The sequence below is a fragment of the Flavobacterium gossypii genome (genome assembly GCF_014138495.1).
GTDB classification, from domain to species: Bacteria; Bacteroidota; Bacteroidia; order Flavobacteriales; family Flavobacteriaceae; genus Flavobacterium; species Flavobacterium endophyticum.
In genome coordinates this window covers 519,044-573,636 of record NZ_JACJIS010000001.1, presented here as the reverse complement: position 1 = coordinate 573,636, position 54,593 = coordinate 519,044, and the positions used below count along the sequence as shown (strand labels likewise).

67 protein-coding genes and 2 tRNA genes (2 of these 69 running past the window's edge) are annotated in these 54,593 nt (G+C 38.2%); 31 read left to right on the top strand and 38 right to left on the bottom strand.

All coding sequences use genetic code 11. From position 1 onward, the window contains the following. The 5 genes from GGR22_RS02860 to GGR22_RS02840 all read right to left on the bottom strand — a co-directional run. Position 1, bottom strand: partial view of a hypothetical protein gene (locus GGR22_RS02860; RefSeq protein ID WP_182492484.1) — a 1-nt sliver only. Its footprint begins 272 nt before the window's first position; a 1-nt sliver of its 273-nt coding sequence is all that appears in the window; the start codon is cut by the window's left edge — 1 of its three bases falls inside, at position 1; the stop codon falls past the left edge of the window. Between the two features lie 121 nt (positions 2 to 122). Next, on the bottom strand, positions 123 to 608 hold the full coding sequence (locus GGR22_RS02855) for a DUF3592 domain-containing protein (protein WP_182492483.1): 486 nt from the start codon (positions 606 to 608) through the stop codon (positions 123 to 125). 22 nt (positions 609 to 630) lie between these two features. Beyond that, positions 631 to 1,164 (bottom strand): hypothetical protein, encoded by a 534-nt coding sequence (locus GGR22_RS02850; protein ID WP_182492482.1) that lies wholly within the window; start codon positions 1,162 to 1,164, stop codon positions 631 to 633. A gap of 10 nt (positions 1,165 to 1,174) precedes the next feature. Beyond that, positions 1,175 to 1,681: a hypothetical protein gene (locus GGR22_RS02845; protein ID WP_182492481.1), complete on the bottom strand. Its 507-nt coding sequence runs from the start codon at positions 1,679 to 1,681 to the stop codon at positions 1,175 to 1,177. 83 nt (positions 1,682 to 1,764) lie between these two features. Beyond that, positions 1,765 to 2,616 carry a tetratricopeptide repeat protein gene (locus GGR22_RS02840; RefSeq protein ID WP_182492480.1) on the bottom strand — a complete coding sequence of 284 codons (852 nt, stop codon included), beginning with the start codon at positions 2,614 to 2,616 and terminating at the stop codon, positions 1,765 to 1,767. Positions 2,617 to 2,808: 192 nt separating this feature from the next. On the opposite strand from GGR22_RS02840, the gene GGR22_RS02835 reads away from it, so the two are divergent. Next, positions 2,809 to 3,741 (top strand): fibronectin type III domain-containing protein, encoded by a 933-nt coding sequence (locus tag GGR22_RS02835; RefSeq protein WP_182492479.1) that lies wholly within the window; start codon positions 2,809 to 2,811, stop codon positions 3,739 to 3,741. A gap of 99 nt (positions 3,742 to 3,840) precedes the next feature. Here the strand turns inward: GGR22_RS02835 and GGR22_RS02830 are convergent, their stop codons facing one another. The 20 genes from GGR22_RS02830 to GGR22_RS02740 form a co-directional block, all read right to left on the bottom strand. Beyond that, entirely contained in the window at positions 3,841 to 4,635 is a 795-nt protein-coding gene (locus GGR22_RS02830) for a DUF3667 domain-containing protein (RefSeq protein WP_182492478.1), read from the bottom strand. A 25-nt stretch (positions 4,636 to 4,660) separates the two neighbouring features. Further along, complete coding sequence (locus GGR22_RS02825) at positions 4,661 to 4,909, bottom strand: hypothetical protein (protein WP_182492477.1); 249 nt, start codon at positions 4,907 to 4,909, stop codon at positions 4,661 to 4,663. A gap of 60 nt (positions 4,910 to 4,969) precedes the next feature. Continuing rightward, complete coding sequence (locus tag GGR22_RS02820; protein ID WP_182492476.1) at positions 4,970 to 5,719, bottom strand: hypothetical protein; 750 nt, start codon at positions 5,717 to 5,719, stop codon at positions 4,970 to 4,972. Positions 5,720 to 5,840: 121 nt separating this feature from the next. Further along, on the bottom strand, positions 5,841 to 6,914 hold the full coding sequence (locus GGR22_RS02815) for an NAD(P)H-dependent flavin oxidoreductase (RefSeq protein WP_182492475.1): 1,074 nt from the start codon (positions 6,912 to 6,914) through the stop codon (positions 5,841 to 5,843). Between the two features lie 3 nt (positions 6,915 to 6,917). Next, positions 6,918 to 7,295 carry a nuclear transport factor 2 family protein gene (locus GGR22_RS02810; protein ID WP_182492474.1) on the bottom strand — a complete coding sequence of 126 codons (378 nt, stop codon included), beginning with the start codon at positions 7,293 to 7,295 and terminating at the stop codon, positions 6,918 to 6,920. A gap of 27 nt (positions 7,296 to 7,322) precedes the next feature. Further along, entirely contained in the window at positions 7,323 to 8,063 is a 741-nt protein-coding gene (locus GGR22_RS02805; RefSeq protein WP_182492473.1) for an SDR family NAD(P)-dependent oxidoreductase, read from the bottom strand. 18 nt (positions 8,064 to 8,081) lie between these two features. Further along, complete coding sequence (locus tag GGR22_RS02800) at positions 8,082 to 8,300, bottom strand: tautomerase family protein (protein WP_182492472.1); 219 nt, start codon at positions 8,298 to 8,300, stop codon at positions 8,082 to 8,084. 24 nt (positions 8,301 to 8,324) lie between these two features. Next, a complete protein-coding gene (locus GGR22_RS02795; protein WP_182492471.1) occupies positions 8,325 to 8,858 on the bottom strand; it encodes a YceI family protein in 534 nt (177 codons plus the stop codon). A gap of 93 nt (positions 8,859 to 8,951) precedes the next feature. Further along, entirely contained in the window at positions 8,952 to 9,530 is a 579-nt protein-coding gene (locus GGR22_RS02790) for a Crp/Fnr family transcriptional regulator (protein WP_182492470.1), read from the bottom strand. Between the two features lie 181 nt (positions 9,531 to 9,711). Continuing rightward, complete coding sequence (locus GGR22_RS02785; protein WP_182492469.1) at positions 9,712 to 10,323, bottom strand: YdeI/OmpD-associated family protein; 612 nt, start codon at positions 10,321 to 10,323, stop codon at positions 9,712 to 9,714. Between the two features lie 6 nt (positions 10,324 to 10,329). Continuing rightward, positions 10,330 to 10,833 carry an SRPBCC family protein gene (locus tag GGR22_RS02780; protein ID WP_182492468.1) on the bottom strand — a complete coding sequence of 168 codons (504 nt, stop codon included), beginning with the start codon at positions 10,831 to 10,833 and terminating at the stop codon, positions 10,330 to 10,332. After that, positions 10,830 to 11,150: an ArsR/SmtB family transcription factor gene (locus tag GGR22_RS02775; RefSeq protein WP_121374866.1), complete on the bottom strand. Its 321-nt coding sequence runs from the start codon at positions 11,148 to 11,150 to the stop codon at positions 10,830 to 10,832. Before GGR22_RS02775 ends, GGR22_RS02780 begins: the two co-directional genes overlap by 4 nt. 132 nt (positions 11,151 to 11,282) lie before the next feature. Beyond that, positions 11,283 to 11,654, bottom strand: a complete 372-nt coding sequence (locus tag GGR22_RS02770; RefSeq protein ID WP_182492467.1) for a VOC family protein — start codon at positions 11,652 to 11,654, stop codon at positions 11,283 to 11,285. A gap of 120 nt (positions 11,655 to 11,774) precedes the next feature. After that, a complete protein-coding gene (locus GGR22_RS17210) occupies positions 11,775 to 11,981 on the bottom strand; it encodes a DUF4180 domain-containing protein (protein WP_317169783.1) in 207 nt (68 codons plus the stop codon). Further along, a complete protein-coding gene (locus GGR22_RS17205; RefSeq protein WP_317169770.1) occupies positions 11,957 to 12,130 on the bottom strand; it encodes a hypothetical protein in 174 nt (57 codons plus the stop codon). Before GGR22_RS17205 ends, GGR22_RS17210 begins: the two co-directional genes overlap by 25 nt. A gap of 9 nt (positions 12,131 to 12,139) precedes the next feature. Continuing rightward, complete coding sequence (locus GGR22_RS02760) at positions 12,140 to 12,553, bottom strand: nuclear transport factor 2 family protein (RefSeq protein WP_182492466.1); 414 nt, start codon at positions 12,551 to 12,553, stop codon at positions 12,140 to 12,142. Between the two features lie 112 nt (positions 12,554 to 12,665). After that, a complete protein-coding gene (gene secA, locus GGR22_RS02755) occupies positions 12,666 to 16,022 on the bottom strand; it encodes a preprotein translocase subunit SecA (RefSeq protein WP_182492465.1) in 3,357 nt (1,118 codons plus the stop codon). Between the two features lie 88 nt (positions 16,023 to 16,110). Beyond that, positions 16,111 to 16,332: a DUF2795 domain-containing protein gene (locus GGR22_RS02750; RefSeq protein WP_022828503.1), complete on the bottom strand. Its 222-nt coding sequence runs from the start codon at positions 16,330 to 16,332 to the stop codon at positions 16,111 to 16,113. A 184-nt stretch (positions 16,333 to 16,516) separates the two neighbouring features. After that, positions 16,517 to 17,089, bottom strand: a complete 573-nt coding sequence (locus GGR22_RS02745) for a cob(I)yrinic acid a,c-diamide adenosyltransferase (RefSeq protein WP_182492464.1) — start codon at positions 17,087 to 17,089, stop codon at positions 16,517 to 16,519. A gap of 87 nt (positions 17,090 to 17,176) precedes the next feature. Further along, positions 17,177 to 17,860 carry an ABC transporter ATP-binding protein gene (locus GGR22_RS02740; protein WP_121374860.1) on the bottom strand — a complete coding sequence of 228 codons (684 nt, stop codon included), beginning with the start codon at positions 17,858 to 17,860 and terminating at the stop codon, positions 17,177 to 17,179. A 184-nt stretch (positions 17,861 to 18,044) separates the two neighbouring features. On the opposite strand from GGR22_RS02740, the gene GGR22_RS02735 reads away from it, so the two are divergent. Beyond that, on the top strand, positions 18,045 to 18,734 hold the full coding sequence (locus tag GGR22_RS02735; protein ID WP_182492463.1) for a hypothetical protein: 690 nt from the start codon (positions 18,045 to 18,047) through the stop codon (positions 18,732 to 18,734). A gap of 119 nt (positions 18,735 to 18,853) precedes the next feature. On the opposite strand, the gene GGR22_RS02730 is transcribed toward GGR22_RS02735, so the two are convergent. Together GGR22_RS02730 and GGR22_RS02725 are read right to left on the bottom strand one after the other, a co-directional pair. Beyond that, positions 18,854 to 19,687, bottom strand: coding sequence for an O-methyltransferase (locus tag GGR22_RS02730; RefSeq protein WP_182492462.1), 834 nt, complete (start codon positions 19,685 to 19,687; stop codon positions 18,854 to 18,856). Positions 19,688 to 19,694: 7 nt separating this feature from the next. Next, positions 19,695 to 21,557, bottom strand: a complete 1,863-nt coding sequence (locus GGR22_RS02725) for an ABC-F family ATP-binding cassette domain-containing protein (protein WP_182492461.1) — start codon at positions 21,555 to 21,557, stop codon at positions 19,695 to 19,697. A 144-nt stretch (positions 21,558 to 21,701) separates the two neighbouring features. Between GGR22_RS02725 and GGR22_RS02720 the strand changes: the two genes are divergently transcribed. The 4 genes from GGR22_RS02720 (at position 21,702) to GGR22_RS02705 (ending at position 25,373) form a co-directional block, all read left to right on the top strand. Beyond that, a complete protein-coding gene (locus tag GGR22_RS02720) occupies positions 21,702 to 22,076 on the top strand; it encodes a DUF1801 domain-containing protein (protein WP_220477623.1) in 375 nt (124 codons plus the stop codon). A gap of 99 nt (positions 22,077 to 22,175) precedes the next feature. Continuing rightward, complete coding sequence (locus GGR22_RS02715) at positions 22,176 to 22,691, top strand: DUF4833 domain-containing protein (protein ID WP_182492460.1); 516 nt, start codon at positions 22,176 to 22,178, stop codon at positions 22,689 to 22,691. A gap of 54 nt (positions 22,692 to 22,745) precedes the next feature. Continuing rightward, entirely contained in the window at positions 22,746 to 23,906 is a 1,161-nt protein-coding gene (locus tag GGR22_RS02710; RefSeq protein ID WP_182492459.1) for a glycosyltransferase family 2 protein, read from the top strand. 159 nt (positions 23,907 to 24,065) lie between these two features. After that, on the top strand, positions 24,066 to 25,373 hold the full coding sequence (locus GGR22_RS02705; protein WP_182492458.1) for a dihydrolipoamide acetyltransferase family protein: 1,308 nt from the start codon (positions 24,066 to 24,068) through the stop codon (positions 25,371 to 25,373). A gap of 62 nt (positions 25,374 to 25,435) precedes the next feature. On the opposite strand, the gene GGR22_RS02700 is transcribed toward GGR22_RS02705, so the two are convergent. Further along, the gene (locus GGR22_RS02700; protein ID WP_182492457.1) at positions 25,436 to 26,386 is read right to left on the bottom strand and encodes an erythromycin esterase family protein; all 951 of its coding nucleotides are present in this window, start codon (positions 26,384 to 26,386) and stop codon (positions 25,436 to 25,438) included. Positions 26,387 to 26,595: 209 nt separating this feature from the next. On the opposite strand from GGR22_RS02700, the gene GGR22_RS02695 reads away from it, so the two are divergent. The 9 genes from GGR22_RS02695 to GGR22_RS02655 all read left to right on the top strand — a co-directional run bounded on the left by GGR22_RS02695 (position 26,596) and on the right by GGR22_RS02655 (position 31,706). Beyond that, positions 26,596 to 27,372 (top strand): 3'-5' exonuclease, encoded by a 777-nt coding sequence (locus GGR22_RS02695; protein ID WP_121374853.1) that lies wholly within the window; start codon positions 26,596 to 26,598, stop codon positions 27,370 to 27,372. Between the two features lie 52 nt (positions 27,373 to 27,424). After that, positions 27,425 to 28,036 (top strand): fumarylacetoacetate hydrolase family protein, encoded by a 612-nt coding sequence (locus tag GGR22_RS02690; protein ID WP_121374852.1) that lies wholly within the window; start codon positions 27,425 to 27,427, stop codon positions 28,034 to 28,036. Continuing rightward, positions 28,036 to 28,380: an Hpt domain-containing protein gene (locus GGR22_RS02685; RefSeq protein ID WP_182492456.1), complete on the top strand. Its 345-nt coding sequence runs from the start codon at positions 28,036 to 28,038 to the stop codon at positions 28,378 to 28,380. The genes GGR22_RS02690 and GGR22_RS02685 overlap by 1 nt, the downstream gene beginning before the upstream one ends. A 45-nt stretch (positions 28,381 to 28,425) precedes the next feature. Then, on the top strand, positions 28,426 to 29,691 hold the full coding sequence (locus tag GGR22_RS02680; protein WP_182492455.1) for a competence/damage-inducible protein A: 1,266 nt from the start codon (positions 28,426 to 28,428) through the stop codon (positions 29,689 to 29,691). 71 nt (positions 29,692 to 29,762) lie between these two features. Further along, on the top strand, positions 29,763 to 29,999 hold the full coding sequence (gene rpmB / locus GGR22_RS02675; RefSeq protein WP_056069897.1) for a 50S ribosomal protein L28: 237 nt from the start codon (positions 29,763 to 29,765) through the stop codon (positions 29,997 to 29,999). Positions 30,000 to 30,024: 25 nt separating this feature from the next. After that, positions 30,025 to 30,207: a 50S ribosomal protein L33 gene (gene rpmG / locus GGR22_RS02670; protein WP_056069900.1), complete on the top strand. Its 183-nt coding sequence runs from the start codon at positions 30,025 to 30,027 to the stop codon at positions 30,205 to 30,207. Between the two features lie 9 nt (positions 30,208 to 30,216). Continuing rightward, positions 30,217 to 30,369, top strand: a complete 153-nt coding sequence (locus tag GGR22_RS02665; protein WP_113988621.1) for a DUF4295 domain-containing protein — start codon at positions 30,217 to 30,219, stop codon at positions 30,367 to 30,369. A 165-nt stretch (positions 30,370 to 30,534) separates the two neighbouring features. Next, complete coding sequence (gene ftsY, locus GGR22_RS02660) at positions 30,535 to 31,488, top strand: signal recognition particle-docking protein FtsY (protein ID WP_182492454.1); 954 nt, start codon at positions 30,535 to 30,537, stop codon at positions 31,486 to 31,488. 8 nt (positions 31,489 to 31,496) lie between these two features. Then, positions 31,497 to 31,706 carry a hypothetical protein gene (locus GGR22_RS02655; RefSeq protein ID WP_182492453.1) on the top strand — a complete coding sequence of 70 codons (210 nt, stop codon included), beginning with the start codon at positions 31,497 to 31,499 and terminating at the stop codon, positions 31,704 to 31,706. A gap of 10 nt (positions 31,707 to 31,716) precedes the next feature. On the opposite strand, the gene GGR22_RS02650 is transcribed toward GGR22_RS02655, so the two are convergent. Beyond that, entirely contained in the window at positions 31,717 to 32,784 is a 1,068-nt protein-coding gene (locus GGR22_RS02650; RefSeq protein WP_182492452.1) for a serine hydrolase domain-containing protein, read from the bottom strand. A gap of 103 nt (positions 32,785 to 32,887) precedes the next feature. On the opposite strand from GGR22_RS02650, the gene GGR22_RS02645 reads away from it, so the two are divergent. Beyond that, positions 32,888 to 33,328, top strand: a complete 441-nt coding sequence (locus tag GGR22_RS02645) for a hypothetical protein (protein WP_182492451.1) — start codon at positions 32,888 to 32,890, stop codon at positions 33,326 to 33,328. Further along, complete coding sequence (locus GGR22_RS02640; RefSeq protein ID WP_182492450.1) at positions 33,309 to 33,605, top strand: DUF721 domain-containing protein; 297 nt, start codon at positions 33,309 to 33,311, stop codon at positions 33,603 to 33,605. Before GGR22_RS02645 ends, GGR22_RS02640 begins: the two co-directional genes overlap by 20 nt. A 77-nt stretch (positions 33,606 to 33,682) precedes the next feature. Here the strand turns inward: GGR22_RS02640 and GGR22_RS02635 are convergent, their stop codons facing one another. Both GGR22_RS02635 and bshC read right to left on the bottom strand, forming a co-directional pair. Further along, positions 33,683 to 34,102 carry a nucleoside-diphosphate kinase gene (locus tag GGR22_RS02635; RefSeq protein WP_121374845.1) on the bottom strand — a complete coding sequence of 140 codons (420 nt, stop codon included), beginning with the start codon at positions 34,100 to 34,102 and terminating at the stop codon, positions 33,683 to 33,685. A gap of 107 nt (positions 34,103 to 34,209) precedes the next feature. After that, positions 34,210 to 35,808, bottom strand: a complete 1,599-nt coding sequence (gene bshC / locus GGR22_RS02630) for a bacillithiol biosynthesis cysteine-adding enzyme BshC (protein WP_182492449.1) — start codon at positions 35,806 to 35,808, stop codon at positions 34,210 to 34,212. Between the two features lie 534 nt (positions 35,809 to 36,342). Between bshC and GGR22_RS02625 the strand changes: the two genes are divergently transcribed. The 5 genes from GGR22_RS02625 (at position 36,343) to GGR22_RS02605 (ending at position 41,999) form a co-directional block, all read left to right on the top strand. After that, the gene (locus GGR22_RS02625) at positions 36,343 to 37,734 is read left to right on the top strand and encodes an RtcB family protein (protein WP_182492448.1); all 1,392 of its coding nucleotides are present in this window, start codon (positions 36,343 to 36,345) and stop codon (positions 37,732 to 37,734) included. Positions 37,735 to 37,745: 11 nt separating this feature from the next. Beyond that, complete coding sequence (prfH, locus tag GGR22_RS02620; RefSeq protein ID WP_121374843.1) at positions 37,746 to 38,435, top strand: peptide chain release factor H; 690 nt, start codon at positions 37,746 to 37,748, stop codon at positions 38,433 to 38,435. Beyond that, a complete protein-coding gene (locus GGR22_RS02615; RefSeq protein WP_182492447.1) occupies positions 38,422 to 38,916 on the top strand; it encodes a tetratricopeptide repeat protein in 495 nt (164 codons plus the stop codon). Before prfH ends, GGR22_RS02615 begins: the two co-directional genes overlap by 14 nt. 113 nt (positions 38,917 to 39,029) lie before the next feature. Continuing rightward, complete coding sequence (locus GGR22_RS02610; protein ID WP_182492446.1) at positions 39,030 to 39,713, top strand: hypothetical protein; 684 nt, start codon at positions 39,030 to 39,032, stop codon at positions 39,711 to 39,713. A 93-nt stretch (positions 39,714 to 39,806) separates the two neighbouring features. Next, positions 39,807 to 41,999, top strand: coding sequence for a B12-binding domain-containing radical SAM protein (locus GGR22_RS02605; RefSeq protein WP_182492445.1), 2,193 nt, complete (start codon positions 39,807 to 39,809; stop codon positions 41,997 to 41,999). Positions 42,000 to 42,004: 5 nt separating this feature from the next. Here the strand turns inward: GGR22_RS02605 and GGR22_RS02600 are convergent, their stop codons facing one another. After that, on the bottom strand, positions 42,005 to 42,439 hold the full coding sequence (locus GGR22_RS02600) for a hypothetical protein (protein ID WP_121374840.1): 435 nt from the start codon (positions 42,437 to 42,439) through the stop codon (positions 42,005 to 42,007). A gap of 84 nt (positions 42,440 to 42,523) precedes the next feature. After that, positions 42,524 to 42,691 carry a FeoB-associated Cys-rich membrane protein gene (locus GGR22_RS02595; RefSeq protein WP_182492444.1) on the bottom strand — a complete coding sequence of 56 codons (168 nt, stop codon included), beginning with the start codon at positions 42,689 to 42,691 and terminating at the stop codon, positions 42,524 to 42,526. A gap of 208 nt (positions 42,692 to 42,899) precedes the next feature. Between GGR22_RS02595 and GGR22_RS02590 the strand changes: the two genes are divergently transcribed. From GGR22_RS02590 to GGR22_RS02580, 3 genes are all read left to right on the top strand, one after another. Next, positions 42,900 to 43,451 carry a DUF2975 domain-containing protein gene (locus tag GGR22_RS02590; protein ID WP_182492443.1) on the top strand — a complete coding sequence of 184 codons (552 nt, stop codon included), beginning with the start codon at positions 42,900 to 42,902 and terminating at the stop codon, positions 43,449 to 43,451. Positions 43,452 to 43,454: 3 nt separating this feature from the next. Then, a complete protein-coding gene (locus GGR22_RS02585; RefSeq protein ID WP_182492442.1) occupies positions 43,455 to 43,664 on the top strand; it encodes a helix-turn-helix domain-containing protein in 210 nt (69 codons plus the stop codon). Between the two features lie 112 nt (positions 43,665 to 43,776). Continuing rightward, a complete protein-coding gene (locus GGR22_RS02580; protein WP_182492441.1) occupies positions 43,777 to 44,553 on the top strand; it encodes a tetratricopeptide repeat protein in 777 nt (258 codons plus the stop codon). A 55-nt stretch (positions 44,554 to 44,608) separates the two neighbouring features. Here the strand turns inward: GGR22_RS02580 and rimO are convergent, their stop codons facing one another. Then, positions 44,609 to 45,925, bottom strand: a complete 1,317-nt coding sequence (rimO, locus tag GGR22_RS02575) for a 30S ribosomal protein S12 methylthiotransferase RimO (RefSeq protein WP_182492440.1) — start codon at positions 45,923 to 45,925, stop codon at positions 44,609 to 44,611. A gap of 157 nt (positions 45,926 to 46,082) precedes the next feature. Here rimO and GGR22_RS02570 point away from each other — a divergent pair, with 157 nt between their 5' ends. Beyond that, entirely contained in the window at positions 46,083 to 46,901 is an 819-nt protein-coding gene (locus GGR22_RS02570; protein ID WP_182492439.1) for a M23 family metallopeptidase, read from the top strand. Between the two features lie 50 nt (positions 46,902 to 46,951). Here GGR22_RS02570 and GGR22_RS02565 read toward each other — a convergent pair whose 3' ends face one another. Next, positions 46,952 to 48,451 (bottom strand): OmpP1/FadL family transporter, encoded by a 1,500-nt coding sequence (locus GGR22_RS02565; RefSeq protein ID WP_182492438.1) that lies wholly within the window; start codon positions 48,449 to 48,451, stop codon positions 46,952 to 46,954. A 91-nt stretch (positions 48,452 to 48,542) separates the two neighbouring features. Next, a complete protein-coding gene (locus tag GGR22_RS02560) occupies positions 48,543 to 49,523 on the bottom strand; it encodes a hypothetical protein (RefSeq protein ID WP_182492437.1) in 981 nt (326 codons plus the stop codon). A gap of 100 nt (positions 49,524 to 49,623) precedes the next feature. Between GGR22_RS02560 and proS the strand changes: the two genes are divergently transcribed. From proS to GGR22_RS02535, 5 genes are all read left to right on the top strand, one after another. Continuing rightward, positions 49,624 to 51,102 carry a proline--tRNA ligase gene (gene proS / locus GGR22_RS02555; protein WP_182492436.1) on the top strand — a complete coding sequence of 493 codons (1,479 nt, stop codon included), beginning with the start codon at positions 49,624 to 49,626 and terminating at the stop codon, positions 51,100 to 51,102. A gap of 78 nt (positions 51,103 to 51,180) precedes the next feature. Next, a tRNA-Glu gene (locus GGR22_RS02550) sits at positions 51,181 to 51,252 on the top strand. 44 nt (positions 51,253 to 51,296) lie between these two features. After that, positions 51,297 to 51,368 (top strand) — tRNA-Glu (locus GGR22_RS02545). A gap of 32 nt (positions 51,369 to 51,400) precedes the next feature. After that, positions 51,401 to 51,652, top strand: coding sequence for a 30S ribosomal protein S20 (gene rpsT / locus GGR22_RS02540; RefSeq protein WP_121374831.1), 252 nt, complete (start codon positions 51,401 to 51,403; stop codon positions 51,650 to 51,652). 320 nt (positions 51,653 to 51,972) lie between these two features. Further along, positions 51,973 to 53,997: a zinc metalloprotease gene (locus GGR22_RS02535; RefSeq protein ID WP_220477622.1), complete on the top strand. Its 2,025-nt coding sequence runs from the start codon at positions 51,973 to 51,975 to the stop codon at positions 53,995 to 53,997. Positions 53,998 to 54,044: 47 nt separating this feature from the next. Here GGR22_RS02535 and GGR22_RS02530 read toward each other — a convergent pair whose 3' ends face one another. Both GGR22_RS02530 and GGR22_RS02525 read right to left on the bottom strand, forming a co-directional pair. After that, on the bottom strand, positions 54,045 to 54,443 hold the full coding sequence (locus GGR22_RS02530) for a response regulator (RefSeq protein WP_182492435.1): 399 nt from the start codon (positions 54,441 to 54,443) through the stop codon (positions 54,045 to 54,047). Between the two features lies 1 nt (position 54,444). Then, on the bottom strand, positions 54,445 to 54,593 hold the 3' end of the coding sequence (locus GGR22_RS02525) for a PAS domain S-box protein (RefSeq protein WP_182492434.1). It continues 3,349 nt past the right edge of the window; only the last 149 of its 3,498 coding nucleotides appear in the window; its start codon lies beyond the right edge, outside the window — the gene reads right to left on this strand; it ends in the stop codon at positions 54,445 to 54,447.

Here is a 54,593-nt window from a genome sequence, read left to right as displayed (position 1 = left end):
TGTGTAAATATTTGAAAACAAAGGTGAGAGATTATTTTTGAAATGTTGTCATATAGGAAGTTGACACAGTGGATTTTAAGAAAAAAAAATGATAGGCGTATAGTTACTAAAGGCAAGATTAGTTAAAAATCAATTTTGATATATCCTAAAAGAGAGGAAACACTCACGATTATAAAAATGGTACCCACAAAGACCATCAAAACCAAACTGCCATAATTGGAGTCCTTTTCTTTTGCGAGTATAAAGTTTTCTGGATGGAGAGGGTCATAGAGAACTGCTACCGGCCTGTCTATGTTTTTTTTGAAGGAGGTTATCAGGTCTATATCAGAGGAGGCATAATAGTAGGGTTGCTTTTTGATGTATTGGCCTTCTAGTGTTTCAAACCCTATAACAGGTATTTTGCCTCCTTTATTTCCGGCTTCATAAGACAAGATCTTGCCGACAGATCGGATACCGTTTTTTCCAATGTGTTTTAAAAATAAGAAATAATGGATACCCATAAAAAGCACCAAGGAACCTAATTGTAAAAAAACAAGGGCTGGTTTATAAAATGCGAAAAAGGCAAAGACTATTATAAATACTACCCAATACTTTTCGATAAATTTCATTTTTCTTTTAGTATTACAATCTTTAATTTTCAATAAAAGTCCATTGGTTGTTTTTAAATTCAAAAGTGCTTATAGGCCCGCTCATACAAGAAAATGCCCATTCATAATCTATGACGGCCCTCTTAAACTGGCGGTCAAAAATGGGCTTTTGGAGGGATAGTACACCTTTTGGACAAATCTTAGTAATAGAATCATTATTCTTCCAAAAATAATCTAGGCTAATGATTTTGACGCTGTTTTTCTTGAGTGTTTGCGGATCTAGTTTAAATTCTCGAGACCAATTGGCCAGACTGTCCAATTCTGCATTGTTGCGTAGCTTTAGCTTTTCTATTACAATATTTTCAATTTTTGGAGAAAGGCTTTCGGCATAAGCCATCGCGATTAAAGATCTTTTAGGGATTGGAAACAAGCACGAGCAATTTGAGTCTTCGATAACTTTGGCCATTAATTCATTAGCCTTTTTATTGTAAAATGCTGTTGGGTCTGTAGTGTTGCCAGAACAGCCAGTCAACATGAGACAGACAAGGAGGAAAAATAGGGGAGCTGGTTTAGGCATGGTTTAGTTTTTAATACTTATCTATTATTTTAAAAAGCTTGTCTCTGCCGCTGTACGACAAAAGGCCCCATTTCATAGTTCTGTTCATTGGCGCAGAATAGGTTTGGAGTTTGGCCCAGTCTATTTCTGTAATCCCGATTATTTGGCCGTTGTTGTCATAAAACAGGATGCGCTTGTTAGGCTCAAAGGTGCCAATTTCTCCCCATTCATAAGACGATGAGTCGTTGAGTATTTTTATGACTTTCTTAATGTCTTCGGAATCTAATTCTCTTGAAAGATTTAGGTATCCAGAATACAATTCTGCTCTGGCTGGTTTTGCTTGCGGAAAGGTTATTTTGTTTTGTTGGTCAAATGCTACATCTTTTTTGTAGGTAGTCTTCCAGTCTTCTTTGGTTGCATAGGCATATTCTTTTGAGGTCAATTTGTCTCTGACTTTTTCAAAATCAGGCGGAAAGAGAAGCCTTAAAGCTATAATTGAAAAAAGAATAAGCAGGATGATAAATAGTATTTTTTTCATGGCTAGAGATCTTCTTTAATTATTTTTAGCTTGCCGATGGTTGTTTTATATCAAAACAGAGATAGGAGAGGACTAGCAATATTTTATTGTAGATATTTTGAGAATAGCGGGTGTATGGCAAAAATTCTATCAAATTTTTCATTCCCTTTTAATTCTAGATCGGCTCCTAGCATTGGGTTGCTATGGTCATAAAGCTGTTCTTCATAGACCTTTAATTTTTTTCCGAGAAATGTTATTGTGGCATCGTAATCGTTTTGCATGTTGAGACTTTTTACAGCCTTAGTAATTAACTCTTTAATTTCGGCTTCGCTGTATTTCATCTTCAGGCTTTCTTCAAGAATCTCTAATGCTCCTGAGTTGCTGGCTACGCCATCATAAAAAACGTAAGGAAGCAGTTTGTCTATCGCTTTTTGAGGCTTATTTTGCCCTAAAAAGAGTTTTGCATACGATTCGGCAATATAAATTTTATCAGCTCTTATTTCGTTGCCGCAAAAGTGATGGTATTTGTATTTTTTGTCGAATAAATAGATATAATGCGACACTTTTTTATAATCCTTTTTTTCAAAATAGATTTCGGCCAATTCTTTGGAACTTCTGTTTTTATAGAGGGCATATTGCTCCATAATTCCGCCGTAGGCCTCTTTTTCGTCATAATCAGAATCTAGGATTTCTAAAAAGATAGGTATGGCTTCGTCATTTCGGCCTAATTTTCTCAATAGGACTCCGATATTAAATTTTGCGCGGGGCTTTAGCCTAGAATCAGGGTATTGGGTTAGGAAGGAATTAAAACTGGCTAATGAGGTTTCGTTATCTTCTTTCTCAAAATAGTCCATTGCACTATCAAAACTAATTTCGTCTTGGGTTCTTTCTTTTTCTTGAGATGTGGCAAGAAAGGAAGAAAAAAAGGTGATGACTATGAGTAAGAGTTTTTTCATAGGAGGGCTATTGATAGTGATTATTTCGTTTGTAAACGTTTTAATTATAATCTTATCAAAGATAAAAATTCTTGCTATATAAGCAATGCAGCAGTAGTTTTAATAAAGTTTTATAAAAATTTTTGCCAGAATTAAAATGTTGCTATCTTGCCGCGCCAAATATTTTAGCAAACTAACTCATAAAATTAACGAATGAACACAAAAATCAAGACCCTCGCTTCTCTTTTTATTTTTGTCCTCTTCATGGGATGTTCTGGCGGCGATGACGGCGGATCTAACTGCGGCAAGGTAGAATCGGTTTCTTTTTATACCTCTCCTGTCAGCGCTACCCTCAGCTTTATGCCAGGCAGCAATGCCAACTCTTTTAGGATAGAGTATGGCGCGACCGGTTTTACGCCAGGATCCGGAACAGTTGTTGTGACTTCTAACTCGCAGCAAGAAATTACGGGCCTAACGCCTTCTACAACTTATGATTTTTATATCACGGGCATTTGCAGCGCTACCGAAAACAGCGCTCCTTATAAGCTTTCGAGCGTGACTACCCAAGTGAGCCAGTGCGTGGGCAGTACTACGGTGCAGATAGGACAGTTTTATCCAGATGCAGTCGATCTTCAATTTGCTTTTACGGGCGGGTCTGCAGATCACTTTGAGGTAGAATATGGCCTTGCGGGATTTGTTTTAGGAACCGGAACTCGTGAGACTACTTCTTTTGGAAGTTCTTCAAAAACAGTTTCGGGTATCCAAGCTTCTACGGCTTATGATTTTTATGTGCGTTCGTATTGTTCTTCGGGCGAAACGACTGCTTTTGTCAAATATACGTATACCACGATGGGCTCTTGCCCAAAACCGGTTAACTTAAACAGCTGGAATATTTCTGGAGCTTGCAATGCAGGAATGGGAGAGACAAGGGCTTTTTCATGGAGCTATCTGGGAGGCAACCCTCAGAGCTATACGATTTCTATCGTTCAAGAGGCTACTGATAATCCAGCAAATGGAAATACTTTTGAAACTTCTAATACCTCTATTTCTATTTCGAACATGTACTGCTTATGGAATGCTTTTTATGTAAGAGCCAACTGTACAGGTTCTGACAGAAGCGAATGGGCTGGTCCTTATTACTTTTAAGAAAGTATAGAAAATTATAAATATAGCGCGGGCTTCCATTGGAAGCCCGCGTTTGTTATAAATAGCCGATAGCGATATGGTGTATCTAAAACAATTGTATTACTTAGGCTGCATCTGTTGGAACATTGCAGGATTGGTTATAATCATATAAATAGCTACAGCGAATATAAGCCCTATGTACAATATAATACCTACTGCCATAAGCAGGAGCACCTTTATGATGACGTCGCCTATGCTTTTTTCGGAGTAGAATTGCTTATAAACCCATGTCATGATAATCGGATAGATGATGAATGTAGAGCCTGTTATTACAAACATGAATGTATCGGGACTGTCTTTTAAAAAATACATTATGGGCGACAAGAGGACTATCGAGATAATAGTATATAAAATCTGGATATAGCTATTCATGATTATATGCTCGTAATAATTCTGCCCCCATTTACGGAATACTAAGAACGTGACAATTGAAATTATCGGAATCAATAGCAGCATTAGGGCAGAACTGTAGCTAGACATTACGGATGTTAGGTCATTCATCCATGAGGCAGCTATTTTTTGCTCTGTATGCGTTGCAAAGTACCGCTCCATTACGGAATTCATATCGATAATCTTAAAGGATATAAAGGCTGAAATACCGCTCAATACAAAGGCCATCAAAAGGGGTTTGTAATGGTTTACCCTGTTGCCGTCGATAAAATCTCTTGCGGTCTTTCCGGGAGCCTTAATGATATTTTTTAACGAATAAAAAAAGCCTTTATTGGTATGGATGACCATATACTGTACCTCGTCGGTCAGGTATTTTCGGTCAATCCTTTTGTATTTTTTCTGTCCGCAGTAGGTGCAAAAATTTTCAGTTATAAGATGGTTGCAGTTTAGGCAAGTGTTTTCCATTTTGTAAAAGTTTGGCAGTAGGTTGTTAGTTAGAGTTTCGCGATTTGATTTCGGTATTCAGCTGTCCCAATCGTATAAAGCTTGGCAGCAATGTCAGCATACAGCCCGGAATAACCGCAAAAAGCGCAAAGTTTTGGTTTTTGATAATCAGAAATAAGAGTCCGCCGCAGGCTAGGAGTATTACAATGCCAAACCCAATCACGACTCCTTTTAATTTGTTTTTTTCTTTATGGAGTTCTTCGAGAGTTAATTCGGATAATTTATTTGTTTTCATAATGCTTTTAGTAGTAAGATTTAGTTTTTTGAGATACAGATTTGATTTGCTAAGTATCTTTTATTTTAAATTAGGGAAAGGGAGTCGATAGGTTAAAGAATATTTTTCACCATTAATCTCAACCGCTTGCTTTTCCTTCATACTGCGTAATAGTTTGATAAACTCTTGAAAATATTTTTTATCTAAATATATGCTATATAAGTCATCGCTTCTTTTTACGGTTGTACTACTGTTTATATCATTCCAATCCTTGTTCCATTTTAAAGACGTTTCTGGCGAATAGCTATATTTTGTTGCCATTACTTCAAATGTATCAGGTAGCCATTCTTTAGCCGTACTGTTTTCGTATTTAATAATGTTATCGTAAACAGTTAGAAAATCTTTTGGTGTTTTTTGGCGTGTTTCGTTTTTTGGATCTCTTAAGTTGCCATATACACTAATTTCTTTAACGGCGCCAAAAAAATTTAAAATTAGAATATTAGTTGGTTGATCTGTCGATGTTGAAGCTTCAGTGTAATCTTCTTGCTTTATTAAATTATCAGTTATATCAAACGATTTAATGATTTTTTGTATCGTTTCTGGGTCATTCTGAACTTCAAAATATTTTAGTTTCTTGTCGACAACTTTCTTGTAAATGATTTGTCCGTTTTCATATAAGGTAAAAGTGGGAACATCTGATCCAATGACCATAAGCCATGGGTCGGTCTCAATAAGTACAATTTGAGGATCTCCGTATTTTTCATCATAATCCTGACCGAAAGTGTATGTCAAATTAAAGATTAATAAGATTGTTAAAATATATTTCTTCATATAGCATTTTCTATTTAAATATTAGCAATAACATAATTTTCGGGATTAAACACTTGCCAAATATAATAAATCCCCGACTGCAATTGCAACCGAGGATTATTATTTCTCAATTAAAGATTGTCTATAGAGCAAGCAGTTGGCTTGTTTCCTTAATCAACGCCTGCATCAGTTCTCCTGCTTTATGATGTTTTAAGGTAGCCGTGTTTTGTCCGGACCAAAAGCTGACCATATCTGTTCTTCCTTGTTCTAGGGCTGCTACTTTTAGGGGAGCTATTAGCCTAGTCTGCAACGGAAAAGGAAGCACTTCGGTCTCAAATTTTATTTCGTCGGATATTTTGTTGGCAATCATTCGGCCCATTCGTCCGGTAAGAGATTTTGTTAGGGTCGTATGTTTTGAGCCGTCTGAAAACAGCAGGTCTTTGTGTAAAGGCGTAGCGCCCGATTCGTCTGTGGCAAGAAAAGCCGTGCCTAGCTGTACGGCATCGGCACCTAGCATCAGCGCCGCAGCTATGCCTTTGGCATCTGCAATACCGCCAGCCGCAATAATAGGCGTAGCGGTTTTTGCTTTTAACTGCTGTATCAGCGTGAAGAGTCCGGTTTGTGAATCTTGGGCGGGCCTAAGAAAAGAAGGACGGTGGCCTCCAGCTTCAAATCCAGCAGCTACGATAGCGTCTACTTTCGCTTCTTCTAACGCCAGTGCTTCGTCGAGGGTTGTTGCTGCACCGACTGTTTTTATCCCTAGCCTTCGGGCTTCTGTAAGGATTTCTTTGGAGGGAATGCCAAATATAAAACTGAACACGGCTGGGCGGATTTCGAATAAAGCTTCTACCTGTTTTTCAAATTTTGAAGGAATATCCGTTGACAGTTCCGGCAAGGGAATTCCAAGCTCATCAAAATAAGGCTTGAACAGAATTTTTACTTTTTCTAACGATTCTGGAGGATAGCTGGCCAAGCTTTTGTCTACGTCTGACACCCATAAGTTAATGTTGTAGGGCTTGTCCGTTTTTGCTTTTATGGCCTTGGCGGCTTCTAGTATTTCTTCGGGAGTGATTGTATACGCTCCATAGCTTCCCAGTCCGCCATTATTAGATACGGCAACCAAAAGTTCGGCAGTTGAAAACCCACCGCCCATAGGCCCTTGCAGGATAGGATATTGGATGCCCAGCAGTTCTGTTATTTTGGTTTTATTCCACATCACTTACTCGTTTACGTGTGTTAATAGCTTATTTGTGATGACCCACTGTCCGTCAATTATTGACAGGCTGAGCAAATCATAATAATTGTATTCAAAGATAGGAACGCGTGTCTTGGCAATAGCAATGGTGTTGATAATCTCTATTGACAGGATTTCCATGCCAAATGCAGCTCCTAGTTCGCTCGGACTCTTACGGTTTTTTACGCCTTCTAGGTATTGGTCGAGTGTTTTGAAATAAGGCTCTCCCTTGATGTCGCCCGATAAAAATGCCTGCGGGTGAAAAACGCTTTTTAGCAAATCGACGTCACCTACAAAAATACCATTAAAATAATCTTCTAGTACAGAAGTTATGCGCTTTCTGTTTTCATTCGTATTTTTCATCGTCTTGTTTTTTTAGTGAAATGATTATCACGAAATGCGGTGGCCTGCTACATGTCCGCCATCCAGATTGATAATCTCTCCGGTTACAAAATTGCTTTCGGCAAGATAAAGAGCCAGTTCGGCTACGTCTTGGGTTTCGCCGATACGGTTGAGCAAATGCAGCCCGGCCAAGCTGTCGGCATCAGCCACGCCAGTTTTGGCTTGCAGCGGACTTCTTATGATGCCTGGCGCAATAGCGTTGACACGGATATTGTTTCTTCCGAATTCAGCGGCAAGCTGTCTTGTAAGTGCATGGACACCGCCTTTGCTCGAAATTGGAGCAGTAGCAGGAAAGCCGTCTATGGCATGGTCAACCAGTACCGTGCCTAAGTTGATGATGGCTCCGCCGCCTTGTTGCAGCATCTGCCTTACAGCAGCCTGACTGGTAAAAAAAGTGCCTTTGAGGTTGATTTCCAAAAAGCGGTCAAGGTCTTTTTCTTCTACCTCTAGAAAGGGCTTAGGCTGAAATATGCCGGCGTTGTTGATTACTACATCTACTTTGCCAAAACGGCTAACGGCAGTTTCGACCAACCGTTTTCCTACGGAAGCATGGCTTATATCTCCGGCTACGGAAGCCAAACGGTCTGCATGACCGAGCTCTTTTTGGGTGCTTTCGAGGTTGCTCGCGTTGGCCGAGTTGATTACTACATTGTATCCTTTGTCTAAAAATAATTTTGCGATGGATTTTCCTATTCCGGTAGATGCGCCTGTTATTATTGCTGTTTTCATTGTTGTAAGTTTTACGAATTATTTTTTCTGTGCAGTTATCCCTTTTTCACGAAGGACGGAAACTTGTTCTCCGGCAAAGCCCCAATCGTCAAGTTCTATTTCTTGTATGACCACGTGGGTAAGACTAGGGTCTTTGTCTAATACGTCGGTGATGAGGTTTGTGATGCCTGCGATCAGCTGTTGTTTTTGTGCTCTTGTAACACCTTCACGGGTTACTTCAATTTTTACGTAAGGCATGATTTCTAATTGTTTAGATTAAGATCAGATGGCTTTTGCCACGAGATTTACATTCAATTCAAACTCATTGTAGATTAAAGTGTCACCCAGATTGGTAAAGAAATTACCAGAACGGAATTTCATATCGTATTTGGTACGGTCGATGAGGATCTTGCCAGAAGCTGTGAGCGTTTCTCCTGTAACAGTTGTTTTCAAGTCAAACCCAATAGAATGGGTAATTCCTTTTATGGTCAGGTTGCCTTCGACATGATAGCTGGTTTCTGAATGTTGCCTAACTGAAGTGATTTCTAGAGAAGCTGTCGGGAAACTTTCGCTAGAGAAAAAGTCGTCTGATGCTAAATGGCCTGCAAATTGTGCGTTGGTTGCCGGATCGGTAACATCTAGAATGATAATTGAGGTAGTGTCGATGCTAACGTTTCCGCCTGAAAGCTTGCCGTCGTTAAAAATAAAATTTCCCTCTTTGATAGCAATTGTACCGTTATGTGCTCCGGTTACTTTTTTTCCTATCCATTCGACTCTGCTTTGTTGTGCTTCAATTTTAAAATTTTGTGTTTTCATTTTTCTGTACTTTAAATTGTTATTAATTTATAGTACAAAGGACGGAAGGAAATGTAGGGGAGCTAGGTGACATAGGTCACATTCTGCAGAGGGCTATTTTGAAGAAGTGTATAATCGGCTTAGCGTTTCTCTTGAAACCCCTAAATAGGCAGCAATCAGGTGTTTCGGGACCATGTTATAAAGGGCAGGATAGAGCGCCAGAAGTTCTTCATAACGCGTCTTGGCATCATTGTTCATGAAGGAAAGCAATCTTTTTTGAGCCGCCACATAGCCTTTGTTGGTACGCCATCGGAAAAAATGCTCGACTTGATGCAATTCGTTGCAGATTTTCTCTCTGTCTTCGTTAGAAATTGAAAGGACTTCGGCATCTGAGATGCAGTCGATGCAGATGGTGGCTTTGGTGTTGTTGTATAGAGCGGCATAATCAGATGTCCACCAAGTAGGCATTGTAAATTGGAGGATGTGCATCTTTATGTTGTCGTTGACAAAAAAAGCTTTTAGGCATCCTGAAAGGACAAAATATTCTTTTTCGACTAGGTCACCCTCGCTAATAATAACTTGTCCTTTTTTGAAAGTTTCGGGCTTGAAATGCGAAAAGAAATAGTCAAACTCATCGTCTGTTAATGAAGCTGTTTTTGCTATGTGCTGTCGTAATAGATCTTTACCGTCCATTTCTAAAAGTTTAGTTTAACAAAATTAGTATTAAAAGAGATAGAAGTGTATTTATGAATTATGAATTATGAATTATGAATTATGAATTATGAATTATGAATTATGAATTATATAAATTAATAATCCCCAACTGTAAGGTACAATCGAGGACTGTTAGGTAAAAACTAAAATTATGTTGGGCTTATTTTGCGTATTTCCAGAATCGGCCTTTGCCTTCGGCAATCCACTCTATGGCTTCTTCCATTCTTTTTTCGCGCGTGGCATCGGTTTTGGCATCGGTTATCCAAATGTTGTATTCTTTCCTAAAGGCTGGCGATTTGCTTTCGAAGACTTCTTTTGCTTTTGGGTTGGATTCTAGTTTTTTGATAAAATAATCGGGCGTTTCGACAACTTTTGGCGTGTCATTTTTCTTCATTGAAACTTTTATGCCTTTTTCATTGAGTGCCATCGCTTCTTTAAGCAGGGCGACAAACTCAGCATCGTCTGGCAAATCAGACAGACTGGTAATTTTGCCTAAGTATCTTTCGACAGGTTTTAGTTTTACCTTGTCTTTTAGGCGAGGGTCGCTCAATAATTCAGCTTTTATAAACGTAAAGGAGCAATGGTTTTTATAGGAAGCCATGACCACCATAAAGTCGCCTTTGTAATCGAAGTGGGGAATGCCCCATTTGATGGTTTCTACAACCTCTGGACAGGTAGCATGAACCAGCTGTCGCCAGTGGTTTAATACAGGCTGGGCAAAATCAGCAGATTTTGCGATATACTCTTCTACTTTGGGATCAAATTGTGCCATTGTATGCTATTTTGCTAAGGTTGCTAATAGATCGTCAAGCCTTTCTAGTGTAGAAAGCATTCCTTCTTCCATTCCCATATTGATAACGGTTTCTAAATCCGAAAGTGATTTATACGTCACGATAGTCTCTACGATAGCATTTTCGCCAAAATCTTGAAAAGAAACATTCCATTTGGCACGTGGCAGTTCAGTATTGATATTGCCATCAGGATCAGAAAAAGCATCAAGCGCTTTGTAGTAGTCGATCGGGAGTATTTCGGTATATTCCGTTAAACCCCAGTATTCTGTACCGTTTGGTTCCACCATGGCATAATGCCAATGGCCACCTTTGCTAAAATCCATAGACTTGGTTTTAGTCGATAATGGTTTTGGCGCAAACCATTGGTCTAATAATTCGCTTTTGGTGTAGCAGTCCCAAACCAACTGTCGGTTTGCAGCAAATTCGCGTTTTACGGTTAGGGTATTGTTTTGTTTGTCGACGATGAAGTCAAATTGCAGGTTTGGTTTCATTTTTCTTGTTTTTTGATTGTTAATAATAGGTCATCAAGTTGGCTGAAGCGGCTTTCCCAGATTTTCTTGAATTGTTCGAGCCATTTGTCTATCTCTTTCATTTTGTCTATTTCGAGCTGGTAATAAATTTCCCTGCCTTGCTGTTCTTGCTTTACGAGTTCGCACTCGTTTAATATCTTTAGGTGTTTTGAAACAGCTTGGCGGGTTGTGTCAAAATGCTCAGCAAGAGCATTGGGCGTCATGGGCTGCAATGCGATCAGAGCGATAATTGCTCGTCTTGTTGGGTCTGCTATGGCTTGAAAAACATCTCTCCTCATTGTTTTGTTTGTTTAATTAAAGCAACTAATTGGTTGCAAATATATGTGCAACTTTTTGGTTTCGCAAATTTTTTTCGTTTTTTTTTAAAATAAAAACTCCCCGAATGTTATAATCGGGGAGTTGTATTGAAATTATGGTTTTGAAAATTCTCCAAAATGCCACAGTACGCCAGAAGGATCGTGTAAGAAGCATTCGCTGCCCCAATCGTTGTGACGGATAGGAGTCAGCCTTACGTTTTTGTATTTCGTAGGCAGGTCTAAAGCCAAAAGATCTTTCCAGCAGGTTGCTACGTTTTCAACTTCTAAAAAAAGCATAGTATTGTCTACCCAATCTTTGACATAGGCATCCTGCAGATAGAATCCTAGTCCTTCTTGGGTCTTAAAGAAAGACATATTAGGAAATAGGACTACTTCTTCAAAGCCCAAGTCTCGGTAAAAACTGCGCGATACTTCAAAGTTTTCGGCTCCAATAAAAGCGCGGATTGAGATGTTTTTAGTTTTCATGGTTTTCTTTTTACAGTACGTTTAATTGAAAATGTTATCTGCCGAATCGTATTTGTATGAAGGATAGTCGGATACTTCAATTGTCATATTTTTATACTGGCGTCAATTCATTTATCAATCTTATGAAAGTTTCCCTAAAGCTTCCAAAGTAGAAGATACAAAATGGATCTGCCCTGTCTTATTACTTTCAAAAATAAAGTCTTTGATACTCTTGCTTTGGTATTTGCTAAAATCACCAACAATTGCCAAACGAACGCGGTAATTTGAAAACTTTTGGAGTATTTCGCCAGCGATGCCTGTCTTTAAGTCAAAAAAGCTCGGAGTAATATTCTTTTCATGGAGTATAATGTGCCAAAATCTTGATAATAAAGATTGCCCAACAAATCCAATCCGTCTTCGGCAGTTTCGATTATTGTGGTATCTGAGATTATTTCAGCGATTTTGGTGCCGCTTATCGTATGAGCTTCAATTTTCATGTTGGCAGTTTAATTTTTCAAAGCATTTACAAGCGCATGACTATCCTCCAAAAGACGATAGCGAACAATCAAATTATCTTCTAAAGTAAAGTATATAGAAAACAAAGATTCGTATGTTTTGCCGGTCTTAGTCATTCGGGAAGAAAATTCTCCTATTACTGCGGCATGATTGTCTTCTGCAAAAATAGAGTCAATTTTTGCGCCCAAAGGCTCTGTGTTTGCCCACAATAGTTCAAAGAATGTTTTTATTTCTTTTTTTGTACTTTTCTTTCCGAGCCAAGGGGCTGCATCTTCATTTCCGGGAACGAACCAATCTACATTTTCAGGAAAGAAAGCCAATAGCTTTTCTAAATCTCTTTGGCCGAGCGCTCCAAGATAGTTTTGAATTGTATTTAGTGTCTGTTGTGTCGTGTCAGAATTCATAGTGGTATAGCAATTTTGTATACTTCAAATATAAAAAATCCCCGACCGCAAATTGCAATCGGGGATTTATATTTATTCTAAATCTGAAATCTAAAATCTCAAACCTGAAATCTTATTCATTGACTATAACCCATTCGCCAGAAGTTAAAAGACTTTCAGCTTTTTTATACTTCATGGTTTCGGTCTTGCCGCTCATGACATGCTTCACGGTAACGTTGTCGTTACGGTTGATTTTTGGCATGTCGCGTACGATAGTTTCCGTCACCTGTGGTCTTTGAGTTTGTCCTGCTTCGCGGTTTGCTGCAGCAGCTTCATCTGAATTTGGAATTTCGTCTTTTGAAGTCTTGTAATTTTCTTTTGGACGCGCTACTTCTCTTGCTTCTTGGATATTCGGAGTATTCTGTTGTGGCAGATCGCCTTTGAACAAGAAAGAAATTACTTCTTTGTTCACATTGTCGATCATGTTTTTGAACAGATTGAATGCTTCGAATTTATAGATAAGCAACGGGTCTTTTTGTTCGTGAACAGCCAATTGTACAGATTGTTTCAATTCGTCCATCTTACGCAAGTGCTTTTTCCAAGCTTCATCAACGATTGCCAAAGTAATGTTTTTCTCGAAATCGCCAATCAACTGCGTACCTTCTGTTTCGTAAGCCTTTTTCAGGTCGGTTACTACGTTTAAGGTCTTGATGCCGTCTGTAAACGGAACTACGATTCTTTCGAATTGGTTGTTTTCGTTTTCAAAAACATTTTTGATGATCGGGAACGCTTCTCTTGCGCTTCTTGCTGTTTTTTCGGTATAGAATTCTAAAGCTGACTTGTATACTTTTCCGGTCAATTCCATAGGCGTGATTTTTGCGAAATCAGCTTCGTTTACTGGGGAAGTGATAGAGAAGTAACGGATCAATTCGAATTCGAAATTTTTGAAATCGTTAGATGCTTTGTTCGCTTCAACGATAACTTCGCAAGTGTCGTACATCATATTGGCGATATCTACTTTCAGACGCTCTCCGTGCAAAGCATGACGGCGACGTTTGTAGACTACTTCACGTTGTGCGTTCATAACGTCATCATATTCCAAAAGACGCTTACGAACTCCGAAGTTGTTTTCTTCTACTTTTTTCTGTGCTCTTTCGATTGATTTTGTCATCATAGAGTGCTGGATCACTTCGCCTTCTTTCAAGCCTAAACGGTCCATTACTTTTGCGACTCTTTCGGAACCGAACAAACGCATCAAGTTGTCTTCTAAAGACACATAGAACTGCGAGCTTCCTGGATCTCCTTGACGTCCGGCACGACCTCTCAACTGACGGTCAACACGACGTGAATCGTGACGTTCTGTACCAACGATAGCTAAACCTCCGGCAGCTTTAACTTCTGGAGAAAGCTTGATATCCGTTCCACGACCTGCCATGTTTGTTGCGATAGTCACGACTCCGGCTTTTCCTGCTTCTTCAACGATCTGTGCTTCTTGCTTGTGCATTTTGGCGTTCAATACGTTGTGAGGAATATTTCTCATCTTCAGCATTCGGCTTAATAATTCTGAAATATCGACAGAAGTGGTACCGATCAATACAGGTCTTCCTGATTCAGCAAGGGCTGTAACGTCTTCGATTACTGCGTTGAATTTTTCACGCGTACTTCTGTAGATCAAGTCTTCTTTATCTTTTCTTGCGATTGGCTTGTTGGTAGGGATTTCAACTACGTCTAATTTGTAGATTTCCCATAGCTCGCCAGCTTCTGTAACAGCAGTACCAGTCATACCCGCTAGTTTGCTGTACATTCTGAAGTAATTCTGTAAAGTAACTGTCGCAAATGTCTGCGTAGCCGCTTCGATTTTTACGTTTTCTTTAGCTTCAATTGCTTGGTGCAATCCGTCAGAATAACGACGACCGTCCATGATACGTCCTGTTTGCTCATCAACAATCAATACTTTGTTGTCCATGATAACATATTCTGTATCTTTTTCGAATAAAGTGTACGCTTTTAATAGCTGCGTCAACGTGTGGATACGCTCGCTTTTGATACTGAAATCTTGAAACAGTTTTTCTTTTTCTTCTGCTTCGGCATCTTTGTCAAGATTCATTTTTTCGATTCTTGCAATTTCGGTCCCGATATCTGGAAGGATAAAGAAATCACTGTCAGTATCTCCAGAAAGGAATTTGATTCCGTTGTCTGTCAGTTCAACTTGGTTGTTTTTTTCTTCAATCACGAAATACAAGGCCTCATCGATCTTGTGCATGTCGCGGTTGTTGTCTTGCATGTATTGGTTTTCTGTTTTTTGAAGCAATTGCTTAACGCCTTCTTCACTCAGAAATTTGATTAATGCTTTATTTTTAGGCAAGCTTCGGTAAGCTCTCAATAACAAGAATCCTGCTTCTTTAGTATTGCCTTCTTTTAATTGTTTTTTAGATTCGGCCAAGAAACCGTTTGCCAATTGTCTTTGCAAGTTTACAAGATTGTCAACTTTTGGCTTCAATTCATTAAATTCATGACGGTCACCTTGTGGAACTGGACCTGATATGATCAACGGTGTTCTAGCATCATCAACCAAAACCGAATCGACCTCATCGACAATCGCGAAGTTGTGTTTTCTTTGAACCAACTCTTCTGGCGTGTGTGCCATGTTGTCTCTTAGGTAATCGAAACCAAATTCGTTATTTGTTCCGTAGGTAATATCGGCGTTGTAGGCTTTTCTTCTACCTTCTGTATTTGGCTGGTAATTGTCGATACATTCAACTGTCAAGCCGTGGAATTCGAATAGAGGTGCTTTCCATGTGCTATCACGTTTTGCCAAATAGTCGTTCACGGTTACCAAGTGTACTCCGTTTCCTGTCAAGGCATTTAAATATAAAGGAAGGGTAGCAACTAACGTTTTACCTTCACCCGTCTGCATCTCGGCAATTTTACCTTGGTGCAACACCATACCACCAATCAACTGCACGTCGTAGTGGATCATGTCCCAAGTAATCTGTTTTCCAGCGGCATTCCAAGTGTTGGCCCAGATTGCATTGTCGCCTTCAATAGTAATGTATGTTTTTGTAGCAGAAAGTTCCAAGTCTTTTGGAGTTGCCTTTACTGTAATCTGAGTATTGTCTTTGAATCTTTTGGCAGTTTCTTTTACAACGGCAAACGCTTCAGGAAGAATTTCCATCAAAGTTTTTTCAGAAATATCGTAAGCTTCTTTTTCAAGAGCATCGATAGAAGCGTAAATGTCTTCTCTGGCATCGATATCTTGCGTCTTTTCTACTTCTAATTTATAGGAAGCGATTTTGGCGTCTTTATCTGCTCTTGCTTCTTTAATTCTTTCTTTGAAGTAGATTGTTTTGGCTCTCAGTTCGTCGTGCGAAAGGGAAGCTAATGTTTCTTCGTATGCTTTTATCTTGTTGATGATCGGCATGATGGATTTTACATCCTTCTCCGATTTGTCGCCCACAAAAGCTTTTAATATGCTGTTGATGAAACTCATGGTTTGTTGTATTTCTATTTATAAAATGTTGCAAATTTAAGCAAAAAAAAAGCCTCAAGTGAGACTTTTTCGTTGTGTTTATTATTTTTTAATATTCATCCTCATTCCAAAGATAATCTTCGTCAGTTGGATAATCTGGCCAAATCTCTTCCATTGATTCGTAGATTTCACCTTCGTCTTCAATAGACTGAAGATTTTCCACTACTTCCAATGGTGCTCCAGCTCTAATAGCATAGTCGATAAGTTCGTCTTTGGTTGCAGGCCACGGCGCATCACTTAAATAGGATGCCAATTCTAATGTCCAATACATCTGATATCGATTTAATAATTTATGCAAAAATAATTTTTTTACTGAAATAGTCAAGTAAAATTGTATTTATTTTAAAAAAGTCAAGAACGTTTTTTCGAGTTGCCTGATTTTAGATATGCGATTTCAGATTTTATATTGTCTGCTAATCTTAATCTGCCTTCCGGAACCTCCGTCTGCACTAGGATTACTGTTTTTCAGGAATCCATTTCACTTCATCTGCCTTAAGGTCGTAGGACAACTTTCGTGCCAGTACAAAAAGGTAGTCAGAAAGTCGGTTTAAGTACTTAATTACGAGCTCGTCGGTAGGCTCAAGTTCGTTTAAATGTACCGAAAGGCGTTCTGCACGACGGCATACGCAGCGCGCAATGTGACAATATGACACGGTGGTATGTCCGCCGGGAAGCACAAAATGTGTCATGGGCGGCAAGGCGTTTTCCATATCATCAATTTCATTTTCAAGTAATTGTATGTCGCCTTCGATTATTTTGGGAATATTTAATCTTGGTTTTCCGTTTTTCAAGATTTCTTTTTCGGGCGGTGTAGCCAAAATGGCACCGACAGTAAAGAGCCGGTCTTGAATTCGGATTAAAATGTCCTTATAATGTGTATTTATTTCTTGGTCGCGAATAAGCCCTATATGTGAATTAAGTTCATCGACAGTTCCGTAGCTTTCAATTCGGATATGGTGCTTAGGAACTCTGTCGCCTCCAAACAATGCGGTAGTTCCTTTGTCTCCTGTTTTTGTATATACTTTCATTGTGTTTTTTTATTTTGCGTGTCGGACAAAAACTATTGTTTCCTAAAGGAAATGTAGCTTAAATAATGAGTTTTTGCTATTGCTATTCTATTTGTTTGGCTTGTCGCTTTCTACTAATCCATCACGCAGCCTTATAATTCGATGGGCATAGGCCGCAATATCTTCTTCGTGGGTCACCAAGATTACGGTGTTTCCGTTGGCATGGATTTCATTAAAAAGGTTCATGATTTCAACAGAAGTTTTACTGTCAAGGTTTCCAGTCGGCTCATCTGCCAAAATGATTGAAGGCTTGTTGACTAAAGCTCTGGCAACAGCAACACGCTGACGTTGTCCTCCAGAAAGCTGGTTGGGCTCATGGTCCATTCGGTCACCAAGACCTACCTGCTTTAATACTTGTTCTGCTCTTGCAAGACGTTCGGATTTTGAGTAGCCGGCATAAATCATAGGCAGTGCCACATTGTTCAAGGCAGTCGTTCTTGGCAATAAGTTAAAGGTCTGAAAGACAAACCCAATTTCTTTATTGCGTATTTCGGCCAGGTTGTCATCGCTCATCTGACTTACGTCATTTCCATTTAAGATGTATTGCCCGGATGTTGGGGTGTCAAGACAGCCAAGAAGATTCATCAACGTAGACTTTCCAGAGCCCGAAGGTCCCATCAACGCAACATATTCTCCTTTCGAGATATTAAGGTCGATTCCTTTGAGGACATTGATAATTTCGTTTCCGAGGACAAAGTCTCTTTTTATATTGGTGATTTTGATTAATGACATAATTTTAATTTGAGTCTAAAAGTAATGAATTTTTATAAAATGGTTTAGTCGTCAGATCGTTAAAGAAAAGAAGGTAATGAGAAATTTTTATATTAAAGTATTCATAAAAAATTAACTCAAATACTAGCTTTATTTTTTTTATAGCTAAATTTATAAGAACAATTTTAATTAAAACCATTAACTTATGAAAAAGATTAATTTATTTTTAGGAGCAATCATTGCGATTGCTTTTGTTTCTTGCAAGAGTGAAAGCGAAAAACAAGCCGAAATGACTGTAGGGTCATATGAAAAATATGTAGACTCTGTCACCAATGTTGCGGTAGCCGATGCAAAAGCAAATTGGCAAACTATTGAAGTTTCTTATAATGAAAGAACTGCCGAAGCCGAAGCGGCCCTAGCCGAGCTAAAGGATAAAGCAGCTGCCGAAGCAAGGCTTGAAAAATCAAAAGCAAAATATGCAGAGCTAAAAGCAAAATTAGATGCTCAAGCGGCCAAAGATGCAGAAGCAGCGAAAGCGGCGGCGGCGAGCGAGCCAGCAAATAAAAAACAATTATTGAGAGATGCTTATTTTGGCGCTGGAAAAATTGGAGAAGACATGAATTTCTCTTGGGTAAACAAGGATAACATCTTGAGGGTCTATAATGATTTCTATAATGAGTTCGATAAAAATAAAGATACTTATTCAAGAGAAGATTTTGACGAGATCAAGGCAATGTATGAAGCTTTAGATGCGCATAAAAATAAAGTTGAAAAAGAAGGTCTTTCTTCTAAAGACAATGCGAAAATAGCGGAACTTAAATTTAAATTTGCTCCAAAATTCAAATGGGAAAGAATGGGAGCGAAAGCTGAAGAAAACCAGAAAGCAAAAGAATAAAAATAGTTATTTGAGTTTGGAAAAGACTGCTGTAAAAGGCAGTCTTTTTTATTTGTAATGTTTTTAACTGCAGGGCTTTCTAATATGACCAAAGAACTGATCAAGGTGTTGCGAAATAATCAATGCAACAATCCCCAGAACTTTCGAATACCCAAAATGCTGTTTACTAAAAAATAGTTTGAAGTACGCAGTATAAAATGTTCTTTTTCTTGTTCTTTTCGGAAAAAGACCAATCCCCATTGGAACGTGTCAATTGTAACGGTTATTTTTGGATGCTTTTTTATAGTTTCCCAAGCTTCCTGCATTCCAGAAGACCAATGAATGTCATCGAAAATCCAGACGGTTTCATTCGTAATTGTTGGAAGCAAGGCTTCAAAATAGTGTAATGTGGCTTCTTTTGAATGGTTCCCGTCAAAATAGATAAGATCGTAGGTTGCGGATTGGATGTTTTCAGATTCCAAATACGCTTCAAATTTAGTTACGACAGAAGTCGCACTAAAGTTGAAGTCTTGAAATTGCTGCTGAGCTACTTTCGCCGTTTGAGGACAGCCTTCTAAAGTCGTAATTTTTGCTTTGGAATTTCCTAAAGCTAGCGCAGAAGTCGCTAATCCGAGCGAAGTTCCTATTTCTAAGACGTTTTCAGGCTGAAAATAGCGTACGATTCGAAATAAAAGCCGAGCATTTTTAGAAGAAACTCCTGCATTTTTAGCAATCTGGTTTATAGCCCGAATGTTCGACTTGAAGACTCTTGAGCCAGATCCAAAATCGGTTACTTCAATCGTGTTTTTATTTTCTAAAAGTGAATCGCGGTATTTTTTTAAGGTTTTGTATTCGCTATATTTCTTTGTGTCATAAAAGCATTTCCGAACCAAATCAAATACAAACGGAGAATGAACTCCGTGCGCATTGCTTGAATTCCATAGAAATTTTAAATATGAAGTTAGGATATGCATGCTTTAATTAGCCTTCCATTTTGGCGGAAAGCTCAAACCATCGTTCTTCTTTGTCCTCGATTTTTGAAATTATGGATTGGAGCTCATTGGCTTTTTTCTCAATATCGGCGTCTGCGACTTTTCCATCAGAAAATAGCTGTTCGATTTTGGCTTTTTCGATTTCCAGATCTTTGATTTCGCGTTCGATTTTTTGAAATTCCTTCTGCTCGTTAAAAGTCAGGTTTCCTGTCGGATTATTTTGCTTCCAAGCTTTTTTCTCGGTCTTGTTGTCTTCTTTTTGCTGTACGTCGGCACTGTCTTCATACGCCCTAAAGTCAGAATAGTTTCCAGGGAAGTCTTCAATCACGCCTTCACCACGGAATACGAATAAATGGTCTACGATTTTGTCCATGAAATAACGGTCGTGTGAAACCACGAGCAAACATCCAGGATAATCTAGAAGGAAACTTTCCAGTACATTTAAAGTTACGATATCCAAATCATTCGTAGGCTCATCGAGAATCAGGAAGTTTGGATTTTGAATCAAAACGGTACATAAATACAATCGTTTTAATTCGCCTCCGCTTAATTTTTCTACATAATCGTATTGCTTCTTGCTGTCAAAAAGGAAACGCTCCAGCAACTGCGAGGCCGAAATGATCTTTCCTTTCGTCAGTGGGATATATTCTCCGTATTCTTTTATGACATCAATAACACGCTGTCCAGGTTTTGGATTGATACCGCTTTGGGTATAATATCCGACTTTTATCGTATCTCCAACAATCACTTTCCCGCTGTCAAGAGGAATGGTTCCGGTCAATAAATTTAGGAAAGAAGATTTTCCAGTACCGTTTTTTCCGATAATTCCGATGCGTTCTGCGCGCTGAAAATCGAAACTAAAATTGTCTAGGATAACCTTGTCGCCAAAACGTTTTGAAATCTTGTGAAGCTCAATAATTTTGCTTCCCATACGTTCCATGTTGATTTCAAGCTCTACCTTGTTTTCCTTACGTCGGCTTTCTGCTTTTTGCTTGATTACATAAAAGTCATCTTGGCGCGATTTGGATTTGGTAGTTCTCGCTTTTGGCTGCCTGCGCATCCATTCTAATTCTTTTTTGAAAAGATTCTGCGCTTTGTCGACACTTGAATTTTCAGAAGCAATTCGTTCTTCTTTCTTTTCTAGATAGTAAGAATAATTGCCTTTGTATTGATATAATTTTCCGTTGTCAAGTTCGATAATCTCATTGCAGACGCGCTCTAAGAAGAAACGGTCGTGCGTTACCATAAACAACGTGATATTTTCTTTGGCAAAATAGCTTTCTAACCATTCGATCATTTCTAAATCTAAATGGTTGGTAGGCTCATCGAGAATCAATAAGTCGGGACGGTTGATCAAAATAATAGCCAGAGACAAACGCTTTTTTTGCCCACCGGAGAGATTTTTTACTTTGAGTCTGAAATCTTCCAGCTTTAGCTTGAATAGGATCTGTTTGAACTGCGTCTCAAAATCCCATGCGTTGAATTGGTCCATGCGGTCAAAAGCTTTTTGATAGGCTTCTTCATCTTCCGGATTTTCCAATGCTTTTTCATACTGGTGGATTACGTCAAGAGTTTCGTTGTCGGAAGCAAAAATACTTTCTTCAATTGTCAATTCGTCTTGGAGGTTATGGTCTTGCGACAAGAAGGCCATCTTGATATCTTTGCGGATTACCACTTGGCCTGTATCTGGTTCGTCATCGCCATTGATAATTTTCATGATCGATGTCTTGCCCGAACCATTTTTCGCGATAAAAGCAATTTTCTGGTCCTTATTAATTCCAAACGAAATGTCCTTGAAAAGCGTGCGCTCTCCAAAAGATTTCGAAATATTCTCAACAGATAAGTAATTCACGGTAGAAATTTTTTGCAAAAGTAACTTTTTAAAACCAAAATAAGTTATTGTCGATTTAAAACTGGCATCTCTTAAAAGAATATACTCTGAAAGGTTATTTATAAATTGATATATTTGATTGTCAGTTGTACTGAAAACGTGAATATGAACGAAATAAAGGACATAGATAATTTCTACCTAAAACAAGAAGAACCCGTTAGGAGTTGCCTTCTTGCCTTGAAGGATATTATCCTTTCGCAGGATGCTGAAATTACGAATGTGCTGAAATATGGCATGCCTTTCTTCTGCTACAAGCAAAAAATGTTCTGCTATTTATGGATACATAAAAAATACAAGCAACCTTATCTGGGAATGGTAGAAGGCACACGCTTGGATCATCCCAAATTGATTGTCGAAAAACGCTCAAGGATGAAAATCATGCTGTTTGATCCAAATGAAGACTTGCCGATAGAAACTATTGAGGCTATTTTGAAAAAAGCAATCAATTTGTATGCTTCTGGAGAAATAAAGTTAAAATGATATTTTTAATTGAGAGAGGCTGATTAAGTTTTAACAATAGAAAAAAACTTACATTATTAACTATTTAGTATATTCGTGATGCTAACTAATTGCAATACAATGAAAAAAATATACCTACTGCTTTTTATTTCAATCAGTATGCAAGCGCAAAAAGGTTATCCAACGCCTGCAATGGCTGACAATCACTTATTCTATATACAGCACAGCCAGAATCATAACACCTTTGTTTATGAGGCTAATTTTACAAATAAAAGATTCGATGACGTTGAACCTATAAAAATTCATAGGGTTGCTTATACAAAAGGCGGCGTTAAGGAACAACTCACTAAATTACAGCGAAAGCTGGCCTATGGCATAGAAATCCAAAAATTAAAAGAGAACCACTATGAGTTTTCGCTAGTTTCCTATCCAGGCAAAAAGCTCTACATGGAACTTGGCCCTAAAGACAAGCCGCACGTGAAAACTACTGTCAATGGCAAGAAAATGATTCTCAGCAAAATGTTTCTTTCGATGGAAGAATCAAAAAGCCTGAAGCCTAAAGTAGAATATATCGATTTTTATGGCATCGACCCCGAATCCAAGAAAGAGATAAAAGAACGATTTTATATGAAGTGAGAGAATCTCGCTATTCCTAATAGAGCAATCTAAAAATCTATTTATATTTGCTCAATGCAGTTATCCGTTATCATTCTCAACTACAATGTCCGTTATTTTCTCGAGCAGTGCATTCTGAGCGTCCAAGAAGCTATTCGCGGACTTGAGGCGGAGATTATCGTTGTCGACAACAATTCGCCAGACGATAGCTGTCAGATGATAAAAGAACGTTTTCCGGAGGTAATCTTAATCGAAAACAAGGAAAATGTTGGCTTCCCTAAAGGCAATAATATAGGAGTTGAAAGCGCTAAGGGAGAATATGTCTGTATATTAAATCCGGATACTGTTGTCGCCGAAGATACATTTGAAAAAATCCTAGCCTTTGCCCGAACCAAAACCGATTTAGGTATCATTGGCTGCAAGCTGATTGATGGGACAGGAAACTTTCTTCCTGAATCAAAAAGAGGAATTCCATCGCCTTGGGTAGCCTTCACAAAAATATCCGGACTTTATAAAATAGCATCTTCATCAAATATATTCGGACGTTATTACGCGGGACATCTTGCAGAAAATCAGGCAGGAAAGGTTGCTGTTTTAGTTGGCGCTTTTATGGTGTTGAAGCGAGAACTTTACAAAGAAGTAGGAGGCTTTGACGAACGGTATTTTATGTACGGAGAAGATATTGACTTTTCGTTTTCTGTACTAAAGAAAGGGCTGTCAAATTATTATTTTCACGAAACCAGCATCATTCACTATAAAGGAGAAAGTACCGTAAAAGACGGAACTTACATGAAGCGTTTTCAGCAAGGAATGGAGTTGTTTTATGAGAAGAATATGAAGTCCTCGATTTTCTTCTCGATTTTTATGAAATTTGGAATGCTTTTCTTCTCTTTCATAAAAATGTTTCAAGGAAAATCGAAACCTAAAATTAATCCAGAAAGTTATATTTTTGTGTCAGATGACCAAGTTCTTAAAGAAAAATTGCAAGTTGCGCTGAAAAAAAATATCCAAATCCAGAAATTTGAAAACCAAAAAGCAGTATTTTCGCAAACGTTTTCGGATAAGGAGCCTGTAGAAGTGATTCTTGATAACAATCATCTTACGTTCAAGGAGTGCATCTCCGTTTTGGAAGCACACAAAAACAAAAATATGACTTTTAAAATACTGCCTAAAAAATCCGATTTCATTATTGGAAGCAATAGCAATAACGACAGAGGAGAAGTCGTTCGATTTTAAAATGATGAAGATTAAGTTCTTAATGCTTCAAATTTAGAATAAATTTGTGCAGTTTGTGTTTAAAAAAAGTATCGTAAAATTATATAATTCTTGGCGTAGCCTAAAAATTATCACTAATTTTGCAAGCAGAAAATAAAAATTCACCATTAGGTTAACAATATGGCAAAATTTGAATTGAAACTTCCAAAAATGGGAGAGAGCGTTGCAGAAGCAACCATTACCAACTGGCTAAAAAAAGTAGGCGACCCAATTGAAGCCGACGAAGCAGTACTTGAAATTGCTACCGACAAAGTAGATTCTGAAGTGCCTTCTGAAGTATCAGGAGTTTTATCTGAAATCCTTTTCAATGTTGACGACGTTGTAAAAGTCGGTCAGACAATCGCTTATATTGAGGTATCAGGAGGTGTTGTTGTAGAAGCACCAAAAGAAGAAGCGCCAGCTTCAGCAGCCGTAATCGAAAAAACGGTAGAAGCGGCACAGCAAGCTGTTTCGACACCGCAAGATTTCTCCAATTCAGAAAAATTCTTTTCACCCTTAGTAAAAAACATTGCAAAAGAAGAAGGAGTTTCTGTAGCTGAATTAGAATCAATCAATGGTTCTGGGAAAGATGGAAGAGTAACAAAAGATGATATATTAGGCTATGTAGCAAAAAGAAAAGAAACTAAAGGAACAAGCCAAGAGGCTCCAGCTCCGGTAGTTTCTGCATCAAGCAGTCCTGCACCTAAAGCTACAGCGGCGGTTCCGGTTTCAGTAAACGGAGGCGATGAAATTGTGGAGATGGACAGAATGCGCAAGCTGATTTCAGGCTATATGGTTGCTTCAGTTCAGACTTCGGCCCACGTTCAGTCGTTTATCGAAGTTGATGTGACGAACATCGTGAAATGGAGAGATAAAGTAAAAAATGCTTTCGAAAAAAGAGAAGGCGAGAAGCTGACTTTTACGCCAATCTTTATGGAAGCTGTGGCGAAAGCCTTGAAAGATTTCCCTGGAATGAATATTTCTGTTGACGGCGATTATATCATCAAAAGAAAAAATATCAATCTTGGAATGGCGGCAGCATTGCCAAACGGAAACCTGATTGTTCCTGTAATCAAAAATGCTGACCAGCTAAACCTTGTAGGTATGGCAAAAGCGGTGAACGATTTAGGGAACCGTGCAAAAGCAGGAAAACTAAAACCAGACGATACGCAAGGAGGAACCTACACGGTTACAAACGTAGGAACTTTCGGCAGTGTCTTCGGAACGCCGATTATCAACCAGCCTCAAGTAGGAATTTTGGCTCTTGGAGCTATCCGAAAAGTACCGGCGGTTATTGAAACTCCTGAAGGCGATTTTATCGGAATCCGTCAAAAAATGTTCCTTTCTCACAGCTACGATCACCGTGTTGTAGACGGCGCATTAGGAGGAAGCTTTGTGAAACGCGTTGCCGATTATCTTGAAGCTTTTGATGTCAATAGAGATTTCTAATCGAATCCATTATAAATAAAAACCTCTCAAGCGAGAGGTTTTTTTATGCCCTAAACTGTGTTCTATTCAAGGATAAAAGATGCAGTAGTTTCGCGAACGAATACAATAGCATCAAAATCTAAGCCTGGCTGTATCGGCAAGGCTCTGCTCTCTGTCCATACCGAATAGATGTTGGTGATTTTGTTTTTATTCTGCAAAAAAGGATTTGATTTTTTGTGAAAAGAAAGAAAAAAGCTGCCTGCTTTTGCTTTAGAAAACAATCCAGAAAATGTATTTGGATCAGAATCAAAGCTATGTTTTGCAATTTTTCCTTCCGCGATTACATTTACGCTTCCCTTATAAGTGTCAAAACCCAAAGCATAGTATTTAGAACCGAATTCTTGCTTTAGATAACCGCCCATTGCCTCAACTTCTGCCATGGTTTTGTCTTTTGCTATGTGTACATTATGACTCCAGATGATTGTTTTCAGCTTATCGACTTTTTGTGTCTTAATAATTGTTTCGGCCATGTTTTTGTCTCTTGTAAGAGGGTCGTACCAAAAATCTTCACTGTCAAATCCAAAAAGAAGTACTTTTTTAGAAGCCGTCTGTTTTTGGTTGTATTCTTTTATCCATTGAAAAAGTTCGAAAATTTCCTGAGTATTGTATAGCATGAGGTCTTTCATAAGTCTTTTCAGGTCTCCGTTTCCATTTTGGATATAATCATTAATAGGTTTGAGGTAGGCTTGCGTGAGTTCAAAGCCAATTAGCTTATAATTGCTATTCGTGATTAAATATTGGATAATATGTGTTTTTTGGGTATAAAATTCGTGCGTTCCATGCGAAGCTTCTCCTAATCCTAGAATAGTATTTTCTTTTAATTCCGAATCCAAAAATGAAAAAGTAGTATCAGAGGAATGATTTTCAGCTAAAGAAACTGCATTCTCATTAATCCACTGCAAGTTTTTGTCTTGTGAATAGGCTGAAAGGCTTGAAAGGATAAGAGCAAATGCGACAATTGTTTTAATTTTCATATCAGAGTTGTTAATTGCCCGAGGCATAAAGTAAATCTAATGAAAAACTTAGAAGGAGTAGTTTTTTTCTTCATAAATTCTTGAAGACTCTAGAAAATAAGAAGCTGACAATAAAAGGTTTTGATGTTTGTCTATAGCATAAACAGCAAACTTTTGAACGGAAATTCAATACAAAAACCGTTATCTTTGCAGTCCATAAAAACAAGAAGATGGAACTTAAACTGACAAAACCAATCTGTTTTTTCGACCTCGAAACCACAGGAATCGATATCTGTAAAGACAGGATTGTAGAAATATCAATATTTAAAGTTTTTCCAAACGGAAATAAAGAAAGCAGGACCTGGCTTGTAAATCCAGAAATGCCTATACCGCCTCAGACTACTGCTGTTCATGGAATTACCAACGAAAAAGTAGCGAATGAGCCGACTTTTAAAGAACTGGCCGTTACGATTCACACTATGGTAAAAGATTCAGATTTGGCCGGATTCAATTCAGATCGATTTGACATTCCTTTATTGGCAGAGGAGCTATTGCGTGCCGGAGTTGATTTTGATATGAAAAACCGTGTTGCGGTAGATATCCAGACAATTTTCCATAAAAAAGAAGAAAGAACCTTAAGTGCTGCTTATAAATTTTATTGCGGACAGAGCCTTGAAAATGCGCATTCTGCAGAAGCCGACACTATGGCGACTTATGAAATATTAAAAGCGCAGTTGACTCGTTATGAAGATCTTCCTCATGATATGAAATCGCTTTCGGAATATACGACACGAAAAAAATCAGTTGATTTTGCAGGTTTTATCGCTTTAGACAAAGACAACGAGGAAATTTTTACTTTCGGAAAACACAAAGGCGCCAAGGTTGAAAAAGTCCTTGAGGCTGAGCCAGGCTATTTTGGATGGATACAAAATGCAGACTTTCCGTTATATACTAAAAAAGTGTTGACGGCTATCAAGCTGAGAAAACTGAATAACAAACTAAGCTAGTAAGATCCGTTTGCGATTTTTTACTAGAATGTGAAAACAGAACATTGAGTTTATGAAAATAATCTGCATCGGAAGAAATTACACCAAGCATATCGAAGAGTTGCAAAACGAGAAACCTTCGGAGCCTGTAATTTTCTTAAAACCGGATACTGCAATACTTCCTAAAAATTTTCCTTTTTTTATTCCAGAATTCAGCAACGACATTCATCATGAGGTCGAAATTTTGGTCAAAATAAATAGGGTAGGAAAACATATAGAGCCTAAATTCGCTCACAAATATTATGATGAGATCGGCTTAGGAATTGATTTTACGGCACGTGATGTACAAGCAACCCTAAAAGAAAAAGGACTTCCGTGGGAAAAAGCGAAAGCGTTTGACGGTTCGGCAGTCATTGGAGAATTTTTGCCAAAATCGCAATTCAATTCTCTAGAAAATCTTACATTTGAATTGACCAACAATGGAAAACCAGTCCAGATTGGAAATACAAGCCACATGCTCTGGAAGATTGACGAACTTATTTCTTATGTTTCGCAATATTTTACGCTGAAAATCGGCGATATTATATTCACAGGAACGCCAGAAGGAGTTGAAAGAGTCAATCCAGATGATATTCTGGAAGGATTTTTAGAAGGACATAAATTATTTAGAATACAAGTAAAATAATGGCTATACATTACAATCTAGCAAAAGTCTATGAGATTTCGGATAACGATAGCGAGTTTGTCCAAGACATCATAAATCTTTTCGTAACTGAGGTTCCGGCTGACTTGAAAAATGTCAAAAAAGGAATAAAAGAGAAAGACTATAAGCTGGCTTATGGCTATGCCCATAAGATCAAGCCAACTTTAGATTTGCTTGGCATGACCGTAGCTTTTGAAGAAATTCTTTTGATTGAAGATTGGACAAAACGCGAGGGAAAAAAGAAAGAAATCAAAGAAACCTACAAAAGTATAGCAGATAGGGTTGAGAAAGCGGTCAAAGAAATCCGTAAGGATTTTAATATTTAGTTCGTTTAAAATTCTCAAGTCTGCAATACAAAATCAAAAATATCTGTGAAAGCAACTATTGTAACCATAGGAGATGAAATCCTGATCGGGCAGATTATCGATACCAATTCTGCTTTTATAGCAAAATCTCTAGACAAAATAGGGATTGATATCCACGAAGTAATTTCTATCAGCGACAGCCGAGAACATATTTTAGAAACGCTGAAATACCTTCAAAATCAAGTAGAACTGGTTGTTATTACCGGCGGTTTAGGTCCGACAAAAGATGATATCACCAAAAAAACGCTTTGCGACTATTTTGAAGATGAATTGGTTGTAAATGAACAGGTTCTTGCTCATGTGACAGAATTAATTGAGGGATTTTACAAGCGTCCCATTTCTCAAATAAACAAAGACCAAGCACTTGTTCCGTCAAAAGCGACTGTGTTGCACAATAAAGTTGGCACGGCTCCGGGAATGTGGCTCAAAAAAGAAAATACAGTATTTGTTTCTCTTCCAGGCGTTCCTTACGAGATGAAATATCTCATCGAAAATGAAGTTGTGCCAAAAGTGGTAAGAGAATATAAACGTCCGTTTATTATTCATAAAACCGTACTTACCTACGGACAAGGAGAAAGTCTTGTGGCTGAAAGAATTGAAGCCTGGGAGAACAATCTTCCTGAGTTTATAAAGCTGGCCTATTTACCAAGCCCCGGAAGAGTGAGGCTCCGTCTTTCTGCGCGAGGAACAGACAAGCAGGTTCTGCAAAATGCCATTGAAGAAAATGTGGATTCGCTTTCAAAGATTATAGGCGATATCATCGTAGGCTATGATGAAAACGAAACGTTAGAAGTGATTCTTGGCAGATTGCTGACGAAAAATAAAATGACAGTTTCTACGGCCGAAAGCTGCACAGGAGGCAAAATAGCCCAATTGCTTACTTCGATTCCAGGTTCTTCAGCTTACTTTAAAGGAGGCGTGGTGAGTTATGCAACCGAAGTAAAGACCGAAATCTTAAAAGTTTCGCAAGAGCTGATTGAAAAGTATTCTGTTGTAAGCCGAGAAGTAGCTATTGAGATGGCGCTTGGGGCTCAAAAATTGCTTCAAACCGATTATGCCATTGCTACTACAGGAAATGCAGGGCCAGAAAAAGGAGATTCGCCGGCGGAAGTAGGAACGGTTTTTATTGCTTTGGCAACGCCAAATCCGGCTCCAAATAATATAATATGCGAAGAATTCCACTTTGGCCAACCGCGCGAAAAAGTCATTGATAGAGCGGTAAATACGGCTTTTGAAATGCTTCAGAAAGAAATTTTAAAAAATCTACTTTAATTATTTTGTATAAAGGTTTCTTTTTTGTTTCTTTGCACCCTGATTTTGAATAACGATAAAAGATAAGCATAATGTCAAGAGTTTGTGACCTTACGGGTAAAAGAGCGATGGTTGGAAACAATGTTTCCCACGCGATGAACAAGACTAAGAGAAAATTTTCTGTAAACTTAGTTAAAAAACGTTTTTATCTTCCTGAAGAAGACAGATGGATTACTCTTAGAGTAGCTGCATCTACAATAAAAACTATCAACAAAAACGGAATTGCTGCAGTTTTGAAAGAAGCTAAAGCTAACGGATTTATTAAATAATCCTTCCTAAATAATATATAGCAAGATGGCAAAGAAAGGTAATAGAATCCAAGTAATTTTAGAATGTACTGAGCACAAAACTAGTGGTCAACCAGGTACATCAAGATACATAACAACAAAGAACAAAAAAAATACTCCAGACAGATTAGAGATTAAAAAATTTAATCCAATCTTGAAAAGAGTAACTGTTCATAAAGAAATTAAATAATTATTAGTCATGGCAAAGAAAACCGTAGCAACCTTACAGACAGCTTCTAAGAGATTAACAAAAGCTATCAAAATGGTAAAATCTCCTAAGACTGGTGCTTACACTTTCGTTGAAAGCGTTATGGCTCCTGAATTAGTTGACGAGTTCTTGAAAAAGAAATAATCATTCAGACATTATATAGAAAAGCTACTTTCATTCGGAAGTAGCTTTTTTATTTTTATATTTGTCTTGAAATTTAGAGAAGACGAATCATGTCGTTTTCCTTAAATTTTAGGAATATTAGAATGTATAAAATCTGATAGCCGCAAAATCTAACCAATCAAAAAAATGAGTTTTTTTAAGAAAATATTTTCATCAGAAAAAAAAGAAAGCCTTGATAAAGGCCTAGAAAAAACAAAAACCTCTTTCTTTTCAAAGCTTACCAAAGCCGTAGCGGGGAAATCAAAAGTTGATGATGAAGTCCTTGACAATCTAGAAGAAATCTTAGTTTCATCAGATGTAGGTGTAAATACGACCCTGAAAATTATCGCTAGAATCGAAGAGCGTGTTGCCAATGACAAATACCTCGGGACTGACGAGCTGAATCAAATTCTTCGTGAGGAAATTGCAGGATTATTATCAGAAACAAATTCTGGCGAAGCCACAGAGTTTGAAATACCAAAAGATAAAAAACCTTATGTCTTGATGGTTGTCGGAGTCAATGGAGTTGGGAAAACAACTACTATTGGAAAGCTGGCTCATCAATTCAACAAAGCTGGATACAAAGTTGTTCTTGGTGCTGCCGATACTTTTCGTGCTGCAGCTATCGATCAATTGCAGATTTGGGCAGACAGAGTTGGCGTTCCTATCGTAAAACAGCAAATGGGAAGCGATCCGGCTTCTGTAGCTTTCGATACCCTTCAGTCCGCAGTTTCTCAAAACGCTGATGTCGTAATCATTGATACGGCCGGGCGTCTGCACAACAAAGTAAACCTGATGAACGAATTGACAAAAGTAAAGCGCGTGATGCAGAAAGTCGTAGCCGATGCTCCCCACGATGTTTTATTAGTTCTTGACGGATCTACGGGCCAAAATGCTTTTGAACAAGCCAAACAATTTACGGCTGCTACTGAAGTTTCAGCTCTTGCTGTAACTAAATTAGATGGAACTGCAAAAGGCGGTGTTGTAATCGGAATTTCAGACCAGTTCCAAATACCTGTGAAGTATATAGGTGTAGGAGAAGGGATTGAAGATTTGCAAGTTTTTAATAAAATAGAATTTGTAGATTCGTTTTTTAAATAAAGACTACTATGGCCTTTTCAATAAAAAATGTAAAACCGCTACACCTTTATATCTTGTTCGTGCTCTTGATTTTTATATCGAGATTTTTTGAAGGCAAGATACAGGCAATCTATTATTTATTTGTGTTTTTAGGATGGGCCGCATTTTTTATGGCAGCTCGGAATCTTATCAAAGGAGGCTCTGGAAATAAGAAACACGTCAATGCAAAAAAGAAATAAAATAAATTCGCTAATTAATTAGCGAATTTATTTTTTGCCACAGGACTTCATCAAAATCAGATAAGGCCAGATTGACGTTGTCGGCCGCATCGCCCATTCGAATTACGACCATCTTCCGACTAGGAATTACGTAGATTTTCTGGTCATTTTTGCCTAATGCCATAAACATGTCATTTGGGCCGTCCGGAATTATACTTCCAGAAAATTGTAGCTGCGTCTGAGGCAGATGATAACTGGATTTTCCGTTTAGCCACCATAAATATCCATACCCTAGATTGATATTTTGAGACGTGTTTGTCGCGGCATTAAAGTAATTTTCATTCAGTATCACTTCATTATTCCACTTCCCTTTGTTGAGCATGAGCAGGCCAAAACGGGCCATGCTTCGAGTGGTACTCCAATAAACGCTGTTGTTTCCAGACTGAATCCAAGCGCCATTCATTCCTATCTTGTCTCTTAATTTTGTATTGAAATAACTGCTGTACGTTGTTGAGACGGCATCTGCCACGACATCTTGAAGCTTGACATAGACATTATGATAGGCCCAGCGTGTTCCTGCATCAGCTTTATAAGTAAGGCATTCAGGCTCTACACAGTCACCATTATCAATATCTTCAAGGCCAGAAGTCATGGTAAGTAAATGCTTATTCGTTATCAGGTTTTCTTTTGCTAAGGGAAGGCTTGTCCATCCATGGCCTAGATAATCTGAAACCTTGTCGTTAATGTTCAGATGGTTTTCCTGTTCAGCAATTCCAACCATTGTTGCTGTCAACGTTTTTCCTGCACTTGCCCAATACCAGTTGGATGAAGCAGAATGCCCGTTGAAATAGTTTTCCATCACAATCTTTCCATCAACTAAAATGATAAAGCCTTTGGTGTGTTTTTCTTCCAAATAAGAAAGGAGCGGTGCTGTAGCATTTTCATTCCATCCTAATGAACTCAATGATTTTGTTTCCCATAATGCATTTTCTTCCAAAGGTGGAAAGTATAAGGATTCAGACGGACTGGATTCATTGCTTTCAGAACTGCATCCGGCCAAAGCAAGGATAAGAAACAAAGGGTAGTATATTTTTCTCATGGTGTAGGGTTTCTTATATAGACTTTAAAAATACCAAATAGTTTAACCCAGAAGCTTTTTTATCATGACAAATAGTGGTAATTTTATTTTTTTAAATTTTAAGATGAAAAAAGGAGTTCTATTACTGTTTACAACGCTGATGCTTACGGCCTGCGCCCAAAAAGTATCAAAAGAAGATGCTAAAAAACTGAATGGCTATTGGGAAATCGAAAAAGTGATTTTGGCCGATGGATCGGAAAAAGATTATAAAATCAATACGACATATGATTTCTTTGAAATTGACAATAATTATAAAGGCTTTCGTAAAAAAGTAAGTCCACAGTTGAATGGAAAATTTCTTGCAGATGATTCTTCCGAAGCAGTTGAAATTGTAGAAAAAGACGGGAAGATATATCTGGATTACAAAACAGAATATGCGAAATGGGAAGAAGAATTAAAATCGATTTCTGAAGATAAGATGACCATTGTTAACCAGCAAAAAATAGAATACCAATACAAAAAAGCAACCCCAATAAACCTGCTAGATGGCGAAGAGACTAAATAATGACAGTTCGGTTGGAGATGTTTTGAAGCATATCATTGAAGCCAACAAACTCCAGCCTGGAATTGATCAAATTGCGGTAAAAGAAGCTTGGATTTCCTTGATGGGCAATGGCGTGAATAGTTATACCAAGGAAGTTACGTTGCGTAAAAACACCCTGTATGTAGAACTTACTTCAGCGGTATTACGACAAGAATTAAGTTACGGAAAAGAGAAAATTATACGAATGATCAACGAAGAATTTCGTCGGGACATTGTGAAGGAAATAGTTTTTAGATAGATTCAAAAGACTAAAAATTAAACATAAAAAAATCCGTTTCAAATGAAACGGATTTTTTTTATTTAGGTTGCTTCGAATTAGAATTGCTCTCTTCCAGCGAAGTGGAAAGCACCTTCGATAGCTGCATTTTCATCGCTATCAGAACCGTGAACAGCGTTCTCTCCAATTGATTTTGCATATTTTTTACGGATAGTTCCTTCAGCAGCATCAGCAGGATTTGTAGCCCCGATTAAAGTTCTGAAATCTTCAACAGCGTTATCTTTTTCTAAGATAGCCGCTACGATTGGACCTCTAGACATGAATTCAACCAATTCCCCGTAGAATGGTCTTGCGCTGTGAACTGCATAAAATTTTTGAGCATCAGCTACAGTAAGCTGTGTCAGTTTCAAAGAAACAATTTTAAAACCACCTTCTGTAATCATGTTTAAAATTCCGCCGATGTGTCCGTTTTCAACTGCATCAGGCTTAATCATTGTGAATGTTCTATTCGTTGCCATTGTATTTTTTTTAGATTTGGCGCAAAAGTAGTGTTTTTTAACAGAACACGAAAAACAATTGCAAGAATTAGGAGTATAAATTTAAGTATTGTCTGAACTGACAGTCACTAAAGAACTACGACTTTAAATTTTTGCTCCATAGGATTCAATTCTTCAAACAATTTATCGAGCAGCACATCGCCATATCCGAGATAAAATTCAGAAAAGTTTACAATCCTTTCCTGCAAGCTTTTGTTTGGGAATAGCTCGTTCTGAAGATCGGCTATGCGCTCCAATTCTTCTTGATGCTTTTTCTTTTCAGCTTTTAGCAGCCGTTTCTCCAGATTATCTAAACCTTTGATTTGTTTGATTTCTTGGGCTTTTACAGCTCCGATAAAAGACTTGTCGGTTTGTTTTGCCATTTCGTTCAGGTCATCAAATTGTTTTCTTAAAAATGCTTTCTGTTCTGTAAAATCAATCGGGAATTCTGAAAACGTTTTCACTTTAGCATTCATCAAATCTTGTTGTTTTGAAAATAGGTCTTTCCACGTTAGATTTAATTTATCTGCTTTTTTTGCCAATTTTTCTGTAGCTAAAAGAACCGAATTTCGCAAAAGCAAAATAGGGAAAGTAACGTCAGAAGCTTCAAAATATGATTTTAATTCCAACCAATAGGCTAATTCGCCGCCGCCGCCTATATAGCAAAGATTCGGCAAGATGACTTCTTGATATAGAGGTCGCATGATAACATTTGGGCTGAATTTTTCAGGATGATTTTCTAGCAGTTGTACTATTTCTGATTGCGTAAATTTTAGTTCTCTGTTGTTGATATAGTAGTATCCGTTTTGCAGAATAATTCGCTCACGGAAATCGTCTTCGATATAAAAAAGGTTGATTTCGCGTGGATTTACTTGGATATTATAATCTTTTAGCTTTTCGGAAGTTTCCATTACCTTTTGATGCGAGGTCTGTTTCAGAAGCTCTTCTTTTGCATAAGGAATAAATATCTTTTTTAGTTCAGGAGTATCGGCATCCAAAACCACTAAGCCCGTTTTTCCAAATAATTCGTTCGCAAGAAAGCGAGTCGCATCCGCCAAATTAGTATGATTTACATAGGATTCATGGAATAGTTTTTTAAGATATTCCGCATTTTTTCCGATGCCTAGTTCCAAAGAAAAAATTTCAAAGACCTCTTCTAATCCTTGAGTAGACAATCTTCCTACTGGTCCGCCGCTTTCTGTATTCCAACGTACTTTTTTTCCATGAAGATTGAAATAGTTGATTTCTTCAAAATCATGGTCTTCCGTTGCCATCCAATATACTGGCACGAAATTATACTCAGGATATTTTAATTTTAATTGCTTCGTAAGATTGATCGTCGAAACGATTTTATATAAAAAATACAATGGTCCAGTAAACAAGTTTAGCTGATGCCCGGTCGTAATCGTAAATGTTTTAGAACTTCCCAATGCTTTAATGTTCAATTTTGTCAAGTCAGAAACATTGAGTTTTGAATATTGTTTTTCTAAAGCAGAAACCAACGTTTTTCGCTTCAAATTATCACTTGAATTGAAATTCTTTTCTTTTTCAAGCAATTGCTTTTCAAAATTTTCTAAAGTAGGAAATCGATGGTAAAGCGACTGTACGTCTGGTTTTTGATTTAGATAATCGTTGATGAGCGATGTGAAATAACCAGATTCTTGATAACTGATACAGTCGGTTGGCATAGTTTAGAAATTTTTTGTAAAAATAAATAAAATTAAGGCATAAATAATTAAATAAGTCTTAAAGTCGAAAGTCAAAAAGTCGAAAGATAAATGGCTTTTTAATTACGATAAATACGATAAACAGGGGACTTTATGACTTCCAACTTTAAAAACTTTCGACTTTTTTACAATTAAATTTGGATAATCCGAAAACTATTCTAAATATTTGCACACGAAAAAATTAGTAACACTTTTAAAACGAAGAAAAATGTTTGTATCAACATCATCATTTCAAAGCTACTCACCAACAGGATTTGGTGCGGTGCGACTTCGTGGCTTATTTCAATCTTAGAAATACATTTTTAGATATATGAAAAAGCCCGAAGCCATTTAGTTTCGGGCTTTTTTATTCTAGACACTTCAAAATTTTCCCGAAAGTCAGTTCCATTATTTATCCGAAAGGATAAAAGGTTTAGCACGCTTATGTCTCATTTTTAAATCATTTAGAAATTGATTCAAGGCTGTGCACAAAGAAATTACGAATCAACAAAATTTATGGGAAATAAATTATCTGGAAAAGACCTTATCAAATTAGGCTTTCCAAAAAACAATTCAATAAATATCGCCTTAGGGCAGATAAATAGATATAGAAAAAGAGAAAAAAAAGAATCCATTCTGACAGAAGCAAAGGAAGTTTTGCTCTATCCGGACAAATTCAGCGGACATGGAACTTGGGGAAAAGTTGCCGAAGGTTTGATAAACCCTGTCCAAGTGAGAATGCACCAATTGAAAACGACGCGAGTTCCGTTTACGATTTTTGGAGAAAATGAAATCGATGAACAGGCCAAGTTTCAATTGTATGATTCATTGAAACTGCCGATTTCGATAGCAGGAGCTTTGATGCCCGATGCACATTCAGGATATGGTCTGCCGATTGGGGGTGTTTTAGCAACAGACAATGCAGTGATTCCGTATGGAGTTGGTGTCGATATTGGTTGCCGCATGAGCCTTTCGATTTTTGACCTGCCCGTAACCTTCCTGAAAGGGAAAGATCATCAGCTGCAGGGTATCTTGAAAGACCATACCAAGTTTGGAATGAATGAAACGCATGCAATAAAGGCGGATCATGAGGTATTTTACAGACAAGAATTTCAAGGCATTCCGCTGTTGAAACGCCTTTTGGACAAAGCCTACAAACAGTTGGGTACGTCTGGAGGAGGAAATCATTTTGTGGAGTTTGGAATAGTCAAAATCGATAATCCGCTTGACGAGTGGAAAATAGGAGCAGGGGAGTATTTCGCTGTTCTTTCCCACAGCGGTTCGCGAGGATTAGGAGCTAATATTGCGAAGCATTATACCTATCTGGCAACAAAACAATGTCCGTTGCCAAAAAATGTACAGCATTTGGCTTGGCTCGATCTGAACACGCATGACGGAAAGGAATATTGGCTGGCAATGAATCTGGCTGGTGATTATGCCAAGGCTTGCCATGACGATATCCATCGGAGAATTGCCAAAGCGCTTGGAAAAAGAGTAGTAGTGACCATCGAAAACCATCACAATTTTGCATGGAAGGAAATGGTCAATGGCAAGGAATGTATCGTTCATAGAAAAGGAGCGACTCCAGCGGCAGAAGGACAATTGGGAATCATTCCAGGTTCGATGACTGCGCCAGGCTATATTGTTAGAGGAAAAGGAAATACAGAAAGCTTGAATTCGGCTTCTCATGGTGCCGGAAGATTATTTTCAAGAGCAAAGTGCAAAAGTACTTTTACGCAAAGCGAAATTAAAAAAGTGCTGCAGGCCAATGATGTCACTCTGATTGGAGGCAATATTGATGAAGCACCCATGGCATACAAAGACATTACGAAGGTAATGGCGAACCAGAGCGAATTGGTAGAAGTACTTGGAACTTTTACTCCGAAAATTGTCAGGATGGACCGTTAAAAAGTAAAAAAATGGAAAAAATAATTCAGATAACAGCGGGTCGCGGACCTGCAGAATGCACTTGGGTAGTTGCCCAAGTGCTTAAAAAAGTTTTGGAAGAAGCACAAGAACAGCAACTCGAAGCTATAGTGTTGCAGCGACAGGCAGGTTCTGAAAATGGAACGGTCGAAACAGCTACAGTTTCCTTGAAAGGAAAAAATGCTACAACCTTTGCAAATTCTTGGTTGGGAACGATTCAATGGATCGGGCAAAGCCAATTCAGAAAGATGCACAAACGCAAGAATTGGTTTATCGGAATTTTTGAAATAGAGCCACAAAAGAATTGGACAGTTTCAGAAAACGATATCCAGTACCAAGCAATGCGAAGTTCAGGAGCAGGAGGTCAGCACGTCAACAAAGTGAGTTCTGCTGTCAGAGCGACACATCTGCCGACAGGAATTGCTGTCGTGGCAATGGACAGTCGTTCGCAGCACCAAAACAAAAAACTGGCAACAGAACGATTATTAAAAAAATTAGAAGGCGAAACCTTGCAAGAACTCAAGAATCATGTCGGTAAGCAATGGGAAAACCAGTTGAACATTCAGCGTGGTAATCCCACAAGAACATTTACCGGCACAGATTTTAAGAAGAATAAAATTGAGAAAAGCTACAAAGGAATACGCCAGAAATTAAAAACAGATTTAAGAAATGAAAACAATTGATAAATATGTATTCCAAGCATTGGATAGCTATCCATATTCGCTTGAAGAAACCATAGAGTCTTTAGATTACGCTTTTTCCTATGATGCTAAAAATACCATGGTGCTTTGCCTTTACGGAAGAATCCAAGCAGAACAGCTATTGAATTATGAAGCCGCTAAAAATTACTTTGAAGAAGCTTTTACGATCAATATCCATGCGCTTGAAGTCTATCCGCATTATATCCAAACGCTTATCCTAAATGAAGATTATGAAGAAGCGCAGAAATTAATCGATTTTGCACTTACTATTAAAGGTATAAGTAAAGCCGAGATTTTTATAAAGAAAGCCATTCTGTTTGAGACGCAGCATGAATTCAAGAAAGCAAAAAAAGAAATCAGAAATGCGAAGCTGCATTCTATTTGCTATGCTTCAGAATCTGAAATCAGCGAAGTTGAAAAGAGGATTAAGAATAAGATGGAGTTGGTTAAAAAGAAAAAGTAAAAGCTAAAAAGAAATCAGGAAAAAAATAATTTTATAAAATGGAATCAGTTTTGTCTGAAATTTAAGATATATGTGTTATGTTTGAAATGAAATATAAAAAAGACAAACCTTTTATGAGAGCACTCAAAATCATTTCAGATTTACTTCCGATTCCAAGTTATACGGTAATCTTAATCTGTTTTTTCTTTCCGTTTATAACCATCAAATGTGGTACGACAGAATTGGTTTCTGTAACTGGTTTTGACTATGTTGTAGGAACAGACATGAAAGAAAAAATGAAAAGCAATGAATTTTCAAAAAAAATGCAGGAAAAACTAGGAAAAGATTTGTTTGATACGACTCAAGATTCTTCAGTTGATGAAGATGGAAATCCGAAGAAAACAGAAGGACTTCCGGTGCCAGCAGAAACTGCTGATGAGAAAAATTCAAGAATCGCGATGATGATCATGATGGGGATTCCGTTTCTGATGGCTATAGCCGGACTCATATTCAGTTTTATAAGAATCAAACGTAAAGGTTTGCTGCATATCATTTTTTCAGCCATCGGATTTTTGGTACTGCTGATTTTCGGTATCATCATCAAAAGTTCGAGCGAACTGAACGCCGTTTCATCAATGGCTGATGGTATGGGAGGCGGAATGATTTCTATTGGAATGGGAACAGCTTATTATATGGCGACCATTCTGTTCTTGCTTATAATCATGTTTTTTGGGATGGAAAAATACCTAAAAAATCTCTATAAAGAAGAGCAAGAAATTCGGGAAGAAGCACTCGATGAATTCCTGACTAAAGATTAAATTTAGAATTCAAAACTCCCAATCGGGAGTTTTTTCTTTTTATACAGGCATTTTCATAAATAAGCAATATTTTTGCAATTCAATTTGTATGTTTTGAATCCTACCGTTTTTCTAATCACGCCACCTTTTACCCAGCTGAATACTCCCTATCCGGCTACGGCTTATATAAAAGGATTTTTGAACACGAAAAACATTACATCCTTTCAAGCTGACCTTGGGATTGAAGTTATATTGGAATTATTTTCAAAGCAAGGATTAACTGATTTGTTTATTGAAGCCGAAAAAGCGAAAGAAAAATCAGAAAATGCAAAGAGGATTCTTGCACTTCAAGAAGAGTATATCAAAACGATTGATTCGGTCATGCTCTTTATGCAAGGCAAAAATCCTACGCTTTCTCATCTGATTTGTCAAGAAGATTTTCTGCCGGAAGCCTCACGGTTTTCACAATTGGAAGAATTGGATTGGGCATTTGGAACAATGGGAACACAAGATAAAGCCAAGCATTTGGCGACTTTATATCTTGAAGATATTTCAGACCTGATTATCGAGTGTGTCGATGAAAATTTCGGATTCAGTCGCTATGCAGAAAGAATGGGACGTTCTGCCAATTCTTTTGATTCGCTTTACGAAATGTTACGAAAAGAACCGACTTATATAGATAGGCTATTGCTTGAAAATCTAAATAAGAAAATGAAAAAGCTGCAACCGCAATTGGTTTGCTTTTCAGTTCCTTTTCCAGGTAATTTATACAGTGCTTTTAAAAGTGCCCAATTTATTAAAAAGCATTTTTCCGAGACAAAGATTGCGATGGGAGGCGGCTTTCCAAATACGGAACTGCGTTCGCTGGCGGATGTCAGAGTGATGGAATTCTTTGATTTTATTACATTGGATGACGGTGAAGTGCCGCTCGAAGAGCTGATTTTGAGCATGCAGAATTCAGAATATGATTCCTATAAGCGAACTTTTCTTTTAGAGAACGGAAAGATTTCCTATAAAAATAATTCTGCTAAAAAAGACTATAAACAGTCCGAAGTAGGAACGCCGGACTATTCCGACCTGCTTCTGGATCACTATATTTCTGTCATAGAAATTGTCAATCCGATGCATAGAATGTGGAGCGACGGAAGATGGAACAAACTTACTATGGCTCATGGCTGCTATTGGGGAAAATGTACTTTCTGTGATATTTCTCTCGACTATATAAAGATATACGAGCCGGTTGCCGCCAAGTTGCTCTGCGATAGAATGGAGGAGCTAATCGCGCAAACGGGACAAAACGGTTTCCATTTTGTTGATGAAGCGGCACCTCCTGCATTAATGAGAGCTTTGGCGTTGGAGATTCTCCGAAGAAAACTGACGGTTACTTGGTGGACAAATATTCGTTTTGAAAAAAGTTTTACCCGAGATTTATGCCTATTACTTAAGGCCTCCGGCTGTATTGCAATCTCTGGGGGATTGGAAGTCGCATCTGACAGGCTGTTGGAGCTCATTCAAAAAGGTGTGACTGTAGCACAGGTAGCTCGCGTGACGAGGAATTTTACTGAAGCAGGAATTATGGTTCATGCCTATTTGATGTACGGTTTTCCGACCCAAACAGCTCAGGAGACTATTGATTCGTTAGAAATGGTACGCCAGTTATTCGAAATCGGAATCTTGCAATCTGGTTTTTGGCATCAATTTGCCATGACAGCGCATAGTCCGGTGGGAATGTATCCTGAAAAATTTGGCGTCTTGAAAGAAACGGAAGTCGTTGGAACTTTTGCTAATAATGATATTATTCATATCGACAAAACGGGAACCGACCATGATGCGTTCAGTTTCGGATTAAAAAAGTCACTTTTTAACTATATGCATGGAATCTGTTTTGACTTTCAACTTCAAGATTGGTTTGAATTCAAAGTACCACGTACCAAAATACCAAGCGATTACATTTATAATGCAATACATGAAGAAGAAGATTCGTTGGTAAAACCTTCGGCAAAAATAGTCTGGATCGGTAGCAAGCCTTCTATTTCAACCTATAGTAAATCTAAAAAAGGCAATTCTTGGGAAATGGCTTCGTTGGATTTTCATACCAAAAAAGAAGCTTTCAGCATTACGGCAAGCAAGGAACAAGGAATTTGGCTAGCTGATATGCTTGCTAAGATAGCTGTTTCTAATTCAAAAATCTATACGTACCAAGAAGTGAAGACAGATTATGAAAATGCAGGATTAGACGATTTTGAATTGTTTTGGCAGAGCAGGCCAGTGAATTCTTTGCGAGAGCAAGGCCTGTTAGTACTTTGATGCTTTTATTGCGTCATCGCTCTTCTTTCTCGCTCTTCTTTAAGTTTGGTATATTTTTCTCCCTGTTCCTTAGAAAGAAACTTTAAGATTTGAATGTCAATTTTATTCATGATCTCGAGCATTTTGTTCTTTTTTTCTTGCGGGTGCAGGGTTTCGTCTTTTGAGATTTGTTCAAGACTTTCTCTATTCTCATTCATGATAGACTTTACTCCGGCATATTGCAGTCCGTCCAAATTTAGTTCTTGGCCCAAGTACTTAGCCCAAACCTCTCCAAAATCGTTAGTTGCTTTTTTATTCTTGTTTCTAGGGCCATTTCCTCTTACTTCTCTGCCGATAGACCTATCAACACCACCAGTACTACTACCGTAATATTGAGCAGAAGCTGTATCAGGTAGGAGCATGAATACTATTGCCGCGATAAAAAATAATTTAGTCTTCATAAGTTGAAAATTTCAAGACCCAAACTTACTCATTTTTGGGCTAATAATAAAAATGTGATGCTTTTTAACATCATGTTGTGCTGTTTAGCGGTCGTCGTTCATCTCAGATTCTTCTTTTGGGTTTGCTTTATGGTCTTCGTTAAGAAATTTTTCGATTTCTTTTTTGTCTTTCAAGTTTCGCTTAACCAGAAGAATGATCAAAACAACTGCGAACAGAACTACTATGCCGATAATAAACCAATCTGTTTTCATGATCTTTTTTCTATAAAGTTAAGCTAATACCCCTTTGAAAATCGAACATACGGAATAAAATTACACTTGTTTTTATTCATATAATATGCCTTTTATCAATATAATTTAACCTGTAATCAAGAAATAATTTTTATTTTTCATTATATATTTATTGTTTTTCAATAAAAATAAATATATTTGTCCCATAGAAATTTAAAATCGAACAATTATGGAAATTAAAATTGGTAGTAAAGAGATGCTTAAGGTGTTGTACATCATTTGCTGGCTATTATTTATTGGTGTCGGTATTGAAGCAGGTGGTTTTATTTTCAATGCTATTTTTACATTTGCACTGGAACCCGAAGCTGGATTTTTTTGGAAAGAAATTGACCTGTCAAGCCTTTATAAATATGATCATGGATATTTTGTCATAATGATATCAGTGATGATTATTGTGTCAGTAATGCGAGCGATCATGTTTTATCTGATTATAAGGATTTTACACAATAAAAAACTAAGCATATCGCAACCTTTTAATAAAGAGATGCAACGCTTTATTTCAGGATTATCTTACTTGGCTTTAGGAGTAGGTTTATTTTCGCATTGCGGAGTTAACTATAGTGAGTGGTTGGTCAAGCAAGGTGTAGAAATGCCTGATATACTGTATTTGCGTTTAGGTGGCGAAGATGTATGGATATTCATGGGCATTATTCTTCTAATAATAGCGCAGATTTTCAAAAGAGGTATAGAAATCCAGTCCGAAAATGATTTAACCATATAACTCATGCCCATAATAGTAAACTTAGACGTAATGATGGCAAGGCGCAAGATGTCGTTAAATGAGCTTTCAGAAAAGGTTGATATAACATTGTCTAACCTTTCCATCTTAAAAACAGGAAAAGCAAAAGCCGTTCGGTTTAGCACGTTGGAGGCAATTTGCAAGGCACTGGACTGTCAGCCAGCCGATATCTTAGAATATAGGGATACTATATAGAAGATGGCATTTGTATAACAGTTAACAAGCCATTAACCAAGAAGTAGCTTCCATTAACACAGTCTTTCCGTAATAATGATACATTTGTAAGACAATGATTAAATTTTTGTCAATGAAAATAATAGTTGCAATTCTTGTCTTTCTAATTGGTTTTAATGTTCAAGGGCAGACTGAAAAAGAAATAGTAGAAAAACGCATTTCAGAAGCAAGTAAATTATTCTTGTTTTCGCAAGATTATCAATTAGCTCTCGACGCCATATTGAAAGATCATCCACGTTCGGCTTATGCTTGGCAACAAAAAGCAATGCCGCTTTTCAAACAAGGCAAATATGAAATAGCAATGCCGATACTCGACAAAGCCGTGGACTTAGATCCGAAGCAATATATGGATTATAGGGCTTTTATGAAATGTATTTTTTCTAAGAATTATACTGAGGCAATCAAAGATTTTGAGGCTGCCAAAGCAATTAGCGGCAATTCGTACGTGATGGATCATACCTATGATTTCTACATTGCGCTTTGTTGTTTGCAGTTGGGGAAATTCAGTGAAGCAGAAAAGATACTGGAAATCGATCGAGAGGCGCTTCAGGCTAGAGGTGGAGTGGAAGCACATTTTTTAGATGTATTTTATTTAGGAATCGCAAAGTATGAATTAGGAAAATTCGAGGCTGCAGTGACGGAATTTGATAAGGCGCTTCAAACCTATCCAGAATTTTCAGATGCAGAATATTACAAGTTTTTGTGCCTGCACAAGCTAGGAAGGAGCAAGGAAGCCGATGTGTTGCTACGCAAGGCTATTGCAGATTATAAGAATGGATTTACTATCAATGAAGATAACGCAATTTACGAACGCTATCCCTATCAAGCCTATTTTTTGAAATTATGGTAACATAAAAAAGCCCTGACTCGGTCAAGGCTTTTTTTATTTTGGAAGGCAACTTTCTTTATAGAATAGCCTCGCCATATAAATCAAATTCGGCTGCATCTGTAATCTTTACATTTACAAATTCGCCTGTTTTTAAGTATGCTTTTGAAGCGTCGATTAAAACTTCATTATCAACATCAGGGCTGTCAAATTCAGTTCTACCAATAAAGTGAGCTCCTTCTTTTCTGTCAATAATACAACGGAAAGTCTGCCCGATTTTTTCTTGATTCAATTCCCATGAAATTTGTGACTGTATTTCCATGATTTCATTAGCGCGCTGCTGTTTCACTTCAGCAGGAACATCATCCTCAAGCAAGTAAGCATGCGTATTTTCTTCATGTGAATAGGCAAAACAACCTAATCTTTCAAAACGCATTTCTTCGACCCAATTTTTTAGGATTTGGAAATCTTCTTCTGTTTCACCTGGATAACCGACAATCAAAGTTGTCCTGATAGTCATTCCTGGAACAGCTTCGCGGAAGTCGTTGATAAGTTTTGTTGTCTTGGCCTGTGTTGTTCCGCGACGCATCGATTTTAAGATCTTGTCAGAAATATGCTGTAACGGAATATCAAGGTAGTTGCAGATTTTAGGCTCGCGTTTCATCAGTTCCAGCACATCCATCGGAAATCCTGTAGGGAAAGCATAATGCAGACGAATCCATTCGATACCTTCTACCGCGGCTAGATTTTCTAGCAATTCAGCCAGATTTCTTTTTTTGTATAAGTCAAGCCCGTAATACGTCAGGTCTTGTGCGATTAATATAAGTTCTTTTACGCCGTTCTTGGCCAATCCTTTTGCCTCGTTTACCAATTTTTCTATTGGCTGAGAAACGTGTTTGCCGCGCATTAATGGAATCGCGCAAAAACTACAAGGACGGTCACATCCTTCCGCTATTTTAAGGTAAGCATAATTTTTTGGAGTGGTCGTCAAACGCTCGCCAAGCAATTCATGTCGGTAATCGGCGCCAAGCGCTTTCAATAATCCTGGCAATTCTGTTGTTCCAAAATATTGGTCTACGTTAGGAATTTCCTTGATTAAGTCTGGTTTGTATCTTTCAGATAAACATCCGGTTACGAATACTTTGTCTACTAAACCTTGCTCTTTTTTGTCGACATAATTCAGGATCATATTTACAGATTCTTCCTTCGCATTATCAATAAAACCGCAAGTGTTGATAACGATAATGTTTCCTTCTCTTTCAGCTGGTGCCTCATGCTCAACATCTTTGCCGCTGGCACGCAATTGTCCCATCAGCACTTCACTGTCATACACGTTTTTAGAACATCCTAAAGTGATTACATTAATCTTGTTTTTCTTTAACGTCTTGGTTCTCATAGAATTGTAAATTGGAGTGCAAAATTAAGCTTTTTATGAATAGTAGCATCATCGTTTGGTAAATTTTATGAAGCGTAAAATAGATTTGAAGGAAAGTCGTTTTTATATCGACATTACTTTTGATATATTGTAACCCTTACGTTTTATGATAGTAGTTATGAAGAAAATCATTGCCCTTTTTTTATTGCTCGCTCCTCTGATGCTTTTTTCGCAACAGCGCGATGTTAAGGTTTATAGGGAATTTATAGAAGGAAAAACAGTCGTATTTGCAGACAATAACGAATTTTGTCCAGTATCAGTCTTGATGCGTGCCGAATTAGTAAACATGAGAAGCAGCCTCAAAGCGCCTTATGTGCTGGTTCCGGCAAGGACTAAAAGATTCGTAATTGCCGAAATATCTGTAGTTGATTTGAAAAAAGAATTCAATTTCAAATACCAGAACTCTTTTCTGTTAGGCGATATCAACCTTAAGAAATATGATATTGATTTTCCGTATAGTCTGCCGTATAAGCAGGGTGAAGAATATATGATAGGGCAAGGCTACAACGGAAAGATTTCACATCAAGGCGAATTTGCACTTGACTTTATCATGCCGATTGGTACTGAAATCACGGCCGTTAGAGATGCAATTGTAGTTGATGTGCAAGACAGCAATACGGAAAATTGTATGAAAAAAGACTGTGCCGAATTTAATAATTATATCGTCGTCTATCACGAAGATGGCACTTTAGCCGAATATACACATATAAATACCAATGGTTCTTTTGTCAAGAAAGGCGATATTATCAAGCGAGGCGACAAGATTGCACTCAGTGGTAATATTGGCTGGTCTTCAGGGCCACACTTGCATTTTTTTAGTTTTGTGTCTGATATTGAAAAAGGAAGAAGGTCTATTCGTACCAAATTCAGGACAGAAGGAAATAGGCTAGAATTCCTGCAAGAAAAGAAATTTTATAAGAAAGATTATGAGTTTTAATCCAAAAAAGCATCCGATAAAGGATGCTTTTTTTATCAAGTAAAATTGATTTATAGATCAAATAGCAAAGTAAGCGTTACGTTATTATTGACCGATTTGACTGTTGTAGGGTCAATAAGCCCTTGCGAGAAAAAGGTCTGCTGCATATCTCTTTTAGAGTAAGAATAAGCGGCATCTAATCTAGTTCCTCCAAAATTATAACCGAGTCCGGCAGAAAACCCTTGAAGGTCACCAACTGTTTTTCCGTTTTTATAAGGGCTTTGTTCAAAGCGATATCCACCTCTAAAACTCCATTGTTTGGCTCGGGCTTCAGCACCAACGCACACTTCTGAAGTTACGTCTAATAATGATTCGAGCTGTGCATTGGTTTCACGGAAGTCGCTGCTTGGCTTGAATCGGGTATTGCTGTAATCTTTCATGGCATAATCAATGCTAATTAGTCCGTATTGTCCGAAAACATAGGCTAAACTTCCTGTATATTTCCCAGGAGTCTGTAATCTGTATGACGGATAGATAATCGTAAGATTCGGGTCAACAATTACGGGATTTCCTGTTCCGCAGTCTGGGCAGTCCACAACTAAATTTTGATATAATTCTTCGTTCAGACGGAACCATGTTGGCGATTCATAAGCAAGTCCGATGCGGAGTTCCGATGTGACTTTTGCAATTGCTCCGACTTGAAAAGAAAAGCCGTTTCCATAGGTGTACAATTCATTGCGGAAGCGTAACGCCTGAGGTCCAGAATTTGGATTATTACCTGGTGTGTCTAAATAATCTTCATAGAAATTACTCACGCGCGTGTAATCTGTAAAATGCGAATTCAGGCTAAGTCCGAAATAGAATCGGTCTGTATATTGCACGCCCCCATTGAAGGAAAGCTTTCCGTTATAGCCTGTAGTTTCAATAAAATTTTCTTGAAAATAATTGCCGCCTGCAGGAGTATTCGAGGTGTAAGCTGTGTTGTTTCCAGTGTTAACAGCCGGATTGATTAGGTAACCATCATAACCAAAGAAGGCTTGTTGCTGTCTGTAGGTCATTGCTCCAAAAGGCTGGCCTGTAATATCAGCTAACGGAATTCCATTAGCATGGCTTAAAAAATATTGCGATACCGAATTTGTCGGGTTGTAGCCTGCCGCATGGAACTGGTTATCGAAATTAGATTGGTTCTCGTAATTGGCTGCAACAGTAAATTTTTTCCAATTGCTTGACGTATTTTCGTTTTGAAAAACCCAAATGGCACCTATTTGATTCAGGTCGAAAGTATTATCGTTTTCTTTTGTAGTGGTTCCAAAATAGCTCGATTTGTTGCTTGTACTGTAATTGCTGAGCGTGATTGCAATTTGGTTGGTCGTGAATACGGCACCTCCGGCAGGATTGACACCGATAGATGAAAAATCGCCACCAAGAGCTCCAAAGGCGCCACTCATTCCTCTAAAGCGAGCAGTTCCTGTCAGATTATCTTGAGCATACCTCATGGCATCAGAAACTTCTTGAGCCTGAGCAGAACTTAAAGCAAGTCCCGTGATCATAAATAAAAAGTACTTTTTCATAGGGTTAATTTTTTCTTAGGGGTTCAAAAAAATACCTATGCTATAACTTTTACGTCTAGACATAGGCATTTTGCATCATTAAATTTTGTAGTTATCCTCTTCGTCCGCCGCCACCGCCGCCAGATCTTCCTCCGCCGCCGTAGGAGCCTCCTCCTGACGATCTTCCGCCGCCGCTTGAGCTTGGGCTGCTGTACGATCTTGATGGTGCTACATTTTGGCTTCTCGTAGAGTTGTTGCTTCGAGTCGGAGTGCTGTAATTGTTGTTGCTGCTATTTCTTGTAGTATTATAGCTGTTTCTTGTCGTGTTATAATCTCTTGTAGTTGCATTGCTGTTACGCGTGCTCGTATTCGTGTTGTATCTTGTAGAATTTCTAGTCGAATAATTTGCATCAGTTCTTCTTGAAGAAGTATTGTAAGCGCTGTTGCTTCTATTGCTTCTAGCTGCGTTTCCTCTGTAATAGTTGTTTCTTCCGAAGCTGCTGTTAGCGTAATTGCTTCTTCTGCCGTTAGAATACGCGTAGTTGTTGTAGTATCCATGGTTGTGCCAGTGGTTCCAGCCTCCATAATACGGACCTCCGTACCAGCCTCCCCAGCCCCAGCCAAGTCCCCAGCTTGGACCATACCAACTATTCCAGCCCCAGCCGCCATACCAGCCGCCCCATCCAAGACCCCAGCCCCAGCCTGGTCCGTACCAGTTGTTCCAGCCCCAGCTGTTATCATAGATATTTACAGTCACGTTTTCTGAGCTGCTGCCCCAAGCAGGATATCCTGTTGTGGCTACATAAGTAGAATCGTTTACTTGGCCGTTATAAGAAGGAGATTGATAGTTGTCTGGTTCTGTGAAAACTTCAGGATCCTCTTGCAAAGACCTGAAATATTCCTGATATCCATTGCTGCTTTGCTCGTTGCTGGCAGTATTGTTATTTGATCTTCTTTCGTTGTTGTTATACACTCCGTCGGAATCATAATAAGATGAATTCTGATAAGACCCGCAAGAAGTCATCAGAATTGTCAGCAGTCCAATCAATGAATAAATGGAGGCTGATTTTTGAGAAAAATAATAAGTTTTCATATCTAGAGCAATTTTATTGTTGGACAATACAAAAATAGTTAGTTTTGCTGAATTATATAGTTAAATAAAGTTAAACAATATTTGTGCCAAACTATTCAATATGAGTAAGAACCTTACAAAAAGATCAGAAGATTATTCCAAGTGGTATAACGAGCTGGTAGTAAAAGCAGATTTAGCCGAAAATTCTGGGGTTAGAGGCTGTATGGTCATCAAACCATACGGTTATGCAATCTGGGAAAAGATGCAGGCAGAATTAGACAGGATGTTCAAAGAGACTGGACACCAGAACGCCTATTTCCCACTGTTTGTGCCCAAGAGCATGTTTGAGGCCGAAGAAAAAAATGCCGAAGGTTTTGCTAAAGAATGTGCGATCGTCACTCACTATAGATTAAAAAATGATCCAGACAAGCCTGGAAAATTGATGGTGGATCCTAATGCCAAGCTGGAAGAAGAACTGATTGTTCGTCCGACCAGTGAAGCAATCATTTGGTCTACCTATAAAGGATGGGTGCAGTCCTATAGAGACTTGCCGCTGCTGATTAACCAATGGGCCAATGTTGTCCGCTGGGAAATGAGGACGCGTTTGTTTTTGAGGACTGCTGAATTCTTATGGCAAGAAGGGCATACTGCTCATGCTACTCGAAGCGAAGCCATAGCAGAATCAGAACAAATGATGAATGTATATGCTGATTTTGTGCAGAATTTTATGGCCATCCCGGTTATAAAAGGATTGAAAACGGAAACGGAACGTTTTGCTGGAGCAGAAGAAACCTATTGCATTGAAGCCTTGATGCAGGATGGAAAAGCGCTACAAGCTGGAACTTCTCACTTTTTAGGACAAAACTTTGCTAAAGCTTTCGATGTTAAATTCGCAAATGCAGAAGGAAAACAAGAACACGTGTGGGGTACATCATGGGGTGTTTCAACGCGTCTGATGGGTGCTTTGGTTATGACGCATTCTGATGATAACGGATTGGTTTTGCCTCCGAATTTAGCTCCGATTCAAGTAGTTATCGTTCCTATATATAAGACAGATGAAGAATTTGCCGCGATAACGGAAGCTGCTACTACGTTGGTGTCGCAATTCCGAAAACTAAGAATTTCCGTGAAGTTTGACGACAGGACTACTCAAAAGCCAGGTTTCAAATTTGCTGAGTGGGAATTGAAAGGCGTTCCTGTTCGTGTTGCAATCGGTCCGAAAGATTTAGAAAACGGGACATTTGAGGTAGCAAGACGAGATACATTATCGAAAGAAGTTGTCTTGAAAGACGGAATCGTAAACTATGTAAGTGATTTGCTAGAAAAAATCCAAGAAGATTTGTTCAATAAAGCATTGGATTACAGAAACACACATATCACGGAAGTAAATTCTTTCGACGAGTTCAAAGACGTTTTAGAAAACAAAGGAGGCTTTGTAGCAGCACATTGGGACGGAACTCCAGATACAGAAGAAAAAATCAAAGACTTGACTAAAGCAACCATCAGATGTATTGCTTTAGACAGAGTAGAAGAGGCTGGAAGCTGTGTGTTTACTGGAAAACCTTCTGTCGGAAGAGTACTTTTTGCTAAGGCGTACTAAAAAAAATAAAAAAAAATTACGGTAGCTATTGTGCGAATAAAAAATAGTTGTATTTTTGCATCCGCATTAGAGAAGCAAGGCCCGTTCGTCTATCGGTTAGGACGCCAGGTTTTCATCCTGGTAAGGGGGGTTCGATTCCCCCACGGGCTACAAGTTCAAAGTTTATTGGAATAAACTAACTTAGAAGGATTCAAGGTCCGTTCGTCTAGGGGTTAGGACGCCAGGTTTTCATCCTGGTAACAGGGGTTCGATTCCCCTACGGACTACAAAAAAACATTAAAGAAAAAAAGGAAAGAAAATGGCAAATCATAAGTCAGCTCTAAAAAGAATCAGAAGCAACGAAAAGAGAAGAGTATTAAACAGATACCAACACAAAACTACTCGTAACGCTATTAAAGCTTTACGTCTAGCTACAGATAAATCAGATGCTTCTGCAAAATTATCTGGTGTAATCTCTATGATTGACAAATTGGCTAAGAAAAATATTATCCACAATAATAAAGCTTCCAATTTAAAATCTAAATTGACTAAACATGTTTCAGCTCTTTAATTAGATACTGAATCTACTTTATATTGAAAGCCCTCTCTTGAGGGCTTTTTTATTTTACACCCTTCATTCCCGATGTGTTCATTCGGGATTTTTTTGTTTTACGCCCTTTCTTTCTGCAGGTTTTGGTACCATTAAAAAACAGGGTATTTACTTTTAAATTTGGGCTTTTTGCCTTCTTCTCACTATTTCCCGATTCTTCAACTTTGTAACAGCTAGTTGAGATGGGATTATTTCCTGTTTCCTAAGTATTACCGGTAAGGAATTATGTAAAAAGCGTTAACCGAAAAGCTTATAGAGTAGGGAATATAAAATAGTGTAGTATGAAAAAAATGTTTTTAATGGCAACGCTGATGGGGCTTTGTATTCTGTCGGCTTGTGATCCAGTAAAGCCTGTCACAACCAAGAGAGATTGTGGTACCGAAGATTTTTATAAAGAAAGACTCAGCAAGGACAATGTTTTTGCTAGGGAAGAAAAAAAACTTGAAAGCCTCATTTTAGAATATACTCGAAAAATGAGAGGCAACAAATTTGACTTTAGAAGCACCAATGTGACCATTCCAGTAGTTGTGCATGTAGTGTATAATAATGCTACGCAAAATGTTTCGGATGCTCAGATCCAAAGCCAGATAGATGTGCTGAATAGGGATTATAGAAGATTGAGTACTGAAATTCCAGGTGGCCCTGCAGCCTTTACAGGGATGGCTTCCGATACGCATTTCCAGTTTGCTTTGGCGAGAAGAGATCCGAATTGTAATCCTACAACAGGTATTATCAGAAAAAGCACGACAACAGCCTCTTTCACTCATACAAATTCTAGTGTTGCAACCGTAAGAAATCCTGTAAAATTTAATTCTTCCGGAGGTGATGATGCCTGGCCGAGCGACAGATACCTGAACATTTGGGTATGCAATCTGAGCGGTACATTATTGGGATATGCTAGTTTTCCGGCAGATATGACTACTCGTCCCCTTGAAGATGGTGTTGTGATGGATTTTACTTGTTTTGGATCGACTGGGACAGTGGCTGCTCCTTACAATTTAGGAAGAACTGCTACACACGAAATAGGACATTGGCTAAATTTAAGGCATATCTGGGGTGATGATACAGGCGATCCGGATGAATGCTCTGCAGACGATGCTGTTACAGATACTCCAGTTCAAGCAATAGAAAACTATGGCTGCCCGTCTTTTCCTCATGTTTCTTGCTCAAACGGGCCTAATGGCGATATGTTCATGAATTTTATGGATTATACCGATGATGCCTGTATGTACCTATTTACAAATGGACAGTCAGAAAGAATGGATGCTACATTCTGGACGACAAGAGCGTCTTTGGCTTCCTCTTTGGGCGCTTTGCCTCCTCCGGCTGCTGCCTCGGCAGATTTATTCAGCAAAGATACCGATGAAGACGTAGGTAATGAAGCGAATAACGAATCTCCAGTATTTTACCTGACGGATGATATCTGGATACGAAATACTAACGACGGACTCACGAATCAAGAGCATCAAAACCCAATAGGAGAGCAGACAAACTATGTATATGTGCGAGTGAGAAATAAAGGATGTTCGCCGTCTACTGCTGCAAATGTGAAGTTGTATTGGGCAAAAGCGTCTTCAGGATTAGCATGGCCTTCTCCTTGGGACGGCAGCGTAACATCGCCTGCATTAATGGGTAATTCAATAGGGAGCAAGCCTACCGGAGCGGTAGCTGGAAATGGATTCGTGATTTTAGAATTTCCATGGACGGCACCTGATCCAAGCGAATACTCCGCTTTTGGAGCAGATCAAAATCACTTCTGTCTTTTGTCTAGAATAGAAACTGCTACAACAGCTCCTTTTGGAATGGCTGTTGCCGAAACCTCTAATCTTTTAAACAATGTGAAAAATAACAATAATATTGTATGGAAAAATGTGTCGGTTACCGATGCTGATGGGGCCAGTCATAAAAATTCTGTACTTCTGGCAAATTATGGAAGAACGGCCCAAAAATATACAATCAAGATAAAACCATATCAAGGCAAGACTTTCGGAAATACCAAAGTGGGAATCGATAAGAGAAGTACCTTCTTGAAAAATGTCGAAGACATACGTGGCACTAAAGGTCTTGAGCCTACAGAAAGAGAGTATGTAGTTGCAGAAAATGGCGTGGAAATAAAGGGTGTAAAGATGGAGAGGGGCGAAATAGTATCAATCATATTTAACCTTTCCGAGCAGAAAAGAAATCCAAGAAAAAATGATAAACAGCCATTGTTTAGACGAAATGTAAACCAGTTTTTAGTGGAACAATATTCAGAAAATGGCGAGCTGATAGGAGGACAGTTGATAAAAATAAAAATCAATAATTAGCACATTTCACTGATTCAAATAAAAAAGCTCTCGATTGAGAGCTTTTTTTATAATCTATCTTTTAGGTCTTCCAGCATTTCCTTAGTGATAGGCTTTGACAAGAAATCAATCACAATCGAATACGTCTTGGATTTTTCGATGTCAGTCGGATCGATAGTAGATGAAAGCACGATTACTTTTGTCTTGGTATTGAATTCTTGATATTCGGATTTGGTGAAATTATCCAGAAATTCCCATCCTCCCATGACCGGCATGTTCAGGTCTAGGAAAATAAGTTCCGGAGATTGTGATTCGCCTTCCGCTCTTAGGTTGTTATAATAATCCAGGGCTTCTTGTCCGTTTTTTGCAGTAATTATTTCTTCTGTAAAAGATGCCTTGGCAATTACCATCTTGTAGAGCATTAAAGTAATTGGATCATCATCCACACATAAGATTTTATGTAGCATTTTATTCTTTTTTGAATGTTAATGTAAATTTAGTTCCTTTATTCACCTGGCTTTGGACTTCTATTGTTCCGCCCATTGTTTCTACCTGAGATTTGACGAGATACAATCCGAGTCCTTTACTGTCCGGATAGTTGTGAAATCTTTGATAGA

Bases quoted from the DNA above. Each gene is read 5' to 3' on its own strand.
- GGR22_RS02730 (WP_182492462.1), bottom strand. From the start codon at position 19,687: ATGCATATCCTAACTTCATATTTAAAATTTCTATGGAATTCAAGCAAT.
- GGR22_RS02585 (WP_182492442.1), top strand. From the start codon at position 43,455: ATGCCCATAATAGTAAACTTAGACGTAATGATGGCAAGGCGCAAGATG.
- GGR22_RS02750 (WP_022828503.1), bottom strand. From the start codon at position 16,332: ATGTATTGGACATTAGAATTGGCATCCTATTTAAGTGATGCGCCGTGG.
- GGR22_RS02820 (WP_182492476.1), bottom strand. From the start codon at position 5,719: ATGAAGAAATATATTTTAACAATCTTATTAATCTTTAATTTGACATAC.
- GGR22_RS02595 (WP_182492444.1), bottom strand. From the start codon at position 42,691: ATGAAAACAGATTGGTTTATTATCGGCATAGTAGTTCTGTTCGCAGTT.
- GGR22_RS02645 (WP_182492451.1), top strand. From the start codon at position 32,888: ATGAAAAAAGGAGTTCTATTACTGTTTACAACGCTGATGCTTACGGCC.
- ftsY (WP_182492454.1), top strand. From the start codon at position 30,535: ATGAGTTTTTTTAAGAAAATATTTTCATCAGAAAAAAAAGAAAGCCTT.
- GGR22_RS02695 (WP_121374853.1), top strand. From the start codon at position 26,596: ATGGAACTTAAACTGACAAAACCAATCTGTTTTTTCGACCTCGAAACC.
- GGR22_RS02790 (WP_182492470.1), bottom strand. From the start codon at position 9,530: ATGGACGGTAAAGATCTATTACGACAGCACATAGCAAAAACAGCTTCA.
- GGR22_RS02705 (WP_182492458.1), top strand. From the start codon at position 24,066: ATGGCAAAATTTGAATTGAAACTTCCAAAAATGGGAGAGAGCGTTGCA.
- GGR22_RS02745 (WP_182492464.1), bottom strand. From the start codon at position 17,089: ATGAAAGTATATACAAAAACAGGAGACAAAGGAACTACCGCATTGTTT.
- GGR22_RS02740 (WP_121374860.1), bottom strand. From the start codon at position 17,860: ATGTCATTAATCAAAATCACCAATATAAAAAGAGACTTTGTCCTCGGA.
- GGR22_RS02530 (WP_182492435.1), bottom strand. From the start codon at position 54,443: ATGCTACATAAAATCTTATGTGTGGATGATGATCCAATTACTTTAATG.
- GGR22_RS02715 (WP_182492460.1), top strand. From the start codon at position 22,176: ATGAAAAAAATATACCTACTGCTTTTTATTTCAATCAGTATGCAAGCG.
- GGR22_RS02700 (WP_182492457.1), bottom strand. From the start codon at position 26,386: ATGAAAATTAAAACAATTGTCGCATTTGCTCTTATCCTTTCAAGCCTT.
- GGR22_RS02845 (WP_182492481.1), bottom strand. From the start codon at position 1,681: ATGAAAAAAATACTATTTATCATCCTGCTTATTCTTTTTTCAATTATA.
- GGR22_RS02775 (WP_121374866.1), bottom strand. From the start codon at position 11,150: ATGAGGAGAGATGTTTTTCAAGCCATAGCAGACCCAACAAGACGAGCA.
- GGR22_RS02760 (WP_182492466.1), bottom strand. From the start codon at position 12,553: ATGAATTCTGACACGACACAACAGACACTAAATACAATTCAAAACTAT.
- GGR22_RS02850 (WP_182492482.1), bottom strand. From the start codon at position 1,164: ATGCCTAAACCAGCTCCCCTATTTTTCCTCCTTGTCTGTCTCATGTTG.
- GGR22_RS02615 (WP_182492447.1), top strand. From the start codon at position 38,422: ATGAAAACAATTGATAAATATGTATTCCAAGCATTGGATAGCTATCCA.
- GGR22_RS02625 (WP_182492448.1), top strand. From the start codon at position 36,343: ATGGGAAATAAATTATCTGGAAAAGACCTTATCAAATTAGGCTTTCCA.
- GGR22_RS02535 (WP_220477622.1), top strand. From the start codon at position 51,973: ATGAAAAAAATGTTTTTAATGGCAACGCTGATGGGGCTTTGTATTCTG.
- GGR22_RS02830 (WP_182492478.1), bottom strand. From the start codon at position 4,635: ATGGAAAACACTTGCCTAAACTGCAACCATCTTATAACTGAAAATTTT.
- rpmB (WP_056069897.1), top strand. From the start codon at position 29,763: ATGTCAAGAGTTTGTGACCTTACGGGTAAAAGAGCGATGGTTGGAAAC.
- GGR22_RS02840 (WP_182492480.1), bottom strand. From the start codon at position 2,616: ATGAAAAAACTCTTACTCATAGTCATCACCTTTTTTTCTTCCTTTCTT.
- GGR22_RS02685 (WP_182492456.1), top strand. From the start codon at position 28,036: ATGGCTATACATTACAATCTAGCAAAAGTCTATGAGATTTCGGATAAC.
- GGR22_RS02735 (WP_182492463.1), top strand. From the start codon at position 18,045: ATGAAAAAGATTAATTTATTTTTAGGAGCAATCATTGCGATTGCTTTT.
- GGR22_RS02785 (WP_182492469.1), bottom strand. From the start codon at position 10,323: ATGGCACAATTTGATCCCAAAGTAGAAGAGTATATCGCAAAATCTGCT.
- rpsT (WP_121374831.1), top strand. From the start codon at position 51,401: ATGGCAAATCATAAGTCAGCTCTAAAAAGAATCAGAAGCAACGAAAAG.
- GGR22_RS02800 (WP_182492472.1), bottom strand. From the start codon at position 8,300: ATGCCTTACGTAAAAATTGAAGTAACCCGTGAAGGTGTTACAAGAGCA.
- GGR22_RS02805 (WP_182492473.1), bottom strand. From the start codon at position 8,063: ATGAAAACAGCAATAATAACAGGCGCATCTACCGGAATAGGAAAATCC.
- secA (WP_182492465.1), bottom strand. From the start codon at position 16,022: ATGAGTTTCATCAACAGCATATTAAAAGCTTTTGTGGGCGACAAATCG.
- GGR22_RS02710 (WP_182492459.1), top strand. From the start codon at position 22,746: ATGCAGTTATCCGTTATCATTCTCAACTACAATGTCCGTTATTTTCTC.
- GGR22_RS02665 (WP_113988621.1), top strand. From the start codon at position 30,217: ATGGCAAAGAAAACCGTAGCAACCTTACAGACAGCTTCTAAGAGATTA.
- GGR22_RS02610 (WP_182492446.1), top strand. From the start codon at position 39,030: ATGAGAGCACTCAAAATCATTTCAGATTTACTTCCGATTCCAAGTTAT.
- GGR22_RS02835 (WP_182492479.1), top strand. From the start codon at position 2,809: ATGAACACAAAAATCAAGACCCTCGCTTCTCTTTTTATTTTTGTCCTC.
- GGR22_RS02580 (WP_182492441.1), top strand. From the start codon at position 43,777: ATGAAAATAATAGTTGCAATTCTTGTCTTTCTAATTGGTTTTAATGTT.
- GGR22_RS02635 (WP_121374845.1), bottom strand. From the start codon at position 34,102: ATGGCAACGAATAGAACATTCACAATGATTAAGCCTGATGCAGTTGAA.
- proS (WP_182492436.1), top strand. From the start codon at position 49,624: ATGAGTAAGAACCTTACAAAAAGATCAGAAGATTATTCCAAGTGGTAT.
- GGR22_RS02600 (WP_121374840.1), bottom strand. From the start codon at position 42,439: ATGAAGACTAAATTATTTTTTATCGCGGCAATAGTATTCATGCTCCTA.
- GGR22_RS02810 (WP_182492474.1), bottom strand. From the start codon at position 7,295: ATGAAAAATACGAATGAAAACAGAAAGCGCATAACTTCTGTACTAGAA.
- GGR22_RS02795 (WP_182492471.1), bottom strand. From the start codon at position 8,858: ATGAAAACACAAAATTTTAAAATTGAAGCACAACAAAGCAGAGTCGAA.
- GGR22_RS02855 (WP_182492483.1), bottom strand. From the start codon at position 608: ATGAAATTTATCGAAAAGTATTGGGTAGTATTTATAATAGTCTTTGCC.
- GGR22_RS02825 (WP_182492477.1), bottom strand. From the start codon at position 4,909: ATGAAAACAAATAAATTATCCGAATTAACTCTCGAAGAACTCCATAAA.
- rimO (WP_182492440.1), bottom strand. From the start codon at position 45,925: ATGAGAACCAAGACGTTAAAGAAAAACAAGATTAATGTAATCACTTTA.
- GGR22_RS17205 (WP_317169770.1), bottom strand. From the start codon at position 12,130: ATGAAAATTGAAGCTCATACGATAAGCGGCACCAAAATCGCTGAAATA.
- GGR22_RS02720 (WP_220477623.1), top strand. From the start codon at position 21,702: ATGAACGAAATAAAGGACATAGATAATTTCTACCTAAAACAAGAAGAA.
- GGR22_RS02655 (WP_182492453.1), top strand. From the start codon at position 31,497: ATGGCCTTTTCAATAAAAAATGTAAAACCGCTACACCTTTATATCTTG.
- GGR22_RS02815 (WP_182492475.1), bottom strand. From the start codon at position 6,914: ATGTGGAATAAAACCAAAATAACAGAACTGCTGGGCATCCAATATCCT.
- GGR22_RS02570 (WP_182492439.1), top strand. From the start codon at position 46,083: ATGAAGAAAATCATTGCCCTTTTTTTATTGCTCGCTCCTCTGATGCTT.
- GGR22_RS02780 (WP_182492468.1), bottom strand. From the start codon at position 10,833: ATGAAACCAAACCTGCAATTTGACTTCATCGTCGACAAACAAAACAAT.
- GGR22_RS02690 (WP_121374852.1), top strand. From the start codon at position 27,425: ATGAAAATAATCTGCATCGGAAGAAATTACACCAAGCATATCGAAGAG.
- GGR22_RS02590 (WP_182492443.1), top strand. From the start codon at position 42,900: ATGGAAATTAAAATTGGTAGTAAAGAGATGCTTAAGGTGTTGTACATC.
- GGR22_RS02565 (WP_182492438.1), bottom strand. From the start codon at position 48,451: ATGAAAAAGTACTTTTTATTTATGATCACGGGACTTGCTTTAAGTTCT.
- prfH (WP_121374843.1), top strand. From the start codon at position 37,746: ATGGAAAAAATAATTCAGATAACAGCGGGTCGCGGACCTGCAGAATGC.
- GGR22_RS02560 (WP_182492437.1), bottom strand. From the start codon at position 49,523: ATGAAAACTTATTATTTTTCTCAAAAATCAGCCTCCATTTATTCATTG.
- GGR22_RS02640 (WP_182492450.1), top strand. From the start codon at position 33,309: ATGGCGAAGAGACTAAATAATGACAGTTCGGTTGGAGATGTTTTGAAG.
- GGR22_RS02650 (WP_182492452.1), bottom strand. From the start codon at position 32,784: ATGAGAAAAATATACTACCCTTTGTTTCTTATCCTTGCTTTGGCCGGA.
- rpmG (WP_056069900.1), top strand. From the start codon at position 30,025: ATGGCAAAGAAAGGTAATAGAATCCAAGTAATTTTAGAATGTACTGAG.
- bshC (WP_182492449.1), bottom strand. From the start codon at position 35,808: ATGCCAACCGACTGTATCAGTTATCAAGAATCTGGTTATTTCACATCG.
- GGR22_RS02770 (WP_182492467.1), bottom strand. From the start codon at position 11,654: ATGAAAACTAAAAACATCTCAATCCGCGCTTTTATTGGAGCCGAAAAC.